The organism is Sphingomonas sp. MJ1 (PH-R8) (assembly GCF_048058635.1).
Classification (GTDB): domain Bacteria; phylum Pseudomonadota; class Alphaproteobacteria; order Sphingomonadales; family Sphingomonadaceae; genus Sphingomonas.
The window spans coordinates 169,117-225,630 of record NZ_JBBEFX010000004.1 but is presented as its reverse complement, the minus strand read 5'-3'; the positions used below and the strand labels follow the sequence as shown (position 1 = coordinate 225,630).

Sequence of the window (56,514 nt, the reverse complement as noted above, 5' to 3'; positions counted from 1 at the left end):
GGGTGACGCGCGCGGATGCGGCCGAGCGGTCGGCTGCGATTTGTGAAGCGTCGCGGCTCTCGACCAATGCAAGGGTCTGGCCGGCGCGAACCGGATCGCCGATGCGGACCATGATACGGCTGACCGTGCCTGGCGCGCGCGCGGTCAGCACCGCCTCGGCGTCGGGCGTCGCCTCGACCGTGGCGGAGGCAAGGATCGCGGCGTCCAGCTCGCCGGATGCCGCCGGGGCTACAGTGATTTGCGATGCTGAAAGCGCCTGTTGCGTCATCGCGACCGTGTTCGACGGCTTTGCTGGCGCTGCGGCTTCCGTAGGGGCAGGGGCGGGGGTGGACGATTGGGTGAGGCGCGCAGCGCCGAACCCAAGCGCAGCGGCAGCGACCAGGCCAATGGCGGCGCCGGTGTAGAGACGATTTTTATCGGTCATTGCACCGCTTCTCCGGTGATGGTGAGGCCCTGCAGACGGGCCAGATTGGCGCGAGCGTCGAGGCGCGCTGCGGCGGCGTCGAGGATGACGCCACGGGCGACCCCGAGATTGTGACGCGCGGCAAGGAGTTCGATCAGCGGGCTTTTGCCCGCCTCGTAGGCCACGCGAGCGAGGCGATAGCCCTCTTGGGCGGTCGCCAACGTCCGCTGCGCGGCAGCGGCGCGAGCGTCGGCTGCCTCTACCAGTGCGAGACCAGCGCGTGTCCCCGCCTCGGCTTCGAGCCGGGCTGCTGCGGCACGCGCCTCGGCACCTTGCAGTTCGGCACGTGCCGCCGAGATGTTGCCCCGGTTGCGATCGAAGAGGGGCAGCGGGACGGATATGCCGGCAACGACGGCGGGGCCGCTCGCGACGCGAAGCTGGCGCACGCCGAGCTGCGCGGTGACGTTGGGGATGGCGAGGCGCTGTTGCACCGTCACCGCTCGCGCTGCGGCGTCCCGTTCGGCTTCTGCAACGCGCACCATCGTCGCCTGCATAGGGTCGATGGGGCCGAACGCCGGCTTGGCGTCGAGCCGATCCAAGAGTGATTCCGACAGGCCGGTGAAGGGGGTTGTAATACCGGCCAGCGCGGACAGGCGTGCCAGCGCGGCCGTCTTGAGGGCGCGCGCGTTTTCGAGGTCGGCCTGAAGCGTGTTGAGTTCTGTTTCAGCCTGCACCTGCCGGAGGCGGGCTTCCTTGCCAGCGCCGACCAAGGCGCGGGCCACCTTCAGGTCGTCGGTCGCCTCCTCAACTTCGTCCTCGGCAATAGCGATGCGCCGATCGGCGATCTCGGCGCCGGCATAGGCGCGTGCCAGCTCGGTCGCATAGACAAGGCGACCATCGCGATTGCGCGCCTGCGCCGCGACGATGCCGGCTTCACCGGCGGCGATCCGGGCTGATCGCTTGCCACCCAGCTCGATGGGCTGATCGATCTGGAACGTCGTTTGCTGCTGGTTGCGCGCGTTGCGATCGAGGTCGCCCGCGAAATTTTCGGCATAGACGTTGATCGACGGGTTAGGCCGCGCGCGAGCTTGCTCGGCAAGGCCCCGCGCGCGGGCGACGTCGGCTTCCAAGACCGTGACGCGGGGCACATCGCGCGTCTGGTTCAGAAGCTGTGCGAAAGGGGGCGCGGTCTGCGACCACGCTGCACCCGCGGGCCATAGCGCCGCGAGCGTGCCGGCCAGCGCAAGCACGCGCTGCCGGCGATAACTGCCGTTCATAATCCATAATCCTCCAGGGGTAAGTCTGTCGGCGCGTCACGCGCCGGCGAGACTCATCCGCGGGGAGGGCGCAGGAGCTTGGAAGGATCGATACCGCTCGCCAGCGATGTGGTGAGGATCGACCACGCGCGAGCGGCGACGATCGCCGGCACTTTCGCAGTCGTCGGCCCGTCGAAGGCGACCCAATGACCAGCGGCATGAGCGAGAACATGCACCGGACTGTCGCCGCCAGTCTGCTTGGCGGGAGCGTGATCGTTATGCTCGGCCGCAGCCGCATGGTCATGGTCATGGTCGACGGCGGCGACTTGCACGGGCACATGGTCATGGACCATCGCGCTGTGCCACGACGACGCCGCGACGAGGCCGAGCATGGCGACGAGCGCCAGCACGGCTCCGAACAGCGCGGAAGAGGAACGACGCATCGCCATCGTGCGCAGCGTAGGCGGACGTTGGGAACGGGGCAAGGAAATCACTTACCCGGCCATTTTGGATGGCGACGGTCGATCACATAGGGATGTTCGCCGTGGCTGTGGACCGCGAGATGCGGATCATCGGCGGCGAGGTCGCTATGTTCATGCGCGATCACGTCGGGGTCGTTCGCGGGCCATATACGGACGGCGACGAGGGTGCCGATCGCAGCAAGAACGGCCATCGCACCGAACGCCGCCTCCATTCCGACGCGAGCGCCGAGCTGGCCGACGAGCGGATAGCAGACCAGCCAGCAGACGTGGCTGAGTGCGAATTGTGCCGCGAACAATGCGGGGCGATCATCGGCGTTCGCCGACCGACGTAGCAGCCGTCCCGATGGCGTGACGCTCGCTGAATAGGCGACGCCCAGCACCAACCATCCGCCGAGCAGGACATGCCAGTAGGCCGGGCCTGGCTGCATGATGGCGGTGATCGCGGCGAGGGCCGCGAGCGCCAACGTCAGGATAGCGGCGGCGACCAGCATGACGGTCCGATCCGCAATCCGATCGAGGATACGAGGCAGGGTCAGCGCAGCGGTGATCGAGCCGCCCCCGAAGGCGGCGAGGGTCAACGCGACGTCGCGCTGGCTTAGGCCCATGCCTTTCACGATAACGACGGTGTTGACGATCACCATTGCGCTCGCGGCGGCAGCGGTGAGGGTCAGCGCCAGCAATCCGCGCAGGCGAGGCGTCGCGAGGTATATACGCGTGCCCCGCGTCGTCTTGTCGTAGATGCCGCCCTCGGCCTCAACCGGCGCCGGTCGGGGCAGGACGGTCGATACGACCAGCAGCGCCGACGCGACAAAGCCTATCGCGGTGCCCGAGAACAGCCAGTGGTAGCTCATCACCGTCAAAAGACCGGCCGCGAGGATCGGGCTCGTCAGGCTCTCCATGTCATAGGCGAGGCGGGACAGGGACAGCGCGCGGGTATAGTCGCGTTCCTCCGGGAGGACGTCCGGGATCGTAGCCTGAAAGGTTGGCGTGAACGCGGCCGATGCCGATTGCAGGACGAAGATCAAGATATAGACCTGCCAGACTTGGTTCACGAACGGCAGGCAAATGGCGACACCGGCGCGGATCACGTCCATTCCGACCAGCAAGGCACGGCGTGGCACGCGATTGGCGAACGCGCCGGCGATCGGCGCGACGCCGATATAGGCGACCATCTTAATCGCAAGCGCAGTCCCCAGCACCGCCCCGGCACTGCCGCCAGCTATGTCGTAAGCGAGCAAGCCGAGCGCGACCGTCGCCAGTCCCGTTCCTACAAGCGCGATGATCTGCGCGAGGAAAAGGTGCCGATACGTGCGGTTGGCGAGGACACTGAGCATGATCGCGCTATATCCCCCCGGGGGATCGAGTCTATCCCCCCTGGGGGATACTCGACAGCAGCCCCTCACGCGCACTAAATAAGGGGATGGCCCATCACGCTCACACCAGCCACCCCGCAATCGTCAAACGGCTCAACCGCGTCGCTGGTCATCTGCGTAGCATCGTCGGCATGATCGAAGAGGAGCGCCCCTGCGTCGATATTGCGCAACAGCTTCAAGCGGTCGAAAACGCCATCGCCAGCGCCAAGCGCGCGCTCATCAACGATCATATCGACCATTGCCTAGTCCATGCCGAAGAAGGTGAGGGGACCAAGGCGGCGGTGGAGCAGTTCCGCGCGATCTCAAAATACTGGTGATGCGCCGCGCGGCGAGGGGTGTGCCACGTGGCACACCTCCTGAAGACCGCTACCGGGCGCATTAGGCCCAGATCGCTTCCTGATCCCAGCCTTCGAGAAACCCGCCCTGCGCGGCGCTGGCGAATGGCATTTCGGGGAAGGAAAGCCAATGTGCTTTCATCCGGCCACTCCACGATGTGCCCGGATTGATCCGCTTGGCGAGATAGGAGGCAACTGCCGCCGCGCCATAGACACGGTTCCGCTGCACGACGTCGTTGCCGATATGGACCATGCGCGGCGCCTCGAACGCTTTGGGCACCTGGGGCTGGTTGATGATGCCGGTATTCCACAGCCGGGAATGATGCGCGCTGATGTTGCGCACGAAGGCAAGGCTCTTGATCCAGCTCACCAGCGTGTCGGGGAGCAGATTATAGCGTTTTGCGATGGCGAAACGGTCGTTGGGATGCGCCATTTCGAGCAGCCAGGATAGCGTTCCAAAATCCCATGCCTCGACAGCCATCCAGATCGGCATTGGCGGCGTGTAGGTATTGTAGAACTCCGACACCCAATCGTCTTTACAGCGGTCGACGGAATCGTCCGCCTTCGCCAACCAGCTCAGGTGCCGGGTCGTGCCTTTAAAATTAGCGTTCGCACGATTGGGATCGAGGTAGGCGACCGATCGATGGGCGAACAGGTCACGATTCCCGAGCGCATGGGCGAGATCGACGCGCAGCGCGACTTCGATCCGTTCGATGGCATCGAGGAAGAGCAAGCGGAGCTGCTTGTCGAAGAGATAGAGATCGACGGCATGGCGAAACTCGGCACCGGCTTGAAACTGGTCGGTGCGAATGGTGCGCGTGGCATCGTCGGGATCGGGGATGCGCTCTTGCAGCGGTTGCCAATAGGGCGACAGGCGACCGTAGCCGATTCGCTCAAGATGGCGGATGGCTTTGGCTTGGTCGGTGACGCCCAAACCGCGGCCTTCAAGGAGGGCGAGCTGGTCGGCGAAGCTGAGATGGGGTTTGGCGTAGGGCGGAAGCATCGCCCCAGATATGAAGAAGGCCGCCCCTTGATGCCATAGGCAACAGCGGGGACGGCCATGTTGTCCTCTATCTAGATGTTCGGGTCTGAGGATTCAATTAAAAATTGACGGCGGGTCGCCGCGTGACCGCTCGGGCGAGGCAAACGCGCTCCGACAAATTTTGGGGGAGGCAAATCTGTCTCCGCCCTATATGCTTCCTTATCCTGATTACACGGTATCGTGTTTACGGGCTCACTGTGCTTCGTGAGACATTGGTGCCTCCCTCACTAGGGACAACAATGTCTCCGAGTGGGCGACGTTTTTGTCTCCCCACCCCCTCTGGAAATGGTGCGCGAATGTGCTATTTCCACCATCATGAGCAAGCAACCCGACGATACCACAAAGGAGGCAGGATCGAACGTCTTTTCGATCGCGGCGGTGGCGAAGCCGAAGAAGCGGAAGGACAAGTGGCCGGATGCCGTCCTGTCGCGTGGCTACAGCATGATCCCGTCGATCCTGTTGTGGGGCCAGGCCAAGATGGGTCTGAAGCCTGACGAGTTGAACGTGCTGCTTCAGCTCATCAGCCATTGGTGGTCGGCCGATCACGATCCGCATCCTGCCAAGGACACGATCGCCCGCCGTATGGGCAAGGACGCACGGACGGTTCAGCGGCACCTGACCGCGTTGGAGACGAAGGGTTTCATCAAACGGGTCGAGCGCTTCAAGCGGCACAAGGGCCAGGACAGCAATGGCTACGATCTGTCCGGACTGATCGCCAAGCTGGAGACGATCGCGCCGGAGTTCGAGAAGGTGACGGATCAGAACAAGCGCCGACGCGCGAAGGCTGAGACGAAAACGGCATAGGTTTCAAGGATCGCGCGCCGCGAAAGCGGCGTGTGGGGCCGGTCAGTCCAAGGCCGGTTCGGAACGTAGGGATTGGCGCTTCGGGCAGAAGCATGGCCCCCTTCCAAAAGGGGTAATGACGCCGCCAATCCCTACGCTCGCTGATTTAGCACAGCGGGGCGCTGACCCCAAACCCCGGGGAAGCTCATGAGCTATACCGAAGAGACACGCCAATCGACCTGCCCTTCATGCGGCAAGCTCAACCATGTCATCGTGGCCTATGCCGGGGACTATCGGGCGTCACCTCAAGCTTTGTACGCTGAACAACGATTTTCCGGACATAATGTGAACATTGGTGTCAGGCAGCGGCGCGAAGGTACTGGTAGAGGGTTTCGCGGCTGATGCCCATGTCGCGCGCGATGGTCGCCTTGCGTTCACCGGCGGCAACGCGGCGGTGCAGATCGGCAATCATCTCATCCGAGAGCGACCGTTTCCGCCCCCGATAGGCGCCGCGCTGCCGAGCGATCGCAATGCCTTCGCGTTGCCGTTCGCGGATCAGGGCGCGCTCGAACTCAGCAAACGCACCCATGACCGAGAGCATCAGATTGGCCATCGGGGAGTCCTCCCCCGAGAAGGACAGGCTTTCCTTCTCAAACTCGATCCGGATACCTCGCTTGGTGAGGCCCTGGACCAGCTTGCGCAGGTCATCCAGATTGCGGGCCAACCGATCCATGCTGTGGACGACGACGGTATCGCCTTCGCGGGCGAAAGTGAGCAGAGCCTCAAGCTGGGGGCGGTTGACGTCCTTGCCCGATGCCTTGTCGGTGAAGGTCCGATCGAGCGACTGACCTTCCAATTGGCGATCCACATTCTGATCGAACGTGCTGACCCGGACATAGCCGATCCGTTGCCCCTTCACTGCGCACTCTCTCCATCAAAATGTCAGGTTGAAATCTATGATACGCAACGACATTCGTCAACAAATTCCGTTTAGTACCCTAATCTGACAGAAACCGCGGTAGCGCCCTGACGTCCGGTTAGGCTATACTCCAAGCTGACATCACAAAATCAAATCCCTCAAAGATGGCGTCAATTGCCTTGATGGGGTAAAAACTGGAGTGCTTCCAGGATGGGACATTCGGCAACGTCATCTCCAGTGCATCTGGCTAACGTGGTCGCCAGCGTCACCTCTATCTTCTGCAAATCTGCAATGCGGCGGCGGACATCTTCAAGGTGGAGTTCGGTTCTCGCCATAACCTCCGCGCAGGTTTGTGCACCGGTATCGGTGAGCGACAACAATGACCGTATCTCATCCATTGCATAGCCAAGGTCGCGCGCGCGCAGGATGAACTGCAACCTTTGCACCAGTTCCGGCGAATAGACGCGGTAGCCGTTGGAACTGCGAGGCGGCCCCGGCAGCAATCCCACCTTCTCGTAATAGCGGATGGTTTCGAGATTGCAGCCTGTTTTCCGGGCAAGCTGGGCACGCAAGATGCCGACCTGTTGCTCCATGAAAATACCTCTTGAGTCTGTAGTGGCTACAGAGCCTACACTGCGAATCACTCAGTTGGAACAAGGGATTCAAGCCATGGTCTCAACGCCGGAAGCGGGACAGCCAGCCCTCACCGAAAACCACGAGCCGAAGCAGGCAAACTGGGTTGCGGCGGGCGCATTGATCGGCGCGGGGCTCGCCTCGGCTTGCTGCGTCGTCCCGCTACTGTTGGTTATGCTCGGAATTTCCGGCGCGTGGATCGCCAACCTGACGGCGCTCGAACCTTACAAGCCCTATGTCGCAGGCGTAACGCTCGCGCTGCTCGGCTACGGCTTCTGGCATGTCTATTTCAAGCCGAAACCGCCCTGTGAAGACGGTTCCTACTGCGCTCGTCCACAATCGGCTTGGACCACCAAGGCGGTGCTGTGGCTGGGCCTTGCCGTCGCCATCCTGGCGCTCACCATCGACTGGTGGGCACCCTGGTTCTATTGAAAGGAAATACCCATGAAAAAGACAGTATGTATCGCTATGGCCGTGCTGGCTATGGCTGGCGGCGGGGTCGCCTATGCAGTTAGTGGCACGGCGCAAGATCGCCCCGCGGCTACCGCAACCGCTCAGAAGCAAACCACCTTTGCCATAGAGAACATGACCTGCGCCACCTGCCCGATCACCGTGAAGAAGGCGATGGAAGGCGTCGCCGGGGTAACGGCGGTCACGGTCGATTTCGCAGCCAAGACCGCGCGCGCAACCTATGACCCGCGCCGCACCAATGCTGCTGCGATTGCCGCTGCATCAACCAACGCGGGTTATCCGGCGCGCGCTATTCAAAACTGAGCGGGGCGCCGCCAGCGCCTCAAGAAAGCGATAAGCAATGAACGACTGTTGCAACCGCCCCGGGCAGGAAGGATTTGACGTGGCCGTCATCGGCGCGGGTTCTGCCGGGTTCTCCGCCGCGATCGCCGCTGCCGATCTGGGCGCGAAAGTGGCGCTCGTCGGTCACGGCACGATTGGCGGCACCTGTGTCAATGTTGGCTGCGTTCCTTCCAAGACGCTGATCCGCGCCGCCGAAGCGGTGCATGGTGGGCTTGCCGCCGCGCGCTTTCCCGGCCTTGGGGGCGCTGTCCAGATGGATGACTGGTCCGTATTGGCGGCGTCGAAGGACGATCTTGTCACGACGCTGCGCCAAAAAAAATATGTCGATCTGCTGCCCGCCTATGACGGTGTGAGCTATATCGAGGGCAAGGCACGCTTTGCCGATGGTGCGCTGATTGTCGGCGATGCGCCCATGAAGGTCGGCAAGGTCATATTGGCGATGGGTGCGCACGCCGCCGTGCCGCCGATTCCGGGGATGGACAGCGTGCCCTACCTAACCAGCACATCGGCGCTGGCGCTGGATCGCTTGCCCAAATCGCTGCTGGTGATCGGTGGCGGGGTGATCGGGGTAGAACTGGGACAGATGTTTTCGCGTCTGGGCGTTGATGTCACCATCTGCTGCCGAAGCCGCCTGCTCCCCGAAATGGACCCGGAAGTGAGTGCCGCGCTGAAAAACTATTTGGAAGCCGAGGGCGTGCGGGTTTGCGCAGGTGTCGGCTATCAGCGTATCGCCCAAACACAGAGCGGGGTCGAATTGACCTGCGAGGGGCATTGTGACACCGTCGCGGCGGAACAGGTGCTCATCGCCACCGGACGCCGACCCAATAGCGACGGGCTTGGGCTGGAGGAGCGCGGCATAGTGCTTGCCCGTAATGGTGGAATCGTCGTCGATGACCACCTCGAAACGTCGGTTCCAGGCATTTACGCGGCGGGCGATGTAACGGGACGGGACCAGTTCGTCTACATGGCCGCCTATGGCGCAAAACTGGCCGCGCGCAACGCGGTGACGGGCAACCAATACCGCTACGACAATTCCTCCATGCCATCCGTCGTCTTCACCGACCCGCAAGTCGCCAGCGCCGGCCTCACTGAAACGACAGCACGGGCGCAAGGCCTGGACATCAAGGTTTCGCTGCTCCCGCTCGATGCTGTGCCAAGGGCACTGGCAGCACGCGATACGCGGGGTCTCATCAAACTGATTGCCGACAAGGCGAACGACCGTTTGCTGGGCGGCCAGATCATGGCACCCGAAGGCGCGGATTCGATCCAGACACTGGTGCTGGCGATCAAACACGGCATGACCACCCTGGAATTGGGTGCAACGATATTTCCTTACCTGACCACTGTGGAAGGCCTCAAACTGGCGGCCCAAACGTTTGATAAGGATGTCGCCAAACTGTCTTGCTGCGCCGGGTGATTGCTCGGGGATCAACCGGCAACGAATGGCCTCCCTCCAGTGCAAGCCGCTTTGGTGTCAATTTTGTTATTCGCCTCAGCGGGAGAGCAAAATGGCACGACGCCGACTTCTGACCGGAGACGAGCGCCGGCGCCTGTTCGATCCTCCTGTCCAAGAAACCGCGATCATTGGGCATTATACCCTTTCTGCGGAAGATGTTGAATTGGTTGGGCGCCGCTATGGTCCAGCAAATCGCCTCGGTCTGGCTGCACAAATCGCTTTGATGCGACATCCCGGCTTTGGTCTGCAACCCGAGATCGGGCTTCCCGACGTCATTCTTCAGTACCTCGCGGCACAGTTATTCGTCGATCCTTCCTCCTTCTCTGCATATGGTCAGCGCGCGCAAACCCGTACCGATCATGCCGATCTCGTGGCGCGTTATCTTGGCATACGCCCGTTTCGACGCGGCGACCTGGCACTTGCCCTGAATCTTGCCGCGCAAGCCGCCGAGTATACAGACAGAGGTGAACCGATTGTTCGCGCCCTCATGGTTGGCCTGAAGGGTGAGCGGTTCATTCTTCCGTCGGGCGACACACTGGAACGCGCCGGTCTTGCTGGCCGGGCACGCGCACGCAAAGCTGCCGCAGCCGCAATCGTCGAAGGCCTCAGCTCTGCTGAACTGACACGGCTAGACGAACTCGTAACCAACAACCCGGATTTCGGCATGACACCGCTGGCGTGGTTGCGTAATTTCGAAGAAGCCCCGACTGCGGCCAATATCAATGGCTTGCTTGAGCGCCTGCGCTATGTTCGCGGCATAGGTATCCACCCGGTAGTTGGGGGCGCCATTCCGGAATTCCGCTTTGCCCAATTTGTCCGCGAGGGCGGCGTGGCACCGGCATTCCTGCTTTCGGATTACAGCGTCAATCGCAGGCGGGCGACGTTGACGGCCGCAGTGATCGACCTTGAGGCCAGACTTGCCGATGCCGCGATCCAAATGTTTGACCGACTTATCGGCGGCATGTTCACGCGCGCGCGGCGTGGGCGCGAGCGTCGCTACCAAGATAGTATTCAGTCGGTGGGGCAACTCATGCGGCTGTTTGGCGCCACGATTACAGCACTTGATGAGGCTGTCCAGAATGGCGGCGATCCGCTCGAATTGATTGACGAAGCGGTGGGCTGGCACCGGCTTGTTGCGGCAAAGGCCCAAGTAGATGCCCTTGCTGATCTTGCCGGCGAGGACGCACTGGTAACGGCAACCGAGCGTTACGCCACGCTACGGCGTCTCAGCCCGGCATTTCTGGACACCTTCACCTTCAAGGCGTCTGGAACAGGGACGGCACTGATCAAAGCCATCGATGTCATTCGCGATGCGAACACACGAAAGTCGCGCGACCTTCCCGATGGCGTTCCACTGCCATTCCCCAATCGGCAGTGGAAGCGTCTCATCACCGAAAGCGGCCGTATCGACCGCCGACGTTATGAAATTGCGATCATGGCAACCTTGCGTGATCGTTTGCGCGCCGGTGATGTATGGATCGAGGGAACCCGCAACTATCAGCGCTTCGATGCCTATTTGCTGGGTCGGCGCGACGCCGCCAAAGTGGCGGATGTGCTTCCGTTCGATTCAAATGCTGCATCCTACCTCGCTGACCGGGCACGAAATCTTGACTGGCGGCTGCGCCGATTTGCCAAGCAGTTGAAAACAAACAAGCTTGAGGGAGTGTCGCTCGAACGAGACCGGCTCAAGCTTCAGCAAATGCCGCCTGTCACCCCACCGGAAGCTGAAGCCCTCGATCGCAAGCTCGATACCCTGCTTCCCCGCGTGCGCATCACCGAGCTGCTGCTTGAAGTCGCCGAACGCACTGGTTTTTTGAACGCATTCCGTGACCTGCGCTCAGGCAAGGAGCACGACAACCCCAGCACGGTACTCGCCGCAATTCTGGCTGATGGCACCAACCTCGGGCTGGAGCGGATGGCCAATGCCAGCGAAGGCGTCAGCTATGCCCAACTCGCATGGACCCACAACTGGTATCTTTCACCCGAGAACTATCAGGCCGCGCTGGCCATGATCATCTCAGCCCATCACGAATTACCCTTCGCGCGGCATTGGGGCGCTGGCACCAGTTCGTCGTCCGATGGCCAGTTCTTCCGGTCGGGGCGGAGCCGTTCAGGGGCGGCGGACGTCAATGCCAAATATGGCGCCGAACCTGGCGTGAAAATCTATTCTCACCTTTCCGATCACTTCGCATCATTCGGATCACGGATCATGTCCGCGACGGCAGGTGAAGCGCCTTACGTGCTCGACGGGCTTGTCCTGGGCGCCGGCAACCTTCCGTTGCATGAGCACTATACCGATACCGGCGGCGCCACCGATCATGTTTTCGCACTCTGCCACCTACTCGGGTTCCGCTTCGCGCCCCGGCTGCGCGATATTGGCGACCGCAAGCTGGGTTCGATCGCTGCGCCATCGACATACAAGGGCATCAAAAATCTGATGGGCCGCACCATCAAAACGGCAGCGATCGAGGCCGATTGGGATGACATCGTCAGGATTGTCGCCTCAATCAAGGATGGCACGGTGGCGCCGTCAGTAATCTTGCGAAAACTTGCCGCCTACAAACGCCAGAACAGGCTGGATTTTGCATTGGCTGAACTGGGCCGTATCGAGCGCACTTTGTTCACGCTCGATTGGCTTGAACAACCGGAACTGCGACGTGCCTGTCAGGCCGGTCTCAACAAAGGCGAGGCGAGGCACACGCTTGCCGCCGCCATCTATACCAACCGGCAGGGTCGGTTCACCGATCGCTCGCTGGAAAATCAGGAATTTCGCGCATCTGGGCTGAACCTGCTGATTGCGGCGATTTCCTACTGGAACACGGTCTATCTCGACCGGGCCGCCCAGCACCTCAACGCTGTCGGCACGACGTTCGATGCGGCACTGCTTGCGCACCTTTCTCCGATGGGCTGGGCGCACATCAGTCTGACCGGCGATTACCTCTGGGAGCAGGCCAGGCGACTTCCAGCAGGTGAATTCCACCCACTCAACGAGCCAATGGCGCGGTTGAAGCGTGTAGCGTAGCCCATGTTCCGCTTATGTCCGAGAAATCGTTGTCTGGCGAACAAACCTTGAGGTGACGCCTGGTAGCCGCAACAGGGTCGCTGCTTGTCGCATCAACCAAGCCCTGGCCCCAACCATCCCGGCCAACGACCGGTAAGGCAGGGTATACGGGGCTGGACACACCAAGCATATCCATTATGCTGGATATATGGAAAACGAGGATGCCATCTCGGCGCTGGGTGCTCTTGCACAAGGAACGCGCCTTGACACGTTCCGCCTCTTGGTACGGCACGAACCGGATGGTTTGGCTGCCGGCGATATCGCGCGTCAGCTCGACGTGCCGCAGAACACCCTGTCGGCGCACCTCGGCATCCTCGCCCGCGCTGGCCTGGTCCGCTCCGCACGGCATAGCCGCTCGATCATCTACCGTGTCGATCTGGACGGCCTGCGCGCGCTGACGCTGTTCCTCGTCAAGGACTGCTGCGCCGGCAATGCGGAGCTGTGCGCGCCGCTCGTCGCCGAACTCACCCCCTGCTGCTGAAAGGACGCCCTGTGGCCGTCGATGTCGTCGTCTATCACAACCCCGAGTGCGGCACGTCGCGCAACACGCTCGGCCTTATTCGCAACGCCGGCATCGAGCCGCACGTGGTCGAGTATCTGAAAACCCCTCCAGCCCGCGCGTTGCTGGTCGAGCTGATCGATCGCGCCTGCATGACACCCCGCGAACTGCTGCGCGAGAAGGGGACGCCCTATGCGGAGTTGGGCTTGGGCGACACGTCGCTATCCGACGACGCGCTGGTGGACGCGATGATGGCGCATCCGATCCTCATCAACCGGCCGCTGGTCGTATCGCCGCTCGGCGTGAAGCTCTGCCGGCCCTCCGAAGCCGTGCTCGACCTGCTGCCGACCAATCAGCTCGGAGCGTTCGCAAAGGAAGACGGCGAGCAAGTGGTGGACGCATCGGGCCAGCGCGTCGCCTGATGCTCCTTGCTGTCCTGATCTTCGTTGCGACGATCGCGCTCGTCATCTGGCAACCCAAAGGCCTCGGGATCGGGTGGAGCGCGATGGGCGGGGCCGTCGTGGCGCTGCTTGCAGGCGTCGTCACGCTGTCCGACGTGCCGGTGGTGTGGGGCATCGTCTGGAACGCAACAGCCGCGTTCGTCGCGATCATCGTTATCAGCCTACTCCTCGATGAAACCGGATTCTTCGAATGGGCGGCGCTCCATGTCGCGCGCTGGGGGAGGGGGCATGGTCGCCGGCTGTTCGTTCTGATCGTGCTGCTCGGTGCGGCGGTGTCCGCGCTGTTCGCCAACGACGGCGCGGCGCTGATCCTGACGCCGATCGTCATCGCCATGCTGCGGGCGCTGGGCTTCAACGACAAGGCGACGCTGGCGTTCGTCATGGCGGCGGGGTTCATCGCCGACACCGCCAGCCTACCGCTGGTCGTGTCGAACCTCGTCAACATCGTGTCGGCCGACTTCTTCCGGATCGGGTTCGGCGACTATGCGTCCGTGATGGTGCCGGTCGACCTGGTGTCGATCGCAGCGACGCTTGGCGCGCTGCTGCTGTTCTTCCGGCGCGACATACCGGCGGATTATGACGTAGGCGCGCTGCGCGCGCCGCGTGACGCGATCCGCGATGCCGCGACATTCCGCGCGGGCTGGATCGTTCTTGCACTGCTGCTCGCCGGCTTCTTCCTGCTCGAACCGCTCGGCGTCCCTGTCAGCGCCGTCGCCGCTGCCGGCGCGATCCTGCTGCTGGTGATCGCGGGGCGAGGCCATGTGATCCCAACGGCCAAGGTGCTGCGCGGCGCACCCTGGCAGGTCGTGATCTTCTCGCTCGGCATGTACCTGGTCGTCTATGGCCTGCGAAACGCCGGCCTGACCGACCATCTGGCAGCACTGCTGGATCGCACCGCGCAAGGCGGCGTGTGGGGCGCGGCGCTAGGAACGGGCGTCATCGCAGCGGTCCTGTCGTCGGTTATGAACAATATGCCGACGGTGCTGGTGGGCGCGCTCTCGATCGACGCCACGCACGCGAGCGGCGCGATCAAGGAAGCGATGATCTACGCCAATGTGATCGGCTGCGATCTCGGCCCCAAGCTGACGCCGATCGGCTCACTCGCGACGCTGCTCTGGCTCCATGTCCTCGGGCAAAAGGGCGTGCGGATCGGATGGGGCTATTACTTCCGTGTCGGCGTCACGCTCACCGTACCGGTGCTGCTCATCACGCTCGCGGCGCTTGCAATCAGGATTAGCATCGCATGACCAGAACGGTCGCCACGTTGCTCGAACCTGCCGGTCTGGCTGGCTTGGCACAATTGCTCGATGCCGCGGACCTGCCGAGTGCCGATATCGCCGATCCCGGCCGCCTGATCATCCGGATTGAGGCCGATAGCCTCGTCGGTTTCGGTGGGCTCGAGGGAGAAGGGTCCGACCGCTTGCTCCGCTCGATCGTCGTCGTCCCCGATCGACGTCGACATGGCCTCGGGCGGGTGTTGGTCGCCGCCCTCGAACGACAGGCACACGACCTCGGGGTGGAGCGCCTGCACCTCCTGACGACCACGGCCGCACCATTCTTCCGGGCGCTCGGCTATGCCGATGCCGATCGCGGCGCTGCTCCCTCGGCCATCGCCGCATCGCGCGAATTCACCGCACTGTGCCCCGCGTCGGCCGCCTACCTCGTGAAAGCCCTCTGATGCCGCTCCGCACGCTCGCCGATCCCAATATCATGCCGGCGCTCGATCCGGCCTATGCCATCCAGCGACCCGCCGTGAGGCTCGGCCCGCTCGATCCCGCGCCGCGTATCCTTCTGCTCTACGGTTCGCTGCGCGAACGGTCCTTCTCCCGGCTGTGCGTTGAGGAAGCGGCACGCCTGCTCCGGTTCTTCGGCTGCGAGACGCGCATCTTTGATCCATCGACCCTGCCGCTGCCTGACCAACATGCTGGCGACGACCATCCGGCCGTCCACGAGCTGCGCGAGCTGTCCTTATGGTCGGAAGGGCAGGTGTGGTGCAGCCCGGAGCGGCATGGCCAGATCACGAGCATTATGAAGCTTCAAATCGATCATCTGCCGCTTTCTATGGGCGGGATGCGTCCGACACAGGGGCGCACGCTGGCGGTCATGCAGGTGTCGGCCGGATCGCAATCGTTCAACAGCGTCAACACGCTGCGCGTGCTGGGTCGCTGGATGCGAATGATCACGATCCCGAACCAATCGAGCGTTGCCAAGGCGTTCAACGAGTTTGATGACGCGGGGCGCATGAAGGCGTCCAGCTACTATGACCGGATCGTGGATATGATGGAGGAACTGGTGCGGTTCACGGTGCTGCTGCGCCCGCACGCGGTTCAGCTTGTTGATCGCTACTCAGAGCGGAAAGCGGCGGGCGTGCCAATCGACCGCGCGACCGATCTGTCGAGCATAGCGATTGCGGCCAAACCGCGTGGCCGGCACGCCGTCAAGGCAGGCGGCTGATGCGACGTTTGCCGAAGCGAGCCACGCTAATGTGGTCCCGCCGGCTAATCCGGCTTGTGCTCTGCGCTTTGAGAAACCTACGGGTTTCAACCTGCGTGGCCGGCCTCCCCAGGCGTCAGCTGGATCGTCGAGCGCTACCTGTCTTGCGCTGACGCGATTATCGCTTCAGGTCGCTACAGCGACAGATGAAGGGGAGCGTGCTTGACGATGAACACCAAGGATCTGGCCAAGGACGTTGCCGCCAAGCGGGGCGTCACCGAGAAGCAGGCCCTCGAGGTCATGGCTGGGCTCCTCGAGGGTATCGCGGAGGCGGCCGCCAAGGGTGAGGAGATATCGCTTCCCGGCTTCGGCAAATTCAAGGTGAAGGACACGCCCGAGCGCTCCGGGCGCAATCCGTCGACCGGCGAGGCGATCACGATCGCGGCGTCGAAGAAAATCACATTCACGCCGGCCAAGGCGCTTAAGGACCGACTGTAGGCTCGACAGCACCGGCCGGCGTCGCCCGGCCACGTGTTGGATGTTCACGAATTATTCGCTATCTAAGGCGTTGGAGAATGACAGGCGCGTGAACACTGCCAAATCTATGCGGCTGGCCCGGCAGGTGAAGGGGAGGTTCGGCACGTGGGCGGCCGTGCGTCAGGCCTCGCGCGTCGAGAACGGCGTATATGTGGTCGATCCAAGCGCTGGCGGTGACCGCGACAGCAAGGATGTAGCGGTTCCCGCCACGGCGTAACGGCCGTGACGTTCAGCTACTCGCTGTTCCTCGCACTGCTGCTGCTTTTCCTGGGGCTCTGCTTCTGGGCAGGGTGGCGCGTCGGCGAGCGCACCGATTTCCTCAGCCCAACCCCGGACCGGCCGAACTCTACGGTGACGCTGTTCATCGTGGTGTTCGGCACCATCGCAGGGCACCTTCTGGGAACCGGCTTCTTCGCCGCCCAGGCGGCATGGTGCCGGGCGACAAGCGTCTGTTTCGACCCCGGCTTCGATCCAAATATCTATCGCGCGCTCGCCCGCGGCGGCGCTGGGGCACGCGATGCGTCCGACCTCGCGCTGGAAATGTGGCTTTTCGCGATGCTCCTCATCGGAGCCGCGACGGGCTCGATCGCGCACTGGTTGGTGCAGCGGGAAGCAGTTAGCGGGAAGACCGACGCGATCGCGTTCGGCTGGCTCAACCCGGCCGTCCAAGCGGTCAAGAAGGGAGACTCGTTTGTCGTCGCCTATGTGCTGACAAAGACGAGCCACGAGTGCTTCACGATCGCATACGAGGGCACCGTCCAGCAGCTCGCGCTGGACGAGGAACAATCGATCAGGTTCGTCGTCCTGAACGACGTCGACCGATTCCTCGTCAAGATATCTGAGAACGGCCTCGAGCGTGTGGACGCGCCGTCGACGCCGATCACGCAGCTTCAGATCACCGCGGTCGAGATCGCCAACGTCGCGCTTGAGGTAGTACGGGCGCCAGACATGGATGTTGCGGCAATCGAGGCTGAAGACGCGGGTTCATAACGCGGCGTTCGAGATCGTCAGACGTCCGTCAGACCTGTCTCCATCCATAAAGTCTAAATCCAAAAAGCTCTGCATTTAACATAATCAATGCTATCGCTTTCAGCTGGGACAAGGCGGTTTACGGCGTGCTCCGTAAGGGGAAGGCTGGTATCGCAGCGGTATCGCAGAACGCCGATGTTCTCGGCACGTTCTGGTTGGTATCGCACTAGAAAAGCTTGGAAAAACAATGTTCGGAGCAGTTTTTCAAGCAATGGCATTGCGAAGGTCAGGGGTTCGATCCCCCTCGGCTCCACCATTTCAAGACCCTGCTTGTGCAAGGGCTCTTCTTATCTGCGAATTTTCTTTGAAGAGCGCGTGACCGCGTAGGGGTCACCGCGGGACCGCAGATGCGCTGTGTGCGCTCCCTTCGGCCGAATAGGTCATCCAGCCCCCGGTGAAGTTCAAGACGTAGTCCGATCGGAGGCGGCGGTACTTTTCTCGTTAGTGCCGGTGCCTGCGTGTCCTGCTGCCGAATCGATCTGAGCCTCGGGCACCAGAGCCGGTGCATCTCGGCTGACACCGTGTGTCGCGGTGGTCTGACCCGCAAGCAGGGAGAAGTGCGGTGCGGAAGGGGCACGCCGTTTCCGCACCGCACTAGGCTTACATCGTCATGGTCAGGCTCGCCTGGAAGATGCGGCCGGTCTTCAGATAGCCGCCCGCGCGATCGGCCGAGATGTAGCGCGTCGAGGCGCCCACCGTGTTGTAGTAGGTCGGCTCGTTGGTGATGTTGCGCGCTGCCAGGCCCAGCTCAATCTTGCTGGTCATGGCGAAGGCGACGCCAAGGTTCAGCTCGTTGAGCCCCTGGGTATAGGTGTCGGGCTGGGTGTCCTCGACATTGTACAGCCGCTTGCCGGTGTGGTTGTACCAGAGGTTCGCGCGCACCGGGCCCTGCTCGTAGAACAGCTCGGCATTGGCGATCAGGTGCGGCGCCTCGGGCAGGCGGCTGGTGCGGATTTCGTCCTCGCCCAGCTGATAGGTGACCTCGGTGTCCTGCACGGTCACGTTGCCGCCGATGCCGAAACCGCCCATCCAATCCGCGGGCGCCCAGTCGTTCAGTGCGAAACGGAACGAGGCCTCGATGCCCTTCGCCGAGCCACCCAGGCCGTTGTACGGCTGATAGTAGATCACCCCGTCGACGGCGCCGGATCCGGTGCGGGTCGCGGTCGGCACGATGACGTTCTTCAGGTCCTTGTAATAGGCTGCAATCTGGAACCAGCGGTTGCGCTCGGTGCGATATTCGACCCCCAGGTCGAAGTTCCAGGCGGATACCGGCTTCAGGTCTGGGTTGGGACGCGTGACCGAGATCAGCTCGTCGGTGATCGCGTCGCGCTCCTCGGTGGTCGGACCTGCAAGCTGGTTGAAGGCCGGGCGGCTGTAGCTGCTGCGCGCCGATCCGCGAACCGTCCAGCCGCCAGGGGCACGCCACACCGCCAGGACCGACGGGTCGAGATGGTCGTACTTGCGCCCCGCCTCGATGAAGCGCGCGTCGCTGTCGGCTTCGGTATTGGACCAGAAGCTGGCAGTGTAGCGGTTATCTTCCCAGCGGATGCCCGGCATGATCTCGATCGTGCCTGCGTTCTCGGTTTCGAAGCGGAGCGTCGCGGTCGCGAACACGGCCTTGCGCGTTTCCTCGCCCGACAGGCGCCCGCGGTTGAGGATGTCCTCGCTCAGCCCGTCGATGTCGACATAGCGCGACACCTGTTCCTCGATCGCCTCGCGGCTGATCAGCTTGATCGGGCGGGGGGTCTGGTGCCCCATGAAGCTGTCGAGCGTCTCGCCTGGAAACTGGGCGAGCGGCAGGCCGGGCACCGTGCCGCTGTAGAGGTCGGTCTGGAAGCGATAGCGCAGCGAGCCGTCATCAATCGTCAGGCCCTTGCGATCGGCGCGTTCCCACAGGCCGCCCGCCTTGACGAGCGCGAGCACGCCGTCGCCGCGCCAGTCGATGTCGCCCTTGAAGGTCAGCTTCTCTTCCGAAAGGAAGCTGCGATTGGTCTGCACATAATATTGCTGCGGCCGTTCCAGGCTGCCAACATAGGCGGCGGCCTCTGGCGACAGGATCGCGCGCGGCCAGTTGCGATCGGACAGGTCGATCAACAGCCCTTCGCGCGCCACGCCGGTCTGGCCGGGCGTGCCGATGTACGAGATGCCGCGAAACGCCGCCGTGTGCGACCGCGGCTGGTCGAGCCGACCATCGGCATAGGATCCGCTAAACCCGATGCTGACGCGCTCGCCCTTCCACCGACCGCCTAGCTGGGTGGAGACCAGTTCCTGCTCCACGTCCTCGACGCGGAAGTAGTGCGCCGGGTTGATGCCCATCGGCCGGTAGATGCCGGTTTCGTCATAGCCGCCGGGATTGGGATTGGTCTGGCCGCTGACCAACTCATTGCGCAGGCCCGTCTGGTTCTGCGTGTTGGTGTTGTTGTAGCGGGCGTAGTTGACGCGCCCGAACAGGTCGAGGGCTTCGGTGCGGTAATCCAGCGAGCCGCTGGCGCCGTAGCGCTCGATCTCGTTGTTGAAGAAGTTCCACTGGATGCCGTCGGCGGTCACCGAGTCCGGATTCTCGCGCGGGGTCTCGCCTTTCACCGTCGCCTTGTACGGGTTCTGGAGCGCGACCGATTCCGCCGCACTCGCGCGGCGCTCGTAATAACCCGCGACGTAGACGCCGAACTGCCCAGCGCTGCCGAAGCGCTTGGCCATGTCGAGGCCGACGGCGCCGCCCATGCCCGCCTGTCCCTGATCGAGTGCCAGGTCCGCGGCCTGCGCCAGCACACGGGCGCGCACAAAGGAACTGCCGAAGTCGAACGCGGTCGGGGTGCGCAGGTCGATGTTGCCTGCGATCGAATCCGCGTCCTTGTCGGCGCCCGGGGTCTTGTCGACGACGATGCCGCCGATCGCGAAAGGCGAGAACAGGTTGAGCGAGATCGCGCGGGTATTGCCGCCCGAGGTCTGGGGCAGGCGTAACCCGTCGAGCGTATAGGCGTTGAAGCCGGTCTCGAACCCGCGGATCGAGACGAACTGCGCCTCGCCGGTAGCCGATCCGTTGCGTGCCTGGTCGACGCTGACAGAGACGCCCGGTAGCTGCTTGGCCAGATCGGCGATGTTGGTTTGGGATCGCAGCGAGATGTCGCCGGTCTGCACCACGTCGATCGTGCCGACCGCGTCCTCCTCTTCCTGCACCAGCCGGCGGTCGGCCGCGCCCAGTACGACAATGTCGTTGTCGGTGCGCTGCGCCTCGGCGTCCACGTCTGCGGCAGGGTCCGGCGCCCCGGCATAAGCGACGGAGGATGCCGAAAGCATCAGGGCAAGCAGCAGCGGCCGCCCGAGCGGGCGGAGGGAAGGCTTCGTCATGGGGTCTCCCAGGGATTGCGTCTGTCGAATGCAGATGTGGGCGACCTAAGTCCGATACGTTACCGATCAGGGACCAATATATGTCGTCGGCGTGTCATCTCTGCGGGTTCGCCGGGCGACCAGAGCGTAATCGAGAGGACATACTGCGGACCTAACGAGGCGCTTCTTTTCCAGATCGCACAGGTTTGCTCATGAAACTCCGGTCCATGCTGCTGTCGGCCGTTGCCGCTGCCGTTTCTTGCGTGCCGGCGGCGGCGCAGGAACGGCCGGACCTGCAGCTGGAGAAGGTGGTGATGGTGGTCCGGCACGGGCTCCGCGCGCCGCTGGCGGACGAGGCGCCGGTCGGCACGATGGCGCGCCAGCCCTGGCCCGAGTGGCAGGTGCCCGAGAGCTATCTGACCGAGCGCGGTTACACCGGCATGCGGCTGCTGGGTGCTTATGATCGCGAAGCCTATGCCGCGCGCGGGCTGTTCGACGCGGCCGGGTGCCCGATACCCGGCGCCGTGCGGATCCGGTCCAGCACCGCCCAGCGCGCGATCCAGTCGGGGAAGGCTCTGGCCGAAGGGTTCGCGCCAGGATGCGGCCTGGCCGTCGAGCATGGCGCGTCCGGCGATCGCGACCCGATCTTCGATCCGCGGGGCGCGGGCGTGGTCACCTATGACGGCGCGGCGGCAGTGGCCGCGATCGACCGGCATACCGGCGGTATCCAGGCGTTGGCCGAGCGGCACCGCGCGGCGTTCCGCACGCTGGAGGAGATCCTGGGCTGCCGTGGCAAGGGGATTGCGCGTCCGTGCGACATCCTGGCCGAGGAATCGGTGCTGAAGCCGGCGGCGGACCCTGCGTCGTTCGACTTTGGCGGGCCGATCCGGACGGCATCGGGGACCGCCCAGGTGTTTCTGCTCGAATATGCCGAGGGCTTCGACCCGGCGCGCGTGGGCTGGGGCCGTGCGACACCGGAAAAGATCGAGCAGATCGGTGCGCTGCACTCGCTGCTGTTCGACGTCCATGTCCGCGCACCCTATCTGGCCGGGCGGCAGAGTGCGGTGCTCGGCCGGCGCATCCTGTCCTCCCTTCAGGACCCGAGCGGGGCGAAGCTGGATCTGGTGGTTGGTCACGACAACAACCTGAACGCGATGGCCGCGGTGCTGGGCGTGACGTTCAAGGTCGATGGCTATGCCGAGAACGACGCAACCGTGGGCGGGGCACTGGTATTCGAGTTGCTGCGCAATCCCGGCAGTGCCAAGCGTTATGTGCGGGTGGCCTATCAGTCCCAGACGCTGGAGCAGCTGCGCAGCCTGGAGCCGCTGTCGATCGCGAGGCCGCCCAGCTACAAGACCCTGCCGATCGCCGAATGCGCGGGCGGCTTCCAGGGCATGTGCACGCTGCAGCAGTTCGACGCGCTGGTGCGGGGCAGGCTGGCGCCGCTCGATGGTCCAGCGCGCTCTCGGTAGCGCCAGATGCGGCCGGCTGAACCGCGTCCCGCTGCGCTGCGGACAACAGGTTCGGGATCAGCCGCTAGTGCGACCCGCTGGCCGTGAGCGCGCGCTCCAGTGCGTCAGCAAGTTCGCTGGCCCGGTATGGTTTCGTCAGCGTCGGGACTTCCGCATATCCTTCGGCGCCTTCCGCGTGGCCGTAGCCGGTCGCAAAAATGAAGGGGATCTTGCGCTCGCGCAGGGTCTCGGCAACCGGGTACGATCGGCCACCGTGGAGATTGATGTCCAGCACCGCCACGTCGAACCGTTCGGTCCGTGCAAGTTCCAGCGCCGTATCGAGACGCATGGCGGGCCCGACCACCTCGGCCCCCCGTTCGATCAGCAGGTCTTCAAGGTTCATGGCGACCAGCATCTCGTCTTCCACCACGAGGACACGCTTGCCGGTGAGTGTCATTCCTGCCCTTCCATGTTCGGCAGGGGAGCCTCGATCTCGCAGACCACCCCTGTTGCTGGGTAGCGCAAACGCACTATCCCGCCGATTTCTGCTGCCAGCCCGCGTTCGATCAAGCGCGAACCGAAGCCCCGGCCTGACGGTGGCGTAACCGCCGGGCCACCCTGTTCCTCCCAGCGCAGGTGAAAGACGGGTGGCTCACCTTGGTCGACGCTGCAGTCGATCCGGGCGCGCCCGCCTTCTTGCGAAAGCGCACCATATTTGGCGGCATTGGTGCACAGTTCATGCAACGCAAGCGCCAGACTGACGGACGCCTTGGACCCGATGCGAAGGTCGGGTCCCGCATAGTCGAAGCGATTGGCCCCGCCGAAAGGCCGAAGCGCATTTTCGATGATCTGCCGGAGCGGCGCAGACGCCCAGCTCTCCCGTGTCAGGAGATTATGGGCATCCGACAGGGCCAACAACCTGCCCTCGAACGCGCGCCTCGCGTGATCGGGAACGCGCTCATCCCTGAACGACTGCACTGCAAGCGACTGCACGACCGCCAGCGTGTTCTTCACGCGGTGGTTCAGTTCGTTGACGAGCAGTTCGCGATGCCTTTCGGCCTCCTTCCGCTCCGTCACGTCGGAGAAGGACACCGCGATGCCGCTGCCCTCCTTGGGAGCCGTTCGTAGTTCGACGAATCGATCTGGCCTCAGCACCGACCGCATTTCCTGCCGGCTCCCGACCCGGTCGATCATGGTGCGACGAAGGACATCCTCGAACGGCGTACCGGCCACTTCGGGAAAAACGTCCCACATGACGCGGCCAAGCACCTCGTCGCGGGACCGATCGAAATGGCGTTCGGCGGCACGGTTGAACAGGATCAGCCGCCAGTCCGCATCGATGGCGTAGAAGCCGTCGGACACAGCCTCCAGGACCGTCCGCATCCGGCGCTCGTTGTCGGCGAGCAGACGCGCCTGCTCCCGCGTGGCGCTCACGTCCTGAACCAGGCTGTAAAAGCCCTCTGTTTGCCCGTCGGACGTCAGCTGGGGCAGGTATTCGGCTTGTACGATACGGCGCACCCCGTCGGGAAAGATCAGCTCCTGCTCGAAGGAGAGGTGCTCGCCCGCTAGCACGCCGTCGATGTTCGCTCTCCCCTGGGCGAGCGCTTCCGGGTCCACAACGTGGAACACGGACTGTCCGATCACGTTCTCGCGCTGCCGGCCAAACCACTGCTCAAAGGTCCGGTTCACGAACCGGTACCGCAGATCCTTGTCGACATGCGTGATGAGCACGGGCAGCGCGTCCGCCAGCATCCGCAACTGCTCCTCACTGTCGGCAAGTGCGGCCTTGGCCTGGCTGGTCGCGAGCTTCGCCTCGAGCACGCGTTCGCGGGATGCTGCTTCGCCACGAAGGTCCGCCAGCCGGATCGCCCCGGCCACACGCGCGCGCAGTTCCTGGGCGTTGAAGGGCTTCACGATATGATCGTCCGCCCCGGCCTCCAGGCTTTCCACCCTGGCCTCTTCACCGGCGCGTGCGGACAGGAAAATGATCGGGACGGCGGCCGTGGCCGGGTCCGCCCGCAGCTCCCGAAGCAGTGCGAACCCGTCCAGGCCGGGCATCATGATGTCCGACAGGACGAGATCGGGTGCGATCCGCTTTGCCGCGGCCAGGGCTTCCGTGCCGTTCGCGACCGCCGTCACCTCATAGTCGTCGCGCAACAGGCGCTCGACATAGGCGCGCATGTCCGCGTTGTCGTCGGCCAGAAGAAGATGCGGCCGCGCGTCGGGCAGGGGCGTCCGGGACGCTGCCGCCTCTCCAGGCAGCCAACGAAGCGCTTCTTCGACATAGGCGTCCGCCCGGGCGGAAGCGGTGGCTGAAACCGCTGTGTCGCCGATGGTGCGGCCATAGGGCAGGGTCACCCTGAAGGTCGCGCCGCGGCCCGCCCCCTCGCTCTCGGCCGTTATCGTGCCACCGTGGAGTTGGACCAGCTTCTGGACCAAAGCCAGGCCGATCCCCGATCCTTCATGGCTGCGCGCGTTCTGACCCTCGATCCGGTGGAACCGCTCGAACAGCCGGGGCAGCTCCTCCGCCGCGATGCCCTCGCCGGTGTCCGTCACGGTCAGTTCGACCCCGTCGTCCAAGGCGGCCAGCCGAACCCGGATCGATCCTTCATGCGTGAACTTGAAGGCGTTGGACAACAGGTTGAGCACGATCGTCTCGTACATGCTGCGGTCGACCGCTGCGGGATGAGGGAGGGGCTGAACGTCGACGGTGAAGTCGAGCCCGGCTTTCTCCATCGCGGATCGGAAGTTGGAGGACAGATCGGCGGTCAGCGCCGCAAGGTCCACGAGCTCGAAGCTCGCTTCGGCCCGATCGGCTTCTACCCTCGAGAAATCGAGAAGCGCGTTGACCAGCCTGAGCAGACGTAGCGCATTGCGGTGCGCCATCTCCAGCTCGCCGCGATGGGCAGGCAGGCGGTCAGGGCTGTCGGCCAGAGCGTCCTCCAGCGGCCCGAGCAACAGGGTGAGGGGCGTCCGGAACTCGTGCGACACGTTGGAGAAGAAGGCGGTCTTCGCCCGGTCCAGTTCGGCCAACTCCTCGGCGCGCCGACGCTCGTCCTCGCGCGCGCGCGCGTTGCGCATGGCGACCGAAACCTGGCCGGCCAGCAGCTCGAAGAACGAGCGATAGCCTTCATCGAGCGAGCGGTTCGGGGATACGCCCGCAATGATCACGCCCAGCGCCGTTCCTTGCGCCCCGGTGATCGGAAGGACTAGGGCACTGCGGACCGGATCGGCATAGGGTCCGCCGACCAGCGGGACCAGGGTCTGCACATCGTCGACCGGGGTCACCTGGCCGCGCAATGCCGCGGCGACGGGCCACACGGCACCCGCCCCCTGATGCATGCGGGGCGGTGCGGCCACGCTGTGCTCCGGGATGCCGACTGCCGCAGTCCGGATCAGCTCGTCACCTTCGCAGAGGTAGATGGCCGCGAAGGGCACGTCGAGCGGATGTTCGGCCATGGTCTCGACAAGGTCGCGGGCGGCCTCGGCGGGTTCGCGCGCCTCACCGGCCCTCGCACCGAGTTCTCTCAACAGGCGCAGCCGTCGTTCGCTCACCAACTGCTCGGTCACCTCCGAACACACGGCCAGCGTGCCGACGATGTTGCCGTCATCATCTTCGGCCGGCGCATGGCTCACCGAGAAGTAGGCCTCTTCGCGATAGCCGGAACGATGCATCTCCAGCGGCAGGGCCGCCGTCCAGTTCGCCAGGCCCGTCCTCATCACCCGGTCGATCATGGGCCCGAGCGTGTCCCAGGCCTCGGCAAGGGTGATCCGGATGTCGTTGCCGAGGCCCGCGGGATGCCGGTCGCCAATCAGCTTCGAATAGGCATCATTGTAGATCTGGGTGAACGCGCCTCCCCAGGTGAGAACCATGGGATATTGGGACGACAAAAGGGTACGCACCGTCGAGCGAAGGCTTTGCGGCCAGCGCTCGACGTGGCCCAGCGGCGTAGCCGACCAATCGATGACGCGACCAAGCGCGCGGATCTCACCGGGGCCGGCAAACAGTTCTTCCGCGGAGCGGGATCGAAGCGGGACAGGATCAGACAAGCTATCGTAACCTTCGCGGTACATCGGCATCGTTGCTTTAGCGGTAAGCCGGTGGGGCCGCTACAGCGGCTCGAGAATGCGCCGGGGCAAGACACGGGTTGGCTGCTCACCTGGAGGCGAGCACCGCAAAGACGGCGAGCTGAAACAAACCTCCGATCCTTCCACAACTTGGCAGACGGGACTCCTCGCTTATTCGCGAATACCGTGCCTACTAGTAACTCCAAGGGTCCGGCCGGGGAGCTTCACGATCACGTGCGGCATGGGATCAATCCTTCGCGACCGGGGCAAGATACTCCTCGTCCGTCACCTTCTCCATCCAGGTCACGGGGGAGCCGTTCACCGCTTCCTGGACCGCGATGTGGGTCATCGCTTCGTGCTGGGTCGCACCGTGCCAGTGCTTGTGCTCGGCAGGGCACCACAGGATGTCGCCGGCGTGGAACTCGAGCTTGGGCCCGCGCTCAATTTGGGTCCAACCCACCCCTTCGGTGACGATCAGCGTCTGTCCGGCCGGATGGGAGTGCCAGGCGGTGCGCGCGCCTGGCTCGAAATGGACGATCGCGCCGCTGACGCGGGAGGGATCAGGGCGCTGGAACTGGCCGGTGATCGTGACCTTGCCAGTGAAATACTCCGGCGGGCCGTCGGCGGTCTTCATGGCCGCTTTGCGGGTGACCTCCATCTTCGATTCTCCTTGCTGTGCATGCGCGATGGTCGGGAGAGCCAGTGAACCGGCCAGAATTGCCGGGGCGGAGAGCGAGTTGACGATCATCGTCAGTTCGCCGTGAAGCCGCCGTCGACGGGCAGCGCGATTCCGTGGACGAAGCTGGCGCCGGAACTCGACAGCCACAGGACGGCGGCCGCGACTTCCTCGGGTTCGCCAAGGCGCCCGATCACTTGAAGACGCATGATGTCCTCCATCGCCTCAGGCTGGGTTTCCAGCATGCTCGCCACCATCGGAGTGTTGATCGTGGCCGGACAGACTGCATTGATGCGGATGCCGAGCTTGGCGTAGCGCAGTGCGGCGCTTCTGGTCAGCCCGATCACGCCATGCTTGGTGGCGTTGTACGCGGCGAGATCGAGGTTGCCGATCAGCCCGCCGATCGAGGCCATGTTGACGATCGCACCCGATCCTTGCGCCCGCATCTGCCTCAGTTCGTGCTTCATACACGCCCAGGTGCCGCGCAGGTTGATCGCCATGACACGATCGAAGTCCTCGGTCGGCTGGTCGGCCAGATCGCTTGCGGGCGCCTGCACACCGGCGTTGTTGAAGGCGATGTCGAGGCGCCCGAACTCCGCAACCGTCCGTTCGATCGCTGCCGCCACCTGGTCCTCCTCGCGGACATCGCAGGCAAGGCCGATCGCTCTGCCGTCGTGGACGCGAATCTCCTCGGCTTCGGCTTGAACGCGTTCTGCCTGCACATCGGTGAGCACCACGATGGCACCCGCTGCGGCATAGGCCTTCGCCGCGGCCAGGCCCATGCCCTGGCTTGCGCCAGTCACGAATGCGACCTGGCCCGTGAAGTCGTAGGTAGGGTTCATTGTTGGCCTCCGAAGCTTGTCACTCGGGACGTAGGCCTCAAATCGGGGCGGGATTAGCCCGGCAGCCGTTCATGAGACGGTGAGCGTCGCTCATCGCCCGCGCTCACAAGCCCAAGGGCCGAACTTCGCGGATGAGCTCGATCAGGAGGCGAAGCGCGGTCGGCACCTGGTGGCGGCTGGAATAATAGATGTGATAGCCTGGTCCCTGGGTAGCCCACTCCTCCAGAACCAGACTGAGTTGGCCGCGGGCCACATAGGGCGCGAAGGCCGGTTCCAGACCATAGATGAGCCCCATGCCCTGCAAGCCCAGCGTCAACAGAGCCTGGGTATCATCCACGGTGATCTTGCTCTGAACCGGCAGGGCGAACTCGCCCTCCGGTCCTTCGAACTCCCAATGATAGATACGCCCGTTCCCCAGCCGCACGCCGATGCAACGATGCTGCTGGAGGTCCTGCGGCGCACTAGGCACCCCGTAGCGCTCCAGATACGCAGGAGATGCCGCCACGACCCAGCGCAGGTTGGCGGAGAGACGCTGGGCGATCATGTCTTCGGGTACGGTGCCGCCATAGCGGATTCCCGCGTCGAAGCCGCTGCCGACCACATCGACCATGCGGTTGGTGGCAACGATGTCGACTTCGATGTCGGGAAAGCGCTCGGCGAACAGCGGCAGCACCGATCCAAACAGCAACGGGACCGCATCGGCGACGACATTCAGGCGGATGCGACCGGTTGGTGCATCACGGTAGCGGTTGAGATCCTCGAGCGCCTGGTTGATGGCCGTGAACGGCTGACTGATCGCGTCGCGCAGTTCCTCACCCGCCGCAGTCAGCGTGACGCTACGGTTGGTGCGATTGAGCAGCCTGACGCCGAGGCGCCCTTCCAACCCCTTCAGGGCGTGACTCAAGGCCGATGCGCTGACGCCTACCTCCAATCCCGCCAAGCGGAAGCTGCGGTGCCTGGCGATGGCCAGGAAGTAGGTGATGTCGGCAAGATCGGATCGGTTCGCAGCCACGCGCTACAGCCGATCGCCGGGATTGATCAGCGTCTCGAAGGACCGAGCATTTTTCTCGAACGCCGCCTGATACATGCCGAAGCCGAGCACGGTGCCGTCGTCCTCAAACAAACGATGGAGCGCTAGATGGATCATGGCTCCAGATCTTTCTGCGCGTCAGCCCCGCCCCTTCGACAGGAACAACCGCATCGAAGGGGAGAAGCGTGGCAGCTGTCCGCATCAGGCGATCGCAGGCAACTTCTCCAGATGCTTGTCCAGCGTGATCGGATAGTCGCGCACCCGGACGCCCGTTGCATTGTAGATCGCGTTGGCGACCGCCGCCCCGACCCCGCAGAGCCCCAGCTCGCCCACGCCTTTGGCCTTCAGCGGGTTCGCCGTCGGGTCCGCCTCGTCCAGGAAGATCACTTCCTGGTGCGGAATGTCGGCGTGGACCGGCACTTCATAGCCGGCGAGGTCGTGGTTGACGAAGAAGCCGAAGCGCTTGTCGACCTCGAGCGCCTCCATCAGCGCGCCGCCGACACCCATCGTCATCGCGCCGATCATCTGGCTGCGGGCAGTAACGGGGTTCAGGATCCGCCCGGCCGCACAGACCGCGAGCATCCGCCGCACGCGGGTGACGCCCGTGTACGCGTCGACGCCCACCTCCACGAAATGCGCGCCAAAGGTCGACTGCTGCATCTCCTTGCCGAGGTCGCCCCACTCCATCTTGTCCTCGACGACCAGCTCTCCGGCAGCCGCCGCCTGGGCCAGGGTGGCCGAGCGATTGCCGCTGGTGACCTTGCCGCCGGTGAACTGCGCGTCGGCCGAATTGAAGCCGAGCCGCTGGGCCACCGCTTCGCGCAGCTTGACGCAGGCGGCGTAGACGCCCGAGGTCGCGCTGGCGGCGCCGAACTGGCCGCCCGAACCGGCAGAGATTGGGAAGCTCGAATCCCCGAGCTTCACGGCCACCTGCTCGATCGGCACGCCCATCATCTCGGCCGCGGTCTGGGCGATAATGGTGTAGCTGCCGGTCCCGATGTCGGTCATGTCGGTCTCGACCGTCACCACCCCGTCGCGACCCAGCCGTACCCGCGCGCCGGACGGCAGGGCCAGGTGGTTGCGGAACGCCGCCGCCACGCCCATTCCCACCAGCCAGCGGCCGTCCCGCACCTGAGCGGGCTTCACCTGGCGACGCGACCAACCGAAGCGGTCGGCGCCTTCCTCCAGGCAGCGGACGAGGTTGCGCTGCGAGAACCGGCGCGTCGGCGTCTTGGGATCGACCTGGGTGTCGTTCTTCACGCGAAAGGCGATCGGGTCCATGCCGAGCTTCTCGGCCACTTCGTCGATCGCGATCTCCAGCGCCATCATGCCCGGCGCTTCGCCGGGCGCCCGCATCGCATTGCCCTCCGGCAGGTCGAGCACGGCGAGCCGCAGCGAGGTCAGCCGGTTGGCGCCGGCATAGAGCAGCTCGGTCTGGTTCACCGCGGTCTCGGGGCCGCCGCCGGGCAGATCGCCGGATCCGCTCTCGTGCGCGATGGCGGTGATGGTGCCGTCCGGCGTCGTGCCGATGCGGATGCGCTGGCGCGTCGCGGGCCGGTGCGTGGTGTTGTTCGCGATCAGCGGCCGCTGCAGCGCGAGCTTCACCGGCCGCTTCGCCGCGCGCGCGCCCAGCGCCGCCAGCACTGCGTCGGTGCGCAGGAACAGCTTTCCGCCAAAGCCACCGCCGACATAGGGCGAAAGGAAGCGGATCTTCTCCTTCGGCATCCCCAGCGTCTTGGCGAGGTCCGAGCGCCCCCAGTCGATCATCTGGTTGGACGTCCAGAGCGTCAGCTTGTCGCCGTTCCAGGCGGCGATGGAAGCGAACGGCTCCATCATCGCGTGGCTGTGGTCGGGCGTGGTATACAGTGCATCCAGCTTCACGCGCGCGGCGGCAAAGGCCTCTTCGAACTTGCCGACCCGGTGCTCGGGCGGGGATTCGCTGCCCTCGCCGCTGTTGCCGCCGGTCAGCGGCGCCGTCTTGAGCCCCTCGTCCAAGTCGAAGCGGCCGGCGCCCCGGTCATAGTCGACGCGGATCAGCGCGGCTGCGGCGCGGGCCTGCTCGAACGTCTCCGCCACCACGACGGCGATCGCCTGGTGATAATGGTCGACCTCCGGCCCGCCCAGCAGCTTGGCCGTGTTGTAGTTGCCCTTGCCGAGCTTGCCGGCATCGGCGGCGGTCACGATCGCGATCACCCCGGGCGCCGCCTTCGCGTCGCGCAGGTTCATCGCGCGGATGCGGCCCTTCGCCACGGCCGACCCCACCACATAGCCATAGGCGACGTCGGCGACCTCCCGGTGGAACTCATAGGCATAGGGTGCCGTGCCGGTCGTCTTGAGCGGTCCGTCGATGCGGCTGTGGGCGCGGCCCACGACCTTTTGCTGATCGATCGGGTTGGTGCCCGCGGGCGTGTCGAACTTCATGCGGACCTCGCTTCGGTCATCACCGCTGCCAGCGTGCGCTCGGCGAGCGGCAGCTTGAATGCATTGTCGTGCGTGGGCTTCGCCCCGGCGAGCAGCCTCGCCGAAACCGCCCTGGCGCCCTGCGGCATCGCCGCCTCGGCCGCCTCGACACGCCACGGCTTGTGCGCGACGCCGCCCAGCGCGACCCGGCCCGTGCCGTCCTTCTGGACGATCGCGGCCACGGACACGACGGCAAAGGCATAGGACGCGCGGTCCCGCACCTTCTCGTACATCTGGAACCCGCCCACCGGCTTTGGCAGCGTCACCGCGGTGATCAGCTCACCCGGGGTCAGCACATTCTCGATGTGCGGCGTGTCGCCGGGCAGCCGATGGAAGTCGGCGATCGGGATCGATCGCGTCTGCCCCTGCGGGCTCACCGTCTCGACCGTGGCGTCGAGCACGCGCATCGCCACCGCCATGTCGCTGGGGTTGGTCGCGATGCAGGCCTCGCTCGATCCGATCACCGCAAGCTGGCGCGAGACACCGCCGATCGCGCTGCAGCCAGAGCCCGGCTTGCGCTTGTTGCAGGGCATGTTGGTGTCATAGAAATAGGGGCAGCGGGTGCGCTGGAGCAGGTTGCCCGCGGTCGTCGCCTTGTTCCGAAGCTGGCCGGAGGCGCCGGCCACGATCGCACGGGCGAGCACGCCATAGTCGCGGCGCACGCGCGCGTCGGTCGCAAGATCGGTGTTGGTGACGAGCGCCCCGATCCTGAGGCCGCCGTCCGCGGTCTTCTCGATCTTGTCGAAACCCAGGCCCTGAACGTCGACGAGATGGGTCGGCGCCTCGATCTCCAGCTTCATCAGGTCGAGCAGGTTGGTGCCGCCGGCCAGGAACTTGGTGCCCGGCCGGGCCGCGGCCCGGGCGGCCGCGACCGGGTCCGTGGCGCGCTCGTAGGTAAAGGCCTTCATGCTTTGGCTCCCGCCACTTCGGCCATGGCCTCGGCGATGTTGGAATAGGCACCGCACCGGCAGATGTTGCCGCTCATCCGCTCCCGCATCTCGATGTTGGTGAAGCCGGGCTTCCCCGTCAGGTCCGCCTGCACATGGCTCGGCACACCCCGCTTGATCTCGTCCAGTACCGCAACCGCCGAGCAGATCTGGCCCGGCGTGCAATAGCCGCATTGATAGCCGTCGTGGCGAACGAACGCGGCCTGCATCGGGTGCAGCTTCTCAGGCGTGCCCAGGCCCTCGATCGTGGTGACCGTGTCGCCCTGGTGCTGGGCGGCGAGGCTGAGGCAGGAGTTGATGCGGACGCCGTTCACGATGACCGTGCAGGCGCCGCATTGGCCGTGGTCGCAGCCTTTCTTGGTGCCGGTGAGGTGCAGGTGCTCGCGCAGGGCATCGAGCAGCGTGGTGCGCGGATCGAGCGTGAGATCGCGCTTCTGGCCGTTCACCTCAAACGAGACGGGCATGGTCGGCACCGCTTTCGCAGCGGTTGTCGCTTGCCCTGCCGCGGCGCTCGCCGGCGCAGTCGCGACGACCGCCGTCGCCGCCCCGCTGGCAAGGACGGTTCGGCGGGACATTCCGAATTGAGCCTCTGCGGCCATGATAAAGGTTCCTTCCTTCGCCGGTCCGTCGGCGCCCCGCATACGCTGGCCGCGCCGCCGTTGCGCGTACCTTCGTTCCTTCTAACGCTTGGCACAGGCGATCGCGCCCGCAAAGCAGCTCAACGAAGCGATGAATGTTGTTCATCGAACACGTAACGGTGGGAGATTGCCGTCAGCTCCGATGGGCGCAGATCGGCGGAGGTGGCCCAGCCGCAGCGACAGGGCGGGTCGGTGGGCGGGAGCGATCCGCCAGCGGGAGGTTTGGCGTATCGCTCAGCGGACCCTCGACATGGGTGCGGAGGGGACCTGTGCCACAGCCTGCTTGACACGAGTGGCGGCACGGCGGGCGAAACCTGCGTGAGGTGTTGGCCGCATGAGGACACCGGCCATCGGTGACAAACCATTGCGATGCCGGAGTTCAGGCGGCCAACAGGAAAGTTGCGCGCTTCTAGATCTGCACGACTCCCATTAGCGCCAGGATCAGCACGGTCGCGATCGTCGAGATCACCAGCGATCCCAGGCAGCCGATCCGGCGGGAGAAGAGCAGGAACAAGGCCCTAGCCCTTCAGCTGCTCAGCGGCGGCGTCGAGTGCGGCGCGATCATTGCCGATCCGGCCGATGAGTTCGCGGGCCTGCTCGGCATGCAGGCCGTGCTTGCGCGCGAAATACTCGACTTCATAGGGTTCTTCGGCCGCCACCGTCCGGCGATCGCTGCCGCCAATCTTGGTCTTGTCGTCTGCCATTTCCTGCCTCCTAGGTAGAACTGGAATCCACGGCACTGCGGACGGGTTCCCGCGCATCGGACCGATCGACCGGAGGAGCGTCAGTTGATCTCGATCCGCACCGTCTGCACCCCAGGCGCAACGGCGATGTCGACGATCTTGGCGCCGCCTTCCGACTTGATCACACTGACCTTGCCGTTGCGTTCAAGGTGCGCCTGCTTCACGCTTGCGGGGTCCGCCACACCTTCCTCGCGCAGCGCCTCGCTGAGATCACGGTCTGTCATATGGGCGGCACGGAGCATGTGCTCGTCGACGATGCCTTCGCGGATCAGGATCTCGTCGCGTCCCTTGATGAGATGCCCGAAGCCATGCCACCGCACCGCAACGGCCGAGACCAGCCAGTGCAGTGCGACAACGGCGGCGATGGCTGCAAGTGATGGCAGGATGGGCGCGTTGCCGGTGATCGCGCGGCTGGCGATCGATCCTATGACGATGCCGACGATTACGTCTAACGCGCTCGCCCGGCTGAGGAAGCGTTTCTTCCCGATGCGGACGATCGCGAGCGTGGCGACATAGAGGACGACTGCGCGGCAGGCCATCTGCCCGGCCGAAAGCGCCTGCGCCTCACGCCCGATGCCCAGCAACAGTTCTGCCCAGTCCACGTCGTTCCCTTTCCTGCTGCCAATCCGATCGCTTAACGCGGGAAGCGGGCCGCAGTGCGGGCCGGCAGGAAAATAGAAGGGCGACCGGGCTGCGGGCGAGCGGAGCTCCGGAGCAAGGTGTAAAGACCGTCGACCCGGATCGGCCCGATCAATCGTCCTTGCGCTCAGCTGTCCCCGCTACTCCGAGCTTTGCCGCGACGCGCTGAACTTCTTCGTCGGAAGGCGCGGCCGGAAGCGCTTCGCCGGGGGCAAGGGCTTCGTCAGGGATGCCGGGACCCGTCCCCGCGACGCTTTCGTCCCGCGCGCGTTCGTTCGGGCCGTTGCTGATCTTGCGCTCGTTCATTGCGAACCTCCGTGTGTATCCGGTCAACGCACAGATGCCGTGGATTGCGCCATCGATGTCGCGGTTTTCGGGTTGGGGCGATCCTTGTCCCAGCATCGCGAAACCTTTGATGCTGCCGCCCGTTCGGGGTTTTCCCAATCAGGAGACAGACAGTGAGCACAGGCGAACCTTCGCGCCGGGCGTTGCTTGGCGGGGCGGCGTTGGGTTTGGCGGCGACTGCCGCTCCCGGATTGGCCCAGAGCGCAGGCCCGGGCGCGGCACCGGCTCCGCTGCGGGATCCGCGGAGCAAATATACAGCCGGGCCCTTCCCTGAGCAGCGCCAGCCCTGGCCCGGCCTGCAGAGCAAGATGAGCCCGCGGCCCGATTGCGGGGAGACCAGCTACAAGGGCTCGGGCAAGCTCCTGGGCCGGAAGGCGCTGATCACCGGCGGCGACAGCGGCATCGGGCGTGCGGCAGCCATCGCCTACGCCCGGGAAGGTGCCGACGTCGCCATCAACTACCACCCGGACGAGGAGCCGGATGCCCGCGAGGTCGTCTCCCTGATCCGCGAGGCGGGGCGAAAGGCAGTGGCCATCCCCATGGACATTCGCAGCCTCGACAACTGCAGGCGCATCATCGCGCGCGCAGTGGAAGGGCTGGGCGGCCTCGACATCCTCGTCAACAATGCCGCCTACCAGCAAAGCAAGGCCGAGATCTCGGAGATCAGCGACGAGCAGATGGTCCGGACGTTCGAGACCAACATCTTCGCGACCTTCCGCCTCAGCAAGAGCGCCATCCCGCACCTGAAGCCCGGGGCCGTGATCATCAACACGGGCTCGGTGAACAGCTATGATCCGGGCGAGGAACTGCTCGACTATGCCTCGACCAAGGGCGCGATCCTGATCTTCACCAAGGGCCTCGCCAAGCAGCTCGCCAAGAAGGGGATCCGCGTCAACATGGTCGCGCCGGGCCCGTTCTGGACGCCGCTGCAGGTCGCCGGTGGGCAACTGCCCGGCAAGCTCGGTGAGTTCGGCAAGGACACGCCTCTGGGACGCGCCGGCCAACCAGCGGAACTGGCGGCGCATTACGTGCTTCTCGCCTCCGACGATTCGAGTTTCACCACCGGCGGCGTGGTCGGCGCGAATGGGGGCAAGGGGAACCCCTGACGCGCGGGGTCGGTTACGAGCGCGGGAACTCCTCTGGTTCCCGCGGCTTGAGCCGGCATGACCGAAAACGAATGGATCGCCGCGGGTTGGACAAGCCGGCAGGTGCGGGCGAACGGCATCGAGTTGCATGTCGTGGAGGCCGGACCGGGAGACGGGCAGCCGCTCATCCTGCTGCACGGGTTCCCGGAGTTCTGGTGGGCCTGGCGAAAGCAGATCCAACCCCTGGCCGACGCTGGCTTCCGGGTGATCGTCCCGGATTTGCGGGGCTATAATCTGAGCGAGGCACCGCAGGGTCTCGCCTCCTACGACCTCGACGTGCTGGCAGCCGATGTGGTTGCCCTGGCCGAGGCTCTCCACGTGCCGCGTTTCAAGCTCGTTGGCCACGACTGGGGCGGGGTGATCGCCTGGTGGGTCGCGGCTCGCCACGCCGGCCATGTCGAGAAGCTGGTGATCCTCGACGCGCCGCATCCGGACGTATGGGGAGCGCAGGCGCTCAAGCACCCGACCCAGGCGCTGCGGAGCAGCTATGCCATGTTCTTCCAGCTTCCGTGGCTGCCCGAAGCCGTGTTCGGAAGCTTCGACTTTGCAGGCTTGCGCACGATGATGGAGGGCTCGGCCGCTCCCGGCGCATTCGAGGCGGGAGCGCTCGACCGCTACATGCAGGCCTGGCAGCGGCCGGGGCGGTTTACCGCCATGCTGAACTACTATCGCGCGCTTCGGCATCGAAGGTCGGGCGGATCGGCGCGGATCGGGGTGCCCACGCGTATCCTTTGGGGCGGAAAGGACAGCTTCCTGGAGCCGCATGTCGCACGTGCGAGCCTGGGGCAGTGCGAGCAGGGGGGCCTGGAGATCCTGGAGGATGCGACCCACTGGCTGCATCTCGAGCAACCCGAGCGGGTGACGGCGCGGATCCTCGATCACCTCCAATCTTGAACCGGTCGCCACGACCGGCTGGCGGGGCGGGATAGAAGCGCCTCCGGGTTCGTTCGGACGTCACAAGCTTGGATAGTGGGGCTGACGGCATGCGCTTTTCGGGACAGGTGGCATTGGTAACCGGCGCGGGCTCGGGCATCGGCAAGGCCGTTGCCTTGCGGCTGGCGGAAGAAGGCTGCGCAGTCGGGGTGCTGACCCACACCGCCGAGGATGCGCAGCAGGTCGCCCGCCAGATCGCGGATGCAGGCGGTCGCGCCCTGCCGCTCGTCGCGGATGTCTCGGCCGAGGATCAGGTGAAGGCTGCGGTCGCCGATCTCGTGCGCGACTATGGGCGGCTCGATCATGTGTTCGCGAACGCGGGCATCAACGGCGTCTGGGCGCCGATCGACGAACTCGGGCCCGACGAGTGGGATCGGACCATCAACACCAATCTGCGGGGCACCTATCTCACGCTCCACTATGCCGTCCCGCACCTGAAGCGTGCGGGTGCCGGGGCCATCGTCATCACGGCATCGGTGAACGGCACCCGGATATTCTCGAACGCCGGCGCGACCGCCTACAGCTGCACCAAGGCGGCGCAGGTCGCGATGGCAAAGATGCTCGCGCTGGAACTCGCCAAGTTCCGGATCCGCGTGAACGTGATCTGCCCGGGGCAGATCGAAACCGACATCGAGGAGAGCACGACGCACCGCGACGCGGCGGTCGCGGGCGAGCCGGTCGAGTATCCGGAAGGGAAGATCCCGCTGACCGATGGGGAGCCCGGCACCTCTGACGAAGTGGCGGACCTCGTCCTTTTCCTGCTTTCGGATCAGGCGCGACACATCAGCGGCACACCCGTCTGGATCGACGGCGCGGAATCACTGCTGGTCGGGTGAGGGCATTGGTGGACGATCTGCAGCCCCGCTGGCTCGTCGAGCTCTTCCTTCCGACTACGTCGAATGAAGGTGCCCCCTTCGCACGAGAGATGTTCGACCGGGTGCGCGATGAGCTTCTGCAGGCGTTCGGTGGCGTCACGCTGTTCAGCCGGAGTCCGGCCGAGGGGCTTTGGGCGGAGGGGCGCGGCGACGGCACCGCCCGTGATCGGATGATCACGGCAGAGGTCATGGTCGATGACGTGGACCGGGACTGGTGGGCCCGGTACCGGCGCGACCTGGAAGCCCGGTTTTCGCAGGAAGAGATACTGATCCGCTGCTATCGCATATGGACGCTCTAGGGCCGGGTAGCACAGCGGCGCGGTTGCGGATCGGTACCGCGGGCTGGTCAATCCCGCGCGAAGCCGCCGAAGCGGTGCCGGGCGAGGGAACCCATCTCCAGCGCTACGCGCGCCGGTTCGACGCCGCGGAGATCAACAGCAGTTTCCATCGCCCGCATCGTCCCTCCACCTACGCGCGGTGGGCGGCGAGCGTCCCGCCGCACTTCCGCTTCTCGGTCAAGCTGCCGAAGACCATCACCCATCAGCACAAGCTGGCCGGCTATGGCGATCTGCTGGGGCGCTTCGCCGACGAGGTCGCGGGCCTCGGCAGCAATCGCGGGCCGACGCTCGTGCAACTGCCGCCCAGCCTTGCATTCGAGCCGGCGGTTGCGGCCACATTCTTCACGGAACTGGCCGCGCGGTTGGGGCCGGCCATCGTCTGCGAACCCCGGCATCCCAGCTGGTTCGAGGAAGCGGCCGAGCGACTGCTCCGCGACCATGCAGTCGCGCGCGTGGCTGCCGACCCTGCGGTTCATCCCCGCGCGGCCGAGCCGGGTGGATGGGCGGGGATGGCCTATTTCCGGCTGCACGGGTCGCCGGTCATCTATCGGTCCTCGTACGACGGGACCGCCATCACTCGCCTTCACGACGCAATGGCCGAGGCGGACACCGCCGCCGCCGAGTGCTGGGCGATCTTCGACAACACGGCGTCCGGCGCGGCGCTTCCCAACGCATTGCAGCTCACCGAGTCCTTTGGAACCGATAAGGATCGGATCCAGGGCTTGGGGGGCAACCATTTGGGATAGTTGACGTTTCAGCTCCTTCGACCTGGCAGGGCAAGCCTGTCCGCCGCCCGTTCCCATCCCCTGTTGTCCGCGAGCGTCCATGCGTATCCTTGTCGCCGAGAGTGAGCCGCCCGCCGCCCGCGAGAAGCGGCGGGACAGTGTCGGCCGCAGTTCCGGCGAGACCTTCCTCAAGCGCCTGGGCGACCTGGCGCCGGACGCCAGTTGTGACCGCGTGAAGCCGGCCGACCGCGGAAGCTGCGTGCCCGATGCCGTGGGGCTGGAGGGCTATGATGCGGTGTTTCTCACCGGTTCGCCGCTGCATCTGTACGAGGACACGCCCGAGACGCGACGCGAGGTCGACTTCATGCGGGCGGTCTTCCAGTCCGGCACGCCTGCCTTCGGCTCCTGCGCCGGACTGCAGGTTGCGGTGGTTGCGGCTGGCGGCACGGTTCGCGCGATGCAGGAGCGGCGGGAGGCGGGCTTCGCACGCCGGATCGCGCGCCAACCGGCGGGGGAGGGGCATCTCCTCCTCGACGGGCGCCCGCCAGTCTTCGATGCGCCGGCGATCCACACCGACGAAGTCGATGCGCTTCCCGAGGGTGCCCGGTTGCTGGCATCGAACTCGGTGACGCGCGTCCAGGCAGCCGAGATCCGCCACGGGAACGGCATCTTCTGGGGCGTGCAATATCATCCGGAAATTTCGTTGCGCGAAGTCGCCGCTGCCCTCCGCCGCCAGTCGGAAGACCTGATCGAACACGGCCTCGCTCGGGACGAACTGGACGTGGAAAGCCATGCGGCACTGGTGGAGGGGCTGCACCGGGAGCCCGAACGGCGCGATCTCGCCTGGCGGCTCGGACTGAACGAGCAGGTGACGGATGCGCCTGCGCGCATGACGGAGCTGCGCAACTTCCTCACTCATCTGGTGCTGCCGACCCGCTCCGCCCGGGGTCGCGCCTGAGCGGGGCCGACATTCGCCGGTCCTTCCGGTGCGTTCGTGCGTTGAGCCTCGGTTTTGGCGCCATCACCTTTCCGGAAGGGAGCTGTCCTACGTGAAATATCGAGCCGTATTCTTCGACGTCGACGGGACGCTGGTCGACAGCAACGACATGCACGTGCTCGCCTGGGAGGAAGCATTCCGGAGCATCGAAGCCGATTTCGACCGCGCGACCATCCACGGCCAGATCGGCAAGGGCAAGGACATGCTGGTGCCGACGCTCATCCCCGATGCGGACGCGGGCCTGATCGAAAAGCTCGGGGAGGCGCATGGCGCGGTCTTCAAGCCCGACCTGCTGGAACAGGTGCGGCCCTTTCCCGGCGCGCATGACCTGCTCGCCCGCGTCCATGCGGCGGGGCAGACGGTGGTGCTTGCCTCGTCCGCGTCGGCCGAGGAGGTCGGTCATTACCTCGACCTGCTCGATGCGCGCGACCTCGTCCAGGCGACCACGAGCTCCGGGGATGTCGAACATACCAAGCCGGCGCCCGACATCTTCGCGGCTGCCCTGAAGAAGGTGGCGCCATTGTCCGCAGAGGAGGTGTTGGTGGTCGGCGACAGCCCCTATGACGTGGAGGCTGCCAGCAAATGCGGCATCGCGACCATCGCGTTGCTATCCGGCAAGTTCCCCGAGGAGACGCTCCGCGAAGCAGGCGCGATCGCGATCTACGACGATGTCGCGGCGCTGCTGGCGGAGTATGACCGCTCCCCGTTGGGACGCTGAGCAAATGTCCGGCTCGCGCGACGAGGACCTGAAAAGCAAGGGCAGTCCAGAGGCCGAGCCCGTGGAAGGTCTGACCGAGGAGGAGGTCGATTCCGTCGACGAGCGCCGGTCGGGCTCGCCCAAGGTCGTCCACGAGGTCATCCGGCTTCAGGGCGACGAGGAGCTCGGAAGGCCGCTGGCCTCTTTGATCTTCTCCGGCTTTGCGGCAGGGGTGGGCCTCAGCGCGTCGATCCTGGCCGAGGCGTTCCTGCAGGAGAAGCTGCCCAAGGAACCCTGGGCGGAGTTGATCTCCTCGCTCGGCTACTCGGTCGGCTACGTGATCGTGATCCTGGGCAACCTGCAACTGTTCACCGAGAACACGGTGACGGCGGTGCTTCCGCTCGCCACCCACCCGACACGGCGGAACCTTGCCCGGCTGCTTCGTCTCTGGGTCACCGTCCTGGTTGCCAACCTGATCGGCACCTTCTTCGTCGCCTTGCTCATCGCCCACCAGATCATCGTCGGGCCGGAGCAACTCTCCGCCACGCTGGAGGTCTCGCGCTCGGTGCTCCGGCATGATGCGATGACGACGCTGATGCTGGGCATGCCGGCCGGCTTCCTGGTGGCGTCGATCGCCTGGATCCTGCCAAATGCGAAAGGCAGCGAGTTCTGGGTAATCGTCCTGATCACCTATGTGATCGCGCTGGGCGGCTTCAGCCACGTGGTCGCCGGATCGGGAGAGGCCTGGCTGCTGTGGCTGCAAGGAGAGCTGGGGCTTTCGGGCGCCATCGGCCGCATCATCCTGCCGTCGTTGCTGGGCAACATCATCGGCGGCACCGGCCTGTTCGCGGTGCTCGCCCATGGCCAAGTGCACGGGGAGCTTGATCCGGGCGAGGGCGAATAGCGGCAGTTCCTGAGCGCCGGAACCCTGGGGGCCGGCCACGCGTCTGCACGGGATGGCAGCAAGGTTCAGGCACCTCGCCGGGATCGCCGTCCTGGCGCCCGCGGCGCTCCTCCCGGTGCCGGCGCTCGCATGCACCCTGTGTCATTCGCCCCAGGCGACGTCCGTGCGCGAACGCCTGCTGGCGGGCGACCTGTGGTGGAATGCCTGCGCGGTCGCGTTGCCGCTGACGCTCCTGCTCGCAGTGATCGCTCTGGTCCTGCGGGAGCCTGAGGAAAGGTCCCGGTCATGATTGCCAGCCGCCGCCCGCTTCTGTCCGCCGGCCTCGCACTCGGCATGGGCATGGGCGGCTTCGTGGAAGGGATCCTGTTCCATCAGATCCTGCAGTTCCACAACATGCTTTCCGGCCGGATTCCGAACACCGACTATGTCGGCGCCAAGGTGAACATGGTGTGGGACGGCTTCTTCCACGCCGGCGTCTGGATGCTCACGGCCATCGGCATCGCCCTTCTCTGGCGCGCTGGGCGGCGGCGCGACGCCGACCTGTCTGGGCGCCTTTTCAGCGGGGCCCTGCTGATCGGCTGGGGCCTGTTCAACCTGGTTGAAGGATTGATCGACCACCACCTGCTTCAACTTCACCACGTCTATGAACCGGCCGGGCTCTCCGTGTGGGACGGCCTCTTCCTGCTCTGGGGAGCAGGGATGGTCGCGGTCGGCTGGTGGCTGTGTCGGCGCCGCTGAGGGCAGCGAATGCCGGCCACACCTCGGAGCAGGCGCAACGTTTCCGACCGCGTTGCGTTCTGGACTGGACGAGCGGCCCTTCAGCCACTCCCTCTCTGTCGCGACAAGGAATCCCCAAGATGCCCGCGATGAACGATCGTGGCCTGTCGAGCCCGCGCCGAAGAGCCGTCCCTAGCATCCCGTCCGCCGAACAGGATTTCGGCCGACGACGCAAAGGAGCCCACCGATGAGCACGGAACGTAAGGCAACGCTGTACCGCATGGTGCTGCCGGAACACACCTGCCCCTTCGGCTTACGCGCCAAGGCCATGCTGGAGGCCGCCGGCTACGAGGTCGAAGACCATCTGCTCCGGTCCCGCGAGGAAGTGGACCGGTACAAGGAGGAGCAGGGCGTTTCCACCACGCCGCAGGTGTTCATCGACGGGGAACGGATCGGCGGCAGTGACGATCTCGAGCGCTTCCTTGCCAGCAACTGAGCCCCACCCCGAAATCCAGGACCTGAAGATCGTCCTGGTGCTTGGCGGCGGCAACGCCCTCGGCGCCTATCATGCCGGCCTGTATGAGGTGCTCCACGATGCCGGCATTGAGCCGGAGTGGGTCGTCGGCACCTCGATCGGCGCGGTCACGGGCGCGATCATCGCAGGCAATGCCCCGGAGGATCGGCTGGACCGCCTCCGCAAGCTCTGGCGGCCGGCGGACGAGCAGGGCTGGCCGATGCCGTGGGACATGCTGCCGGAAGGCTGGCGCCGGACCGGTGCCGTGGTGGAAACGCTTCTGACGGGTCGCGCCGGACTGTTCGGGCCGCTCGGCTCCTATCCCGCGTGGCGGCAGGGGGACGGGGCCGCCGGGTCGCCCGCCGTTTACGACACGCAGGCGCTGAGCAGCACGCTTCGGGATCTTGTCGACTTCGACCTGCTCAACCGCGGCCCGATGCGCATGACGGCCGTCGCGGTCGACATCGAAACCGGTGAGGAGGTTCTGCTGGATACCACCCGGCAGCGGCTGTCGGCGGACCATATCCGCGCGAGCGCAGCCCTGCTGACCGCCTATCCGGCGGTGGAGGTGGACGGCCGCCTCCTCGGAGGCGGCGGACTGTCGATGAACCTCCCGATCGATCCGGTGATGCTCGACCCCGGTTCCACGCCGATCCTGTGCATCGCGTCGGACCTTCTTCCGCTCTCCTCGAACCGGCCCAAGACCATCGGTGAGGTTGCCGGGCGGATGCAGGATCTCGCCTTTGCGGCGCAGTCCCGCAGGACGCTCTCGCGCTGGCGCGCCTTTTACGAGAGTGGCTGCCCGGGGCGGGAGACGTGCCGCCCGGTCGCGCTGGTGACCACGGCCTATCGTGATCAGGAGCAAGAGGTCGCCGGCAAGGCGATGGACTTCTCCCCGCGATCGGTGCTGCAGCGGTGGAACAGCGGACGCCGGGACGGCGACGCACTCGTGCATCGGCTGCGGTCCGGCGAATTCACCCGCGGGCAGGACGATCTCACCATTCACGATGCTGCCGGTGACGGCGAGGTTTCTGCTTGAACTAACGTACGTTAGAAGGTTCCAGCTATTCGTCGCAAGTTTCCTTTTCTTTGGGAACAACCCGATTGCTGGCGGGATTGGAGGGCATCGCAACGCAGAAGAGGGAGGTGTTGATGGCGTCAACGGCGATCTCGAAGGAGATGCTGCCAGTCAGCCCCTACTTCCTGGCGCTGCGAGAAGATCTTCGTCGCCCTAGAAAGCCGCTTGCCCGGTTCCGATCGGGTGAACTCGAGGTGGAGGTGGTCGCCGCCCCCGACGGTGTCTTCGCGCTCGTGCGACGCCCCGGGAATGGGGGGCTCGCGCTGCGGGCCGCCTTTATCGCCGCACCGTTCGAATGCGAGGTGCTGGATGCCCGGCCCGGCGAATCCGCTCGCCTTCGGGTGACCAGCGGCATGGGGGAACACCACATCGTCTTCGCGATCGGGTCGGAGGCGCTGGAGATCCTGCGCATCACCGTCTGCCTGACCCCTGAAACGTCGATCCTCATCCCCTTTGCGCCGCGGGACCTCTACCCCCTCGGGCGCGAGGATGATCCGGTTGCCGCAAGCGGCACGGTCGAAGCGGCCCAGCGGGGCTTGAACGGCGGGCTGATCTACTTCCGCATCGAGGAGCCGGACTTCGGCAATGTTCTCTACTTCCAGAACCTCACCGCGCTGAACGACTACTACCGCGACACGGGCACCAAGCCGGATGGCGTCGTGGGCGGGGAATGGCCCGAACTCGGCTATCTCCTGCCGACGCCCGAGCGCGACCAGGATCCGGCTTCCGCGGCGCTGGAGGCGGGCAAGACCGTCACGATCTCCGACGCGATCGTGGTGTTCCGCTACATGGCACCGCCGGACGAACGGGAGTCCGCACGCCAGTTCATCCAGATGCTGGGCACCGCCTACAAGGCCCTGGAGCTTCCGCCAGTTCAATATCGCGACTGGGCGGATCGAGCGGAACGGGCTGCCCGCGACCTGGACGAGGCGCCGGAGGCAACCATCCGCCACTATGGGCACCGCTACGTCCATCCGTATACCGCAGCGGAGTATCCCGACATCATGGTCCAGATGTCGGTGATCACCGCCCTGCACGACTGGGGCAAGTGGCGGGGCGAACCGCATCCCTTGGAAGCCGAACTGAAGGCGGGCCTGCAGAAGTTCTACGATCCGAAGCTCGCTACACTGCGGCGCTATCTTCCCAACGTCGGCAAGGACAAGGACGCCGACGCGGTCGACAGCTGGTACCTGTACCACCCGCTGCTCAACCTCGGCATCCTGGCGCTGGACGGCGACACCGACGCGCGGGAGCTGTTCCTGTCCTCGCTCGAGTACGGCATTCGGGCCGCGCAGCACTTCGATTACCGTTGGCCGATCCAGTACAACGTCACCGACTTCTCCATCATCGAGAAGACCGCGCCTGCCGACGGGCGGGGGCAGACCGACGTGGGCGGCATTTACGCCTGGGTCATGTTGCAGGCGTTCGAGCTGACCGATGACAAGCGCTACCTGGACGAGGCGCGGGCCGCGATCGAGGCGGCAATTGGGCTGAGGTTCAACATCAACTACCAGGCCAATCTGACCGCCTGGGGCGCCGCCGCCTGCATGCGCCTCTGGCGGATCACTGACCGCGAAGTCTATCTCCAGCAAAGCTACGTCTATCTCGCGAGCTTCTTCCACAACAGCGTGTTGTGGGACAGCCAGATCGGCCATGCCGAGAGCTACGAGACCTTCCTCGGGGTAACATGTCTTCAGGATGCCCCGTATATGGCGATGTACGAATGCTTCGACACCTTCGTCGCGTTCGAGCGGTTCCTGAACGACAGCGGCCCGGAACTCGAACTCGAAGCGCGCATGCTGATCAGCGAATACTGCAAATACGTCCTGTCGCGTGCCTGGTACTATTACCCGGACGCACTGCCGGCCGAGGCAGTGGCGGACCAGCAGCGCGAGTCCAACGGGCACGTCGACCCGAAGCTCTCCTTCCCCTTGGAAGACCTGTATCCGGACGGGCAGCAGGCGGGGCAGGTGGGCCAGGAGGTTTATGGCGCCGGCGCTGCGTTCATCTTCGCATCGCGAGCCTTCCACGACATCGAGGGTGCACCCTTCCGGATATACTGCGACTATCTGCTGCGGCGGATCGAGCGGACCGGTGAGCGCGCCGTGACGATCATCCTCGACGGGGTGGAGACCTGCACCGCCAATCTTCGGCTCGTGCGGCTCAAGCGGCGCAAGCTTCCCAAAAGCAGCGTTACCACCGCGGGTGGCGATTCGGTCCGCCCACACAGCAGTTCGGAAGATCGCACCGACTACAACGTGCCGGCCAACGGCCGCATCGTCCTCAGCTGGGAATAGACATGGCGATCGAGCATACGTCGCTTGCGGGCAAGCGCATCCTTCTGACGGGCGGTACCACCGGCATCGGTCGCGCGACCCTCACGCTTCTTGCCGGGCAAGGCGCGCGTGTCCTCACCTTCGGGCGAGACCAGCAGGCGCTGGACCAGGCGCTCGCAAGCGCCGGCGGCGGGCCGGACCTGTTCGGCATCACCGCGGACGCAGCGACGAAGGAGGGGATCGACGCCGTCTTCCAGGCAGTCGACGAGAAGCTCGGCGGCGTCGACATGCTCGTCGCCTGCGCGGCACTGGGCGCCGATCCGCTGGACGAGATGGCGGACGAAGATTGGCGCTACGTGGTCCAGACCAACCTGGTCGGCTACCTTGCGTCGGCCAAGGCGGCGATGACGCGGATGGAGGCACAGGGCGGCGGGCACCTGCTCTTCGTCGGCTCGATCAGCACTGAGATCAAGGCGGAGGGCGAGAGCGTTTATTCCGCGACCAAGGCCGGGGTTCAGGCGTTCGCCGAAACCCTCCGCAAGGAAGTCGCGGACAGGAACATCAAGGTCAGCGTGATCCAGCCGGGCTCGGTCGACACCGACATGCAGGAGTGCAGCCCGGAAGAGAAGCGGGAAGCGGTGGCCAAGCAGGAGATGCTCCAGGCCGAGGAGATCGCCGAGGCGATCCTCTTCGTTCTCAGCCGCTCCTCCGCCTGCGACGTCGTCAATCTGCGGATCGAACCTCGCGTGCAGAAGACGAGCTGAGCTTCCCGCCCCATCCCACAACAAGGAGCCGGCCGCTCGATGAAGGCTGCACTCAAGACTGCCGAAGGCACGTTCGCCGTCACCGAGGTCGAGCGGCCGATCCTGCCCGCATCCAACTTCGTGCTGGCACGCGTGCGTGTGGCGGGCATCTGCGGGACCGACCTGCGGCACTGGAAAAAGCAGGAGCCGGAGCTGGAATGCCACATCATGGGGCATGAACTGGCCGGCGAAGTGGTCGAAGTTGGCGAGGGCGTCACCAATGTGAAGCCGGGCGATCGCGTCGTGATCGAGACGGTGATGGGCGATGGCGTCTGCGACTATTGCCGCATCCAGCGCTACAATGTCTGCGAGCACCTCTACGACGTGCGGACCCAATATGTGTCGCGTGCCTATGGCGAATATGTCGCCGGCCCGGCCGAAAAGTTCTACAAGCTTCCTGACCATGTCAGCTTCGAGGAAGCGTCGCTGATCGACACCTTTTCGGTGTGCCTGCACGCGCAGCATTTGTCTGGGCTCGGCATCAACGACAGGGTGGCCGTGATCGGGGCGGGACCGATCGGCCTCGGGCAGATGATGCTGGCGAAGGCGAGCGGCGCGGACGTGATCATCTGCGACGTGGTGGAGAGCGCGCTCGAACTGGCACGGGAATTGGGCGCCGATGCGGTGGTGAACAGCGCCACCGAGGATGCCGTCGAGCGGGTGAAGGCCTTCACCGGCGGACGCGGCGTGGACATCGTCTTCGAATGCGCGGGCGGCGAGTCGATGCCCCAGACGCTGCCGCAAGCCACCCGGATGGTGCGCCGTGCCGGCAAGGTCGTGATCGTCGGCGGCTTCGATGCGGGCGAGATCGCGATCCCGCTCGAATGGCAGCGGATCCAGATGTCCGAGATCCAGCTGATCCCCAGCGCCAGCTTTGCCATGCACCAGATCTATCGCGAACAGGGGATGGTGCTGGACCTGATCGCGAAGGGACGCATCGACGTGAAGAAACTGATCACCCATCGCTTCCCGCTCGACCGCATCAACGAGGCCTTCGACACGGCCGATCGCAAGCAGGAAACCGGCGCGGTCTTCGTGGCGATCACCTTGTGATCGACGCGTCGATCCTTGCGGGCAGGCGGGTCCTGATCACGGGAGGTGCCGGTGGTGTCGGCCGGGCGGTCGCTGCCCGCATGATCGCGGCAGGGGCGCACATCCTGATCACCGATCGCCCGGAGGCGGACCTTGCCGGCGCGGCGGCGGAGCTCGGCCGCGGCGCACCGCTCCACGCCTTCGCGGCCGATCTCTCGACCAGTGCGGGCAGCGCTGCGCTCTTCGGGGCGGTGGACGAGAAGCTTGGCGGTCTCGACATGCTCATCGCCTGTGCCGGCGTCGGATCGGGACCGCTCATGGAAATGGACGATGCGGGCTGGCGCTACGTGCTCGAAAGCAACCTTGCGAGTTATGTCGGCTGCACCCGCGCCGCCATCGAGCGGATCCGCGCGGCCGGGATCGACCATGGCATGATCGTGCTCGTCGGCTCGATCAGCGTCCACATCAAGGCGGTGGGGGAGAGCGTCTACAATGCCGCCAAGGGCGGCGTCGCCTCCTTTGCCGAGACGCTGCGCAAAGAGCTGATGCCGGAGCGCATCCGCCTGACGTTGATCGAACCCGGTGCGATCGGATCCGCGATGCAGCCCTATTCGGCCGAGGAGCGCAGCCGCTTCATCGAGGAATTCCAGATGCTGCCGCCGGCCGAGGTCGCCGATGCCATCCTCTATGCGGCGACGCGGCCCCGCGGCGTGGATGTCGTAACGCTGCGCATCGAGCCCTTGCACCAGAAGATCTACTAGGGCGTCGCCCTTCGAGCGAGGCGATTGCTCGCCCGAGACCGCCGCAACCCGCAGCATCGCTGCGCGTTCTGCCGCCATGTCCAGCTTCGCGCCTTCGCACGCATCGCCCGCCGATTCGGCGCCTCGCATGGCCGTCCTCCTGATGGCGGTTCTGCAGATCTTGACGCCGGTGCTTCCATCCCTTGGGGTCGGTGAGCCGATCGGTTCCCAGTCCGACGCGGTCCGGACGCTGATCACGCCGGCAGGCTGGGCGTTTTCGATCTGGGGCCTGCTCTACCTCGGCTCGATGCTGTTCGCGATCTACCAGGCGCTTCCGGGGCAGCGGAACGACGCGCTGGTAGCGCAATTGCGGTGGCCCGCGGCAGGGGCGTTCCTGGGCAATGCCCTTTGGGCTGCCTACACGCAGGTTGCCGGGCTGACGGTGATCTCGGTGGCGATCATCGTCTGTACGCTGCTGTGCCTCCTTACGGCCTATCGCCGGATCTCCGACTGGGAGCCGCGCTTCACGACCGGCCAGCGTTGGCTTGCGGTTCTGCCGCTGAGTGCGCTCGCGGCCTGGCTGACCGCGGCGACCATCGTGAACATCGCGGCCGCGCTGCGCTTTCACGGGGTGGAGCTCGAAAACGGTGCCGTGGTGTCGGCGCTGGTTGTGCTGGTGGGTGGCATCATCGCCGCAGCGGCGCTGATCCGCGGCTGGGGCAACCCGCCCTTTGCGCTCGTATTCCTTTGGGCGCTCGCCGCCATCTATGCCTCCGGCGGGCAGCAGGCCGGCGTCGTCGCGGCCTCCACTGCGGCCGCCGCGCTGCTCGTCGTCGTTGGCGCTCTGCTAGGTCTACGGCATACTGGCGCTTCTCGCTGGTTCGGGTAAGTTCTTGTGGGAACGACTTTCCGGTAAGCCGAACGCCGCAAGAAGCCTTGTGCAGGGAAGCTCCGTGAACCGCAGGTGAGGAGGTACCGTCTGCCATGAGGCCGAGCGACGCACTCAGATATACCGGAAGGGCGTTTTCGCTGGCCCTGCTCGCGACCGGCCCCGCGGCATTTGCCCAGGAGGAGAGCGAGGAACGCGCTCCGTGGAGGACCCGGATCGCACTGGGGCCTCAGCTCGTGCCGAGCTTTCCGGGATCCGACTCGGTCAGCGTGCGCCCGCTGATCGACATCGCCCGCGCCCGGGGCGATGACCCGTTCCCGTTCGAGGCGCCGGACGAAGGCTCCGGCCCCATTCTGGCGCGGAGCAACGGGTGGCAGTTCGGCGTCGCATTCGGGTTCGAAGGCGATCGCTCGCGCAACGATACCGACGGGGTGCTGCCCAAGGTCGGCTTCACCGTCGAACTCGGCGGGTTCGTGCAATATGAGGTGGCGCCAGCCTTCCGCATCCGGACCGAGTTCCGGCAGGGTTTGGGCGGCCATGAAGGGCTGATCGGTACCGTAAGTGCAGACTATGTCGCGCGCGACGGCGACCAGTGGCTGTTCTCCCTGGGGCCGCGCGCCACCTTCGCCAACGGTCGCTACCACCGCGAATACTTCGGCATCAGCGAGGAGACCGCGGCAACGACCGGGCTGCCCGCGTACGACGCGGAGGGCGGCTTGCAGTCGGTAGGGGGGACGGCCGGCCTCATCTTCCAGGTGACCCCACGCTGGGGGCTTTACAGCTACGCCAAGTACGACCGTCTGGTGGCGGATGCCGGCCGCTCCCCCGTCGTGCGCAACTTCGGCTCGCGCGACCAGCTGTCGGGCGGCGTCGCCGTAAGCTACACCTTCCGCTAGGCCGGGGCGGCTGACGGGCGCGGAATTGCCGCTGCTCCTCCAGTTGGCCTCCGGTGGATGCATCGCCCGCACCTTCCATTAATGCTTTCGCGGGAAGGTGCCGGACATGCACCGTTCAGGATCAGGGCAGGCTCCCACCGGATTGTCTTGCGCCGAGGCAGGCGCAGATTGTAACGGGCCCCGCCCGCCCAGGAGTTCCCTTCATTCCCCAGATTGCCGCCCTGCCGTATCGTTCCGAAGGTCCCGCCAGGGACGCGTCCGTGCGCGTCCTGCTGGTGACTTCGCGCGAGACTAAGCGGTGGGTGATCCCGAAGGGCAACCTGGACAAGGGCGAAGCGCCGCATGCCGGCGCCGCGCGGGAGGCGGAGGAAGAGGCCGGTGTTCTCGGCCTCGTCTGCCCGACATCCCTGGGATCGTATCGCTATCGCAAGCGGCGGCGCAACGGCGCGTCGCTGATGATCGACGTCGAGGTGTTTCCGCTGGCGGTCAGCCAGGAACTCGACAGCTGGAAGGAACAGTCGGAGCGCGAGCGTCGCTGGTTCAGCTTGCCCGAGGCTGCGGCCGCGGTCGAGGAGCCGGACCTGCGCGAACTGATCCGTTCCTTCGGGCCTTCGGAAATGAAAGCAGCAATACGGCGCACCGATCTGCTCAGCACGGTGGCCGAAAAGTCTAAGGTGAATCGCATGTTCGGATGGTTTCAACGGCTGCTTCCGAAGACCGGAAATTTCTTCGATATGTTCGAGGCGCATGCCCGGACCGTGACGGCGGGTGCCGATGCCCTCGCGCGGCTGCTGCAGGACGGCAATCGCGACCACATCCAGGAGGTGATCGAGCGCGAGCACGACGCCGACGACATCATCCGCGAGGTGCTGCGCACCGTGCGCGAGACCTTCCTGACGCCGTTCGATCGCGGCGCGATCATCAGCCTGATCGGCTCGATGGACGACGCCATCGACGAGATGCAGGCAGCCGTGCAGGCGGTCGATCTCTACGAGGTCACCGAGTTCGAGCAGGAGATGAAGGACATGGCGGCGATCATCGTCGACGCGTCCCGCATCACGGCAGAGGCGATGCCGCTGTTGCGCGATCTTGGCAGCAACGGCGGGCGTCTTCACGAACTGACCGAACGCCTTGTCCGCATGGAAAGCCACGCCGACGAGATCCACACGGCGGGGCTGAAGCGCGCGTTCAAGGAACTGGGGCCCGAGGACGCACTGCGCTTTTCGGTCCAGCGCGAGATTTACAAGCATCTCGAGCGCATCGTCGACGCGTTCGAGGACGTGGCGAACGAGATCGACGGCATCGTCGTCGACCACGCCTGACGCACCCCCATGCACGAACTTGGCCTGCCGCTGCTGATCGGGTTGATCCTGGTCGCGCTTGCGTTCGATTTTCTGAACGGCCTGCATGATGCGGCGAACTCGATCGCGACCGTGGTGGCGACGCGGTTGCTGCGTCCCGTCCACGCCGTCGCCTTTGCCGCTGTCTTCAACTTCGCGGCCTATTTCCTGACCATCGCCTTTCCGGCGCTGCACAAGGTCGCCGACACGATCGGCCAGGGGCTGATCGACAAGGACCTGATCACGCCGGCGGTGGTGTTCGGGGCACTCGTCGGCGCCATGTTCTGGAACGTCGTGACCTGGCTGAAGGGGCTGCCGTCCTCGTCCAGCCATGCGCTGGTTGGCGGCATGATCGGCTCGGGCGTCGCCCATGCCGGCATGACCGGCATCCAGTGGACCGGCCTCAACAAGACGCTGATCGCCATCGTGCTGTCGCCCACCATCGGCATGATCCTGGCGATGCTGGTGATGCTGGTCACGAGCTGGCTGTTCGCGCGTGCCACCTCGCGCAATGCGGAGCGGTCGTTCCGGGTCCTGCACCTGCTCTCGTCCGGCGCCTATTCGCTCAGCCACGGGCTGAACGATGCGCAGAAGACGATGGGGATCATCACCGTGCTGCTCTACTCGACCGGCTATCTGCACGGCGCGTTCGAGGTGCCGCACTGGGTAGCGATCAGCTGCTACATCGCGATCGCCCTCGGTACGCTGACGGGTGGCTGGAAGATCATCGAGACGATGGGCTCGCGCATCACCAAGCTGTCGCAGCACCAGGGTTTCAGCGCGTCCTTCGCCGGCTCGATCGTGCTGTTCTGCGCCTCCCTGCTAGGTATTCCCGTGTCGACGACCCACACCATCACCGGCGCGGTGATCGGCGCGGGGACTGCGCGGCGCGCCTCGGCCGTCCGGTGGGGGGTGGCGAGCAGCGTGGTCGTCGCCTGGGTCATCACCATCCCGGCGTCCGCCGCGGTCGGTGCGCTCTTCTATCTCCTGACGCGGCTGTTCTGAACGGCAGCCGCGCTCATCGCGGCAAGCGCGCGTCGAGTGCCTGCGCGACGGCTCGCATGCCGTCGCGGTTGGGGTGGTACGGAACCGGGCCTCTTCCTTCCGCTGCATAGCCGCTCGTCCAGGGTTCCGCGTCGCAGACCTCGTGTTCGCGCGACAGTGCGGAGGCGCGGATCAGGCCGGCGCCCGCCCGGCTCGCGGCTGCGGCGGTGGCCTCCTCCAGCCGGCGCGCCGTCCTCCGCAGCATTTCGGCCTGTTCCGGCGAGACCGGCGTTCCCGCACAGGGCTGGCCGTCCGGCAGCAGGCTGAGATAGTCGACAAACACCAGCCTCGCACCCGGTGCGCGCCGATGCACCTCGGCGGCGATGCGATCGAAGTTCTGCGCGAGCCGCTCCCACGCCTGCTCGGTCGGTGGCTGAATCTCGCGCTCGGCCGAGGCGTTCATCAGGCTGCCGACATAGTTCACGTCGTTGCCACCGATCGTGACCGTCACCAGGGCCGTGTCGGGCGTAAGCGCGTCCAGCTGCGCCGCCAGCTCATTCCAGGGACCTAGGATGTGCGCCGTGGTAGCGCCCGAGCAGGTGACGTCGACCAGCGTCAGCCCGCGCATGCGGGCGAACTGGTGCGCGTAATTGTTCGTCGATCGGCCGCAGCGGGCAGCGGGGGTGGCGACAGGCTCGGGGATACCGGGGCCGGCGGCAAAGGAACTGCCCATCGCGACATAGCGGGCGTTCGCGCTCAACGCCGGGCGGGCTGGCGCATGCGCGCACCCGGCGAGTGCCGCCAGGGGCAATGCGCATCCGAGCCAGAGGTTAGTGGAACGGCGCATGATCCTCTCCTTCTCTGATGCGGAGGGTAGCGGCCCCACCGAGAGGCACGCAACCTTTCCCACAGGCGCCCTTGACGTTCATGATACAAAGTATCATCTCCCGCGCTCGTTGGCGTTGAGGTGCAAGCATGGAACGACAGATGGCCGCGCGGCGGCAGCAATGGCTGGACGGCGCGGCGATGGGGGCATCGCTGCTCTGCCTGGCGCACTGCCTGCTGCTGCCCGTCCTCATCGTCGCGGTCCCGATGCTGGCTGCCTTCCTGACGTTGCCGGAGAGCTTTCACGCGCTCGCTTTCGCCTTTGCCGTGCCGACGAGTGCGGTGGCGCTGGGGCTGGGGTTCCGCCGCCATCGCCACCCGCTGCCGCTGGTGATTGCGGCTCTCGGACTGCCACTGCTGGGTGCCGGCGCGTTTCTGCCCACCGGACCCGTGGTGGAGACGGCGTTGAGCGTCGCCGGTGCACTGCTGTTGGCCCTGGGTCACGGCTGGAACTGGCACGCGAGCACCCGTCCGCCGGCCGTCGTCGGCTGAGCTAGAGCAGCACCGCATCCTTGGGGAGGAGCGGCGGCGGCAGATCGGTCCGTCCCACGGCTGCCAGCAGTTCCCGCTCCACGGTACGGACGAGGGCGTCCAGCGGCAGGTCGTTTGTCTCTTCTCCGAACGGGTCCTCCATCTCGTCCCCCAGGGCGTCGAGCCCGAAGAAGGTATAGCAGACCACCAGTACGACCAGCGGAGTCCACCAGCCGAGCGATTGCGCCAGCGCGAAGGGCAGCAGCAGGCAGAAGGTATAGGCCGTGCGGTGGAGAAGCAGCGAATAGGCGTAGGGAAGGGGCGTCGCCTTGATGCGCTCGCATCCGGCCTGCACCTGGGCGAGGCCGGTTAGTGGCTGTTCCAGCACCGAGTAGCGGATGTCGCTGATATGGCCGTCCTGCACGAGCCGGCTGCATGCGCGCCCGATCGACCGCAAGGCCGCATCGGTCGGGTTCGGTTGGTCTGCCGCGTCCTCCCCGTCGCACCAGGGCGCGATCGCGGCCGCTTCGGGCTTGCCGCGGAGGCGCGCTGCCAGACCGTGGCTGAACCCCACGAGCCCCATCAGCAGCGGCGTTCGGATTTCCGGCGGGAGGTGCGCGGTCTGGCGGGCGAAGGTGCGAACTTCGATGATCAACTGGCCCCAGAGCTTCCGACCCTCCCACCAGCGATCGTAGCACGCGTTGTTGCGGAAGCTCATGAAGATCGAGAGCGCGAGGCCGATCAGGGTGAAGGGTATCGCGCCGAGCTGTGTGAGTATGGCTGGCGTGCGCGCGGCGAGCAGCACGGCGGCGCTGGCGATCAGCAGCATCGCCGCCAGGCGGGGGGCGATGCTGCCGATGATCGATCCGCGTACGCGAAACAGGATATCCCACAGCGTGGGACGGCGAAGGACGATCATGGGCGATCCTCAGGAACGATCCCCGCCGGTTCCGCCATGCGCCTGAGTCGGTGCAAGCCCCTCGTCAACGGCCGTAGATGCGGTCGAGCACCTCGGCACTGCGCACCAGCTCTTCCGCATCCTCGGTGAAGCGGGGCGAGCGGGCCAGGCGCTCGGCCCAATCCGCGCCGGCGCGACCGCCCCACGCGTCCGGTGCCTCCGCAAGCAGGTGCCGTGTGGTGCCCTCGAAGCGTTCGGCGCGGAAGTCGTAGAAGGAGCCGTTGAGGTTGCGCAGCGCCGCGGCTCCGCCGGTGCCGTAGAAGCTCGCGTCGATCACCGCGTCCTGGCCGGCGGGCAGACGCCAGGAGCAGGCGAGGCGTACCACCGTACCGCCCGCCAGCACCAGCGTGGCGACAGCATAGTCCTCAACCTGCCGCTCGGGATCGGCGAGGGGGTGCCCCCCGCTCGACAGGTGAGACGTGACCTCCCGCACCTCCGGAAAGCCGAGCGTCCAGAGCGCCAGGTCGACCAGATGCACCCCCAGGTCCATCACGCAGCCGCCGCCCGACAGCGCGGGATCGTAGAACCATGGCTTGTCCGGGCCATAGGCGTTGTGAAAGGTGAGGTCGATCGCGTGGACATGGCCGAGCGCGCCGTCGCGCACCAGGGGTGTAATTTGCTGCATGCCGGCCGTGAACCGGTAGGAGAAATCCACCGACAGCAGCCGGTCGGCTCGCCGCGCGGCATCGATCACCGCGCGTGCCTCGGCGGCGCTGCGGCCGAGCGGCTTCTGACAGAAGACGGCGCAGCCGGCTTCCAGTGCCTCGATCGACTGGCTGGCGTGAAGCGCGCTCGGGCTCGCGATCACCACGCCGTCGAGGCCGAGCGCCAGCATCGCGCCGAGCGAATCGACCACCGCTGCATCCGGCGCGAGCTTCTGCGCCTCCGCCACCATCTCGGGTGAGGGATCGCTGATCGCCGCCGCCTCGACCGCGCCGGTGGCGAGCATCGCCTCCATGCGGTGGCGGCCGATCCAGCCGACGCCCAGGAAGCCGAGCTTCGGGCGGGTCATGCCGCGTCTCCGAACATCACCAGCGCCTTCACGAAGCCGTCGGGCTTGTCGCGCGTGGCAAGCAGCGCCTCGTCCAGGCGGTCGAGCGGATAGCGGTGGGTGTAGAGCGGCGTCGGGTCGAGCCGACCAGAGGCCACCGCCTCCGCGGCTTCCCGCAGGCCGCGCAGGTTCACCGCCGGATCGCGCTCGTGCGCGCTGGCGATGTCGATGCCCTTCCAGTTCCACATCTGCATGTTGACCTGGCGCGGACCGTCCTGGTGATAGCCCGCGATCACCAGTCGGCCGCCCTCGCGCACCAGCTCGCCCGCAAGATCGAGCGGCCATTGCTTGCCGACGCATTCGATCACCCGGTCGCAGCCGCGCCCGTCGGTCAGCCGCTTCACATCCTCCAGGATGCGCCAGTGATCGTCCATCACGATCGTCTCGGCCGCGCCATAGTGACGGGCGAGATCGAGCGAGGATTGGCGGCGCGAGATCGCGATCACGCGTGCACCCGCCTCTGTCGCGAGCCGCGTCAGCACCGCGCCCAGGAAGCCGATGCCGACGATCGCCACCGTCTGCCCCGCCTGCACGTCGGCGCGGCGGAAGATGTTGAACGCGCAGCCCAGCGGCTCGCCGGGGAAG

The 56,514-nt window shown here is 65.5% G+C and carries 58 protein-coding genes (2 of these 58 cut by a window edge); 34 read left to right on the top strand and 24 right to left on the bottom strand.

What is annotated here, in order from left to right; genetic code table 11:
* The 4 genes in view from VPH46_RS05635 to VPH46_RS05620 are tightly spaced (at most 53 nt apart) and all read right to left on the bottom strand, a layout consistent with a single transcriptional unit that may run on beyond the window.
* Positions 1-424, bottom strand: partial view of an efflux RND transporter periplasmic adaptor subunit gene (locus tag VPH46_RS05635; protein WP_042469196.1) — the beginning only. The gene continues 731 nt to the left of window position 1, outside the view; 424 of the gene's 1,155 nt are visible here — the first part of the coding sequence; its start codon is at positions 422-424; its stop codon lies off the left edge, out of view.
* Positions 421-1,680, bottom strand: coding sequence for a TolC family protein (locus VPH46_RS05630; RefSeq protein WP_042469198.1), 1,260 nt, complete (start codon positions 1,678-1,680; stop codon positions 421-423). Before VPH46_RS05630 ends, VPH46_RS05635 begins: the two co-directional genes overlap by 4 nt.
* Positions 1,681-1,733: 53 nt before the next feature.
* Positions 1,734-2,108 carry a hypothetical protein gene (locus tag VPH46_RS05625; protein WP_061780292.1) on the bottom strand — a complete coding sequence of 125 codons (375 nt, stop codon included), beginning with the start codon at positions 2,106-2,108 and terminating at the stop codon, positions 1,734-1,736.
* A 41-nt stretch (positions 2,109-2,149) separates the two neighbouring features.
* Positions 2,150-3,475, bottom strand: a complete 1,326-nt coding sequence (locus tag VPH46_RS05620; protein ID WP_061780291.1) for an MFS transporter — start codon at positions 3,473-3,475, stop codon at positions 2,150-2,152.
* A gap of 86 nt (positions 3,476-3,561) precedes the next feature.
* Here VPH46_RS05620 and VPH46_RS05615 point away from each other — a divergent pair, with 86 nt between their 5' ends.
* Positions 3,562-3,831, top strand: a complete 270-nt coding sequence (locus tag VPH46_RS05615) for a metal-sensing transcriptional repressor (RefSeq protein ID WP_042469202.1) — start codon at positions 3,562-3,564, stop codon at positions 3,829-3,831.
* 61 nt (positions 3,832-3,892) lie between these two features.
* On the opposite strand, the gene VPH46_RS05610 is transcribed toward VPH46_RS05615, so the two are convergent.
* Positions 3,893-4,852 (bottom strand): Abi family protein, encoded by a 960-nt coding sequence (locus VPH46_RS05610; protein WP_042469203.1) that lies wholly within the window; start codon positions 4,850-4,852, stop codon positions 3,893-3,895.
* A 288-nt stretch (positions 4,853-5,140) separates the two neighbouring features.
* Here VPH46_RS05610 and VPH46_RS05605 point away from each other — a divergent pair, with 288 nt between their 5' ends.
* A complete protein-coding gene (locus VPH46_RS05605) occupies positions 5,141-5,695 on the top strand; it encodes a helix-turn-helix domain-containing protein (RefSeq protein ID WP_126053488.1) in 555 nt (184 codons plus the stop codon).
* A 337-nt stretch (positions 5,696-6,032) separates the two neighbouring features.
* Here the strand turns inward: VPH46_RS05605 and VPH46_RS05600 are convergent, their stop codons facing one another.
* Positions 6,033-6,593 (bottom strand): recombinase family protein, encoded by a 561-nt coding sequence (locus tag VPH46_RS05600; protein WP_004213255.1) that lies wholly within the window; start codon positions 6,591-6,593, stop codon positions 6,033-6,035.
* Between the two features lie 170 nt (positions 6,594-6,763).
* Positions 6,764-7,186, bottom strand: coding sequence for a MerR family transcriptional regulator (locus VPH46_RS05595; RefSeq protein WP_014072603.1), 423 nt, complete (start codon positions 7,184-7,186; stop codon positions 6,764-6,766).
* Positions 7,187-7,262: 76 nt separating this feature from the next.
* Between VPH46_RS05595 and VPH46_RS05590 the strand changes: the two genes are divergently transcribed.
* The 11 genes from VPH46_RS05590 (at position 7,263) to VPH46_RS05540 (ending at position 17,476) form a co-directional block, all read left to right on the top strand.
* The gene (locus VPH46_RS05590; RefSeq protein WP_014072602.1) at positions 7,263-7,658 is read left to right on the top strand and encodes a mercuric transporter MerT family protein; all 396 of its coding nucleotides are present in this window, start codon (positions 7,263-7,265) and stop codon (positions 7,656-7,658) included.
* A 12-nt stretch (positions 7,659-7,670) separates the two neighbouring features.
* Positions 7,671-8,000, top strand: a complete 330-nt coding sequence (locus tag VPH46_RS05585) for a heavy-metal-associated domain-containing protein (protein ID WP_082052513.1) — start codon at positions 7,671-7,673, stop codon at positions 7,998-8,000.
* Positions 8,001-8,037: 37 nt separating this feature from the next.
* Positions 8,038-9,456, top strand: coding sequence for a mercury(II) reductase (gene merA / locus VPH46_RS05580; RefSeq protein ID WP_004213247.1), 1,419 nt, complete (start codon positions 8,038-8,040; stop codon positions 9,454-9,456).
* Positions 9,457-9,547: 91 nt separating this feature from the next.
* The gene (locus VPH46_RS05575; protein WP_416609607.1) at positions 9,548-12,517 is read left to right on the top strand and encodes a Tn3 family transposase; all 2,970 of its coding nucleotides are present in this window, start codon (positions 9,548-9,550) and stop codon (positions 12,515-12,517) included.
* A gap of 187 nt (positions 12,518-12,704) precedes the next feature.
* Positions 12,705-13,037, top strand: coding sequence for an ArsR/SmtB family transcription factor (locus VPH46_RS05570; protein ID WP_042469209.1), 333 nt, complete (start codon positions 12,705-12,707; stop codon positions 13,035-13,037).
* A gap of 11 nt (positions 13,038-13,048) precedes the next feature.
* Complete coding sequence (gene arsC, locus VPH46_RS05565) at positions 13,049-13,477, top strand: arsenate reductase (glutaredoxin) (RefSeq protein ID WP_042469211.1); 429 nt, start codon at positions 13,049-13,051, stop codon at positions 13,475-13,477.
* Positions 13,477-14,763: an arsenic transporter gene (locus VPH46_RS05560; protein WP_042469213.1), complete on the top strand. Its 1,287-nt coding sequence runs from the start codon at positions 13,477-13,479 to the stop codon at positions 14,761-14,763. The genes arsC and VPH46_RS05560 overlap by 1 nt, the downstream gene beginning before the upstream one ends.
* Complete coding sequence (gene arsN2, locus VPH46_RS05555) at positions 14,760-15,194, top strand: arsenic resistance N-acetyltransferase ArsN2 (RefSeq protein WP_042469214.1); 435 nt, start codon at positions 14,760-14,762, stop codon at positions 15,192-15,194. Before VPH46_RS05560 ends, arsN2 begins: the two co-directional genes overlap by 4 nt.
* Positions 15,194-15,970 (top strand): arsenical resistance protein ArsH, encoded by a 777-nt coding sequence (gene arsH, locus VPH46_RS05550; RefSeq protein WP_042469215.1) that lies wholly within the window; start codon positions 15,194-15,196, stop codon positions 15,968-15,970. The genes arsN2 and arsH overlap by 1 nt, the downstream gene beginning before the upstream one ends.
* 207 nt (positions 15,971-16,177) lie before the next feature.
* A complete protein-coding gene (locus VPH46_RS05545) occupies positions 16,178-16,447 on the top strand; it encodes an HU family DNA-binding protein (protein ID WP_042469217.1) in 270 nt (89 codons plus the stop codon).
* Between the two features lie 261 nt (positions 16,448-16,708).
* Positions 16,709-17,476 (top strand): hypothetical protein, encoded by a 768-nt coding sequence (locus VPH46_RS05540; protein ID WP_042469218.1) that lies wholly within the window; start codon positions 16,709-16,711, stop codon positions 17,474-17,476.
* Positions 17,477-18,115: 639 nt separating this feature from the next.
* On the opposite strand, the gene VPH46_RS05535 is transcribed toward VPH46_RS05540, so the two are convergent.
* Positions 18,116-20,863 carry a TonB-dependent receptor gene (locus VPH46_RS05535; RefSeq protein WP_416609601.1) on the bottom strand — a complete coding sequence of 916 codons (2,748 nt, stop codon included), beginning with the start codon at positions 20,861-20,863 and terminating at the stop codon, positions 18,116-18,118.
* A 191-nt stretch (positions 20,864-21,054) separates the two neighbouring features.
* Here VPH46_RS05535 and VPH46_RS05530 point away from each other — a divergent pair, with 191 nt between their 5' ends.
* Positions 21,055-22,314 (top strand): histidine-type phosphatase, encoded by a 1,260-nt coding sequence (locus VPH46_RS05530; RefSeq protein ID WP_416609599.1) that lies wholly within the window; start codon positions 21,055-21,057, stop codon positions 22,312-22,314.
* A gap of 64 nt (positions 22,315-22,378) precedes the next feature.
* Here VPH46_RS05530 and VPH46_RS05525 read toward each other — a convergent pair whose 3' ends face one another.
* The 12 genes from VPH46_RS05525 to VPH46_RS05470 all read right to left on the bottom strand — a co-directional run bounded on the left by VPH46_RS05525 (position 22,379) and on the right by VPH46_RS05470 (position 34,738).
* Positions 22,379-22,750, bottom strand: a complete 372-nt coding sequence (locus VPH46_RS05525) for a response regulator (protein WP_416609597.1) — start codon at positions 22,748-22,750, stop codon at positions 22,379-22,381.
* Positions 22,747-25,968, bottom strand: a complete 3,222-nt coding sequence (locus tag VPH46_RS05520) for a PAS domain-containing protein (protein ID WP_416609651.1) — start codon at positions 25,966-25,968, stop codon at positions 22,747-22,749. The genes VPH46_RS05525 and VPH46_RS05520 overlap by 4 nt, the downstream gene beginning before the upstream one ends.
* Before the next feature lie 640 nt (positions 25,969-26,608).
* Positions 26,609-27,109 carry a cupin domain-containing protein gene (locus tag VPH46_RS05515; protein WP_416609595.1) on the bottom strand — a complete coding sequence of 167 codons (501 nt, stop codon included), beginning with the start codon at positions 27,107-27,109 and terminating at the stop codon, positions 26,609-26,611.
* A 2-nt stretch (positions 27,110-27,111) separates the two neighbouring features.
* The gene (locus tag VPH46_RS05510; protein WP_125960630.1) at positions 27,112-27,879 is read right to left on the bottom strand and encodes a glucose 1-dehydrogenase; all 768 of its coding nucleotides are present in this window, start codon (positions 27,877-27,879) and stop codon (positions 27,112-27,114) included.
* 103 nt (positions 27,880-27,982) lie between these two features.
* Positions 27,983-28,891 carry a LysR family transcriptional regulator gene (locus VPH46_RS05505; RefSeq protein WP_416609592.1) on the bottom strand — a complete coding sequence of 303 codons (909 nt, stop codon included), beginning with the start codon at positions 28,889-28,891 and terminating at the stop codon, positions 27,983-27,985.
* A gap of 3 nt (positions 28,892-28,894) precedes the next feature.
* Positions 28,895-29,026 carry a hypothetical protein gene (locus tag VPH46_RS05500; protein WP_416609590.1) on the bottom strand — a complete coding sequence of 44 codons (132 nt, stop codon included), beginning with the start codon at positions 29,024-29,026 and terminating at the stop codon, positions 28,895-28,897.
* Positions 29,027-29,110: 84 nt separating this feature from the next.
* Positions 29,111-31,330, bottom strand: a complete 2,220-nt coding sequence (paoC, locus tag VPH46_RS05495) for an aldehyde oxidoreductase molybdenum-binding subunit PaoC (protein ID WP_416609588.1) — start codon at positions 31,328-31,330, stop codon at positions 29,111-29,113.
* The gene (locus VPH46_RS05490; RefSeq protein ID WP_416609586.1) at positions 31,327-32,277 is read right to left on the bottom strand and encodes an FAD binding domain-containing protein; all 951 of its coding nucleotides are present in this window, start codon (positions 32,275-32,277) and stop codon (positions 31,327-31,329) included. The genes paoC and VPH46_RS05490 overlap by 4 nt, the downstream gene beginning before the upstream one ends.
* Complete coding sequence (gene paoA / locus VPH46_RS05485; RefSeq protein ID WP_416609584.1) at positions 32,274-32,915, bottom strand: aldehyde dehydrogenase iron-sulfur subunit PaoA; 642 nt, start codon at positions 32,913-32,915, stop codon at positions 32,274-32,276. Before paoA ends, VPH46_RS05490 begins: the two co-directional genes overlap by 4 nt.
* Before the next feature lie 557 nt (positions 32,916-33,472).
* The gene (locus VPH46_RS05480; protein WP_416609582.1) at positions 33,473-33,658 is read right to left on the bottom strand and encodes a DUF3606 domain-containing protein; all 186 of its coding nucleotides are present in this window, start codon (positions 33,656-33,658) and stop codon (positions 33,473-33,475) included.
* A gap of 80 nt (positions 33,659-33,738) precedes the next feature.
* On the bottom strand, positions 33,739-34,299 hold the full coding sequence (locus VPH46_RS05475; protein ID WP_416609580.1) for a DUF421 domain-containing protein: 561 nt from the start codon (positions 34,297-34,299) through the stop codon (positions 33,739-33,741).
* Between the two features lie 148 nt (positions 34,300-34,447).
* A complete protein-coding gene (locus tag VPH46_RS05470) occupies positions 34,448-34,738 on the bottom strand; it encodes a hypothetical protein (protein WP_416609578.1) in 291 nt (96 codons plus the stop codon).
* 251 nt (positions 34,739-34,989) lie between these two features.
* Between VPH46_RS05470 and VPH46_RS05465 the strand changes: the two genes are divergently transcribed.
* The 19 genes from VPH46_RS05465 to VPH46_RS05375 all read left to right on the top strand — a co-directional run bounded on the left by VPH46_RS05465 (position 34,990) and on the right by VPH46_RS05375 (position 52,585).
* Positions 34,990-35,787: an SDR family oxidoreductase gene (locus VPH46_RS05465; protein WP_416609576.1), complete on the top strand. Its 798-nt coding sequence runs from the start codon at positions 34,990-34,992 to the stop codon at positions 35,785-35,787.
* A 57-nt stretch (positions 35,788-35,844) separates the two neighbouring features.
* Positions 35,845-36,720, top strand: a complete 876-nt coding sequence (locus tag VPH46_RS05460; protein WP_416609574.1) for an alpha/beta fold hydrolase — start codon at positions 35,845-35,847, stop codon at positions 36,718-36,720.
* A gap of 89 nt (positions 36,721-36,809) precedes the next feature.
* Complete coding sequence (locus VPH46_RS05455; RefSeq protein ID WP_416609572.1) at positions 36,810-37,595, top strand: SDR family oxidoreductase; 786 nt, start codon at positions 36,810-36,812, stop codon at positions 37,593-37,595.
* An 8-nt stretch (positions 37,596-37,603) separates the two neighbouring features.
* A complete protein-coding gene (locus tag VPH46_RS05450; RefSeq protein WP_416609570.1) occupies positions 37,604-37,933 on the top strand; it encodes a hypothetical protein in 330 nt (109 codons plus the stop codon).
* 23 nt (positions 37,934-37,956) lie between these two features.
* Positions 37,957-38,718 (top strand): DUF72 domain-containing protein, encoded by a 762-nt coding sequence (locus VPH46_RS05445; RefSeq protein WP_239555376.1) that lies wholly within the window; start codon positions 37,957-37,959, stop codon positions 38,716-38,718.
* A gap of 79 nt (positions 38,719-38,797) precedes the next feature.
* Positions 38,798-39,655, top strand: coding sequence for a type 1 glutamine amidotransferase (locus VPH46_RS05440; RefSeq protein ID WP_416609568.1), 858 nt, complete (start codon positions 38,798-38,800; stop codon positions 39,653-39,655).
* Positions 39,656-39,746: 91 nt separating this feature from the next.
* Entirely contained in the window at positions 39,747-40,412 is a 666-nt protein-coding gene (locus tag VPH46_RS05435; RefSeq protein WP_416609566.1) for an HAD family hydrolase, read from the top strand.
* A gap of 4 nt (positions 40,413-40,416) precedes the next feature.
* Positions 40,417-41,295 (top strand): formate/nitrite transporter family protein, encoded by an 879-nt coding sequence (locus tag VPH46_RS05430; protein ID WP_416609564.1) that lies wholly within the window; start codon positions 40,417-40,419, stop codon positions 41,293-41,295.
* Between the two features lie 285 nt (positions 41,296-41,580).
* Entirely contained in the window at positions 41,581-42,033 is a 453-nt protein-coding gene (locus tag VPH46_RS05425; protein ID WP_416609562.1) for a DUF2243 domain-containing protein, read from the top strand.
* A 226-nt stretch (positions 42,034-42,259) separates the two neighbouring features.
* The gene (locus tag VPH46_RS05420; RefSeq protein ID WP_416609560.1) at positions 42,260-42,508 is read left to right on the top strand and encodes a glutaredoxin domain-containing protein; all 249 of its coding nucleotides are present in this window, start codon (positions 42,260-42,262) and stop codon (positions 42,506-42,508) included.
* Positions 42,495-43,565 carry a patatin-like phospholipase family protein gene (locus tag VPH46_RS05415; RefSeq protein WP_416609558.1) on the top strand — a complete coding sequence of 357 codons (1,071 nt, stop codon included), beginning with the start codon at positions 42,495-42,497 and terminating at the stop codon, positions 43,563-43,565. Before VPH46_RS05420 ends, VPH46_RS05415 begins: the two co-directional genes overlap by 14 nt.
* A 113-nt stretch (positions 43,566-43,678) precedes the next feature.
* Positions 43,679-45,901 (top strand): hypothetical protein, encoded by a 2,223-nt coding sequence (locus VPH46_RS05410; protein ID WP_416609556.1) that lies wholly within the window; start codon positions 43,679-43,681, stop codon positions 45,899-45,901.
* 2 nt (positions 45,902-45,903) lie between these two features.
* On the top strand, positions 45,904-46,644 hold the full coding sequence (locus VPH46_RS05405; RefSeq protein ID WP_416609554.1) for an SDR family oxidoreductase: 741 nt from the start codon (positions 45,904-45,906) through the stop codon (positions 46,642-46,644).
* A 39-nt stretch (positions 46,645-46,683) separates the two neighbouring features.
* Entirely contained in the window at positions 46,684-47,736 is a 1,053-nt protein-coding gene (locus VPH46_RS05400) for a zinc-dependent alcohol dehydrogenase (protein ID WP_416609552.1), read from the top strand.
* The gene (locus VPH46_RS05395) at positions 47,733-48,476 is read left to right on the top strand and encodes an SDR family oxidoreductase (protein WP_416609550.1); all 744 of its coding nucleotides are present in this window, start codon (positions 47,733-47,735) and stop codon (positions 48,474-48,476) included. The genes VPH46_RS05400 and VPH46_RS05395 overlap by 4 nt, the downstream gene beginning before the upstream one ends.
* Positions 48,477-48,552: 76 nt before the next feature.
* Positions 48,553-49,344, top strand: a complete 792-nt coding sequence (locus tag VPH46_RS05390; RefSeq protein WP_416609548.1) for a hypothetical protein — start codon at positions 48,553-48,555, stop codon at positions 49,342-49,344.
* Positions 49,345-49,439: 95 nt separating this feature from the next.
* Positions 49,440-50,240: a MipA/OmpV family protein gene (locus VPH46_RS05385; RefSeq protein ID WP_416609546.1), complete on the top strand. Its 801-nt coding sequence runs from the start codon at positions 49,440-49,442 to the stop codon at positions 50,238-50,240.
* Between the two features lie 221 nt (positions 50,241-50,461).
* Positions 50,462-51,562 (top strand): DUF47 family protein, encoded by a 1,101-nt coding sequence (locus tag VPH46_RS05380; protein ID WP_416609649.1) that lies wholly within the window; start codon positions 50,462-50,464, stop codon positions 51,560-51,562.
* A gap of 9 nt (positions 51,563-51,571) precedes the next feature.
* Positions 51,572-52,585, top strand: coding sequence for an anion permease (locus VPH46_RS05375; RefSeq protein WP_416609544.1), 1,014 nt, complete (start codon positions 51,572-51,574; stop codon positions 52,583-52,585).
* Between the two features lie 13 nt (positions 52,586-52,598).
* Here VPH46_RS05375 and VPH46_RS05370 read toward each other — a convergent pair whose 3' ends face one another.
* Positions 52,599-53,411, bottom strand: coding sequence for an SGNH/GDSL hydrolase family protein (locus VPH46_RS05370; RefSeq protein WP_416609543.1), 813 nt, complete (start codon positions 53,409-53,411; stop codon positions 52,599-52,601).
* A gap of 128 nt (positions 53,412-53,539) precedes the next feature.
* On the opposite strand from VPH46_RS05370, the gene VPH46_RS05365 reads away from it, so the two are divergent.
* Positions 53,540-53,941 (top strand): MerC domain-containing protein, encoded by a 402-nt coding sequence (locus VPH46_RS05365; RefSeq protein WP_125960605.1) that lies wholly within the window; start codon positions 53,540-53,542, stop codon positions 53,939-53,941.
* A gap of 1 nt (position 53,942) precedes the next feature.
* Here VPH46_RS05365 and VPH46_RS05360 read toward each other — a convergent pair whose 3' ends face one another.
* The 3 genes from VPH46_RS05360 to VPH46_RS05350 all read right to left on the bottom strand — a co-directional run.
* A complete protein-coding gene (locus VPH46_RS05360) occupies positions 53,943-54,839 on the bottom strand; it encodes a bestrophin family protein (protein ID WP_416609540.1) in 897 nt (298 codons plus the stop codon).
* A 64-nt stretch (positions 54,840-54,903) separates the two neighbouring features.
* Positions 54,904-55,890: a Gfo/Idh/MocA family protein gene (locus VPH46_RS05355; RefSeq protein WP_416609538.1), complete on the bottom strand. Its 987-nt coding sequence runs from the start codon at positions 55,888-55,890 to the stop codon at positions 54,904-54,906.
* On the bottom strand, positions 55,887-56,514 hold the 3' portion of the coding sequence (locus VPH46_RS05350) for an MDR/zinc-dependent alcohol dehydrogenase-like family protein (RefSeq protein WP_416609536.1). It continues 350 nt past the right edge of the window; only the last 628 of its 978 coding nucleotides appear in the window; the start codon falls outside the window, past its right edge; it ends in the stop codon at positions 55,887-55,889. The genes VPH46_RS05355 and VPH46_RS05350 overlap by 4 nt, the downstream gene beginning before the upstream one ends.

Coding starts and splice junctions, on each gene's coding strand:
- VPH46_RS05630 (WP_042469198.1), bottom strand. CDS start 1,680: ATGAACGGCAGTTATCGCCGGCAGCGCGTGCTTGCGCTGGCCGGCACG.
- VPH46_RS05625 (WP_061780292.1), bottom strand. CDS start 2,108: ATGGCGATGCGTCGTTCCTCTTCCGCGCTGTTCGGAGCCGTGCTGGCG.
- VPH46_RS05620 (WP_061780291.1), bottom strand. CDS start 3,475: ATGCTCAGTGTCCTCGCCAACCGCACGTATCGGCACCTTTTCCTCGCG.
- VPH46_RS05615 (WP_042469202.1), top strand. CDS start 3,562: ATGGCCCATCACGCTCACACCAGCCACCCCGCAATCGTCAAACGGCTC.
- VPH46_RS05610 (WP_042469203.1), bottom strand. CDS start 4,852: ATGCTTCCGCCCTACGCCAAACCCCATCTCAGCTTCGCCGACCAGCTC.
- VPH46_RS05595 (WP_014072603.1), bottom strand. CDS start 7,186: ATGGAGCAACAGGTCGGCATCTTGCGTGCCCAGCTTGCCCGGAAAACA.
- VPH46_RS05590 (WP_014072602.1), top strand. CDS start 7,263: ATGGTCTCAACGCCGGAAGCGGGACAGCCAGCCCTCACCGAAAACCAC.
- VPH46_RS05585 (WP_082052513.1), top strand. CDS start 7,671: ATGAAAAAGACAGTATGTATCGCTATGGCCGTGCTGGCTATGGCTGGC.
- merA (WP_004213247.1), top strand. CDS start 8,038: ATGAACGACTGTTGCAACCGCCCCGGGCAGGAAGGATTTGACGTGGCC.
- VPH46_RS05575 (WP_416609607.1), top strand. CDS start 9,548: ATGGCACGACGCCGACTTCTGACCGGAGACGAGCGCCGGCGCCTGTTC.
- VPH46_RS05570 (WP_042469209.1), top strand. CDS start 12,705: ATGGAAAACGAGGATGCCATCTCGGCGCTGGGTGCTCTTGCACAAGGA.
- VPH46_RS05560 (WP_042469213.1), top strand. CDS start 13,477: ATGCTCCTTGCTGTCCTGATCTTCGTTGCGACGATCGCGCTCGTCATC.
- arsN2 (WP_042469214.1), top strand. CDS start 14,760: ATGACCAGAACGGTCGCCACGTTGCTCGAACCTGCCGGTCTGGCTGGC.
- arsH (WP_042469215.1), top strand. CDS start 15,194: ATGCCGCTCCGCACGCTCGCCGATCCCAATATCATGCCGGCGCTCGAT.
- VPH46_RS05545 (WP_042469217.1), top strand. CDS start 16,178: ATGAACACCAAGGATCTGGCCAAGGACGTTGCCGCCAAGCGGGGCGTC.
- VPH46_RS05535 (WP_416609601.1), bottom strand. CDS start 20,863: ATGACGAAGCCTTCCCTCCGCCCGCTCGGGCGGCCGCTGCTGCTTGCC.
- VPH46_RS05530 (WP_416609599.1), top strand. CDS start 21,055: ATGAAACTCCGGTCCATGCTGCTGTCGGCCGTTGCCGCTGCCGTTTCT.
- VPH46_RS05525 (WP_416609597.1), bottom strand. CDS start 22,750: ATGACACTCACCGGCAAGCGTGTCCTCGTGGTGGAAGACGAGATGCTG.
- VPH46_RS05520 (WP_416609651.1), bottom strand. CDS start 25,968: ATGCATCGTTCCGGCTATCGCGAAGAGGCCTACTTCTCGGTGAGCCAT.
- VPH46_RS05515 (WP_416609595.1), bottom strand. CDS start 27,109: ATGATCGTCAACTCGCTCTCCGCCCCGGCAATTCTGGCCGGTTCACTG.
- VPH46_RS05510 (WP_125960630.1), bottom strand. CDS start 27,879: ATGAACCCTACCTACGACTTCACGGGCCAGGTCGCATTCGTGACTGGC.
- VPH46_RS05500 (WP_416609590.1), bottom strand. CDS start 29,026: ATGATCCATCTAGCGCTCCATCGTTTGTTTGAGGACGACGGCACCGTG.
- paoC (WP_416609588.1), bottom strand. CDS start 31,330: ATGAAGTTCGACACGCCCGCGGGCACCAACCCGATCGATCAGCAAAAG.
- VPH46_RS05490 (WP_416609586.1), bottom strand. CDS start 32,277: ATGAAGGCCTTTACCTACGAGCGCGCCACGGACCCGGTCGCGGCCGCC.
- paoA (WP_416609584.1), bottom strand. CDS start 32,915: ATGGCCGCAGAGGCTCAATTCGGAATGTCCCGCCGAACCGTCCTTGCC.
- VPH46_RS05480 (WP_416609582.1), bottom strand. CDS start 33,658: ATGGCAGACGACAAGACCAAGATTGGCGGCAGCGATCGCCGGACGGTG.
- VPH46_RS05470 (WP_416609578.1), bottom strand. CDS start 34,738: ATGCTGGGACAAGGATCGCCCCAACCCGAAAACCGCGACATCGATGGC.
- VPH46_RS05465 (WP_416609576.1), top strand. CDS start 34,990: ATGAGCCCGCGGCCCGATTGCGGGGAGACCAGCTACAAGGGCTCGGGC.
- VPH46_RS05460 (WP_416609574.1), top strand. CDS start 35,845: ATGACCGAAAACGAATGGATCGCCGCGGGTTGGACAAGCCGGCAGGTG.
- VPH46_RS05455 (WP_416609572.1), top strand. CDS start 36,810: ATGCGCTTTTCGGGACAGGTGGCATTGGTAACCGGCGCGGGCTCGGGC.
- VPH46_RS05440 (WP_416609568.1), top strand. CDS start 38,798: ATGCGTATCCTTGTCGCCGAGAGTGAGCCGCCCGCCGCCCGCGAGAAG.
- VPH46_RS05430 (WP_416609564.1), top strand. CDS start 40,417: ATGTCCGGCTCGCGCGACGAGGACCTGAAAAGCAAGGGCAGTCCAGAG.
- VPH46_RS05425 (WP_416609562.1), top strand. CDS start 41,581: ATGATTGCCAGCCGCCGCCCGCTTCTGTCCGCCGGCCTCGCACTCGGC.
- VPH46_RS05420 (WP_416609560.1), top strand. CDS start 42,260: ATGAGCACGGAACGTAAGGCAACGCTGTACCGCATGGTGCTGCCGGAA.
- VPH46_RS05410 (WP_416609556.1), top strand. CDS start 43,679: ATGGCGTCAACGGCGATCTCGAAGGAGATGCTGCCAGTCAGCCCCTAC.
- VPH46_RS05405 (WP_416609554.1), top strand. CDS start 45,904: ATGGCGATCGAGCATACGTCGCTTGCGGGCAAGCGCATCCTTCTGACG.
- VPH46_RS05400 (WP_416609552.1), top strand. CDS start 46,684: ATGAAGGCTGCACTCAAGACTGCCGAAGGCACGTTCGCCGTCACCGAG.
- VPH46_RS05390 (WP_416609548.1), top strand. CDS start 48,553: ATGTCCAGCTTCGCGCCTTCGCACGCATCGCCCGCCGATTCGGCGCCT.
- VPH46_RS05385 (WP_416609546.1), top strand. CDS start 49,440: ATGAGGCCGAGCGACGCACTCAGATATACCGGAAGGGCGTTTTCGCTG.
- VPH46_RS05375 (WP_416609544.1), top strand. CDS start 51,572: ATGCACGAACTTGGCCTGCCGCTGCTGATCGGGTTGATCCTGGTCGCG.
- VPH46_RS05370 (WP_416609543.1), bottom strand. CDS start 53,411: ATGCGCCGTTCCACTAACCTCTGGCTCGGATGCGCATTGCCCCTGGCG.
- VPH46_RS05365 (WP_125960605.1), top strand. CDS start 53,540: ATGGAACGACAGATGGCCGCGCGGCGGCAGCAATGGCTGGACGGCGCG.
- VPH46_RS05360 (WP_416609540.1), bottom strand. CDS start 54,839: ATGATCGTCCTTCGCCGTCCCACGCTGTGGGATATCCTGTTTCGCGTA.
- VPH46_RS05355 (WP_416609538.1), bottom strand. CDS start 55,890: ATGACCCGCCCGAAGCTCGGCTTCCTGGGCGTCGGCTGGATCGGCCGC.